This is a genomic window from Pseudomonas sp. NY11955, from assembly GCF_048068035.1.
Taxonomy (GTDB): domain Bacteria; phylum Pseudomonadota; class Gammaproteobacteria; order Pseudomonadales; family Pseudomonadaceae; genus Aquipseudomonas.
Window position 1 is genome coordinate 1 of record NZ_JBLUPS010000013.1, and the last position, 57,488, is coordinate 57,488.

The 57,488-nt window shown below is 61.5% G+C and carries 51 protein-coding genes, 4 pseudogenes and 1 riboswitch (1 of these 56 running past the window's edge); of the genes and pseudogenes, 19 read left to right on the plus strand and 36 right to left on the minus strand.

Annotated features, from left to right (window positions below):
• A pseudogene (locus tag ACNFBR_RS21785) lies at positions 1-83 on the minus strand (recombinase family protein); the annotation flags it as partial.
• Between the two features lie 295 nt (positions 84-378).
• On the minus strand, positions 379-1,392 hold the full coding sequence (gene intI1 / locus ACNFBR_RS21790) for a class 1 integron integrase IntI1 (protein WP_000845048.1): 1,014 nt from the start codon (positions 1,390-1,392) through the stop codon (positions 379-381).
• A gap of 152 nt (positions 1,393-1,544) precedes the next feature.
• Between intI1 and ACNFBR_RS21795 the strand changes: the two genes are divergently transcribed.
• Positions 1,545-2,285 carry a subclass B1 metallo-beta-lactamase IMP-1 gene (locus ACNFBR_RS21795; protein WP_003159548.1) on the plus strand — a complete coding sequence of 247 codons (741 nt, stop codon included), beginning with the start codon at positions 1,545-1,547 and terminating at the stop codon, positions 2,283-2,285.
• Between the two features lie 147 nt (positions 2,286-2,432).
• Positions 2,433-2,987 (plus strand): aminoglycoside N-acetyltransferase AAC(6')-Ib4, encoded by a 555-nt coding sequence (locus ACNFBR_RS21800; RefSeq protein ID WP_003159191.1) that lies wholly within the window; start codon positions 2,433-2,435, stop codon positions 2,985-2,987.
• A 162-nt stretch (positions 2,988-3,149) separates the two neighbouring features.
• Here ACNFBR_RS21800 and ACNFBR_RS21805 read toward each other — a convergent pair whose 3' ends face one another.
• The 4 genes and pseudogenes from ACNFBR_RS21805 to ACNFBR_RS21820 all read right to left on the minus strand — a co-directional run bounded on the left by ACNFBR_RS21805 (position 3,150) and on the right by ACNFBR_RS21820 (position 7,259).
• Positions 3,150-3,719, minus strand: a complete 570-nt coding sequence (locus ACNFBR_RS21805) for a recombinase family protein (protein WP_032495098.1) — start codon at positions 3,717-3,719, stop codon at positions 3,150-3,152.
• Positions 3,720-4,358: 639 nt separating this feature from the next.
• Positions 4,359-5,730, minus strand: a pseudogene (locus ACNFBR_RS21810) (IS1182-like element ISCfr1 family transposase).
• Between the two features lie 114 nt (positions 5,731-5,844).
• Positions 5,845-6,981, minus strand: a complete 1,137-nt coding sequence (locus tag ACNFBR_RS21815; RefSeq protein ID WP_000080860.1) for a DUF3883 domain-containing protein — start codon at positions 6,979-6,981, stop codon at positions 5,845-5,847.
• Between the two features lie 50 nt (positions 6,982-7,031).
• Complete coding sequence (locus ACNFBR_RS21820) at positions 7,032-7,259, minus strand: hypothetical protein (protein ID WP_000248278.1); 228 nt, start codon at positions 7,257-7,259, stop codon at positions 7,032-7,034.
• A gap of 23 nt (positions 7,260-7,282) precedes the next feature.
• Here ACNFBR_RS21820 and ACNFBR_RS21825 point away from each other — a divergent pair, with 23 nt between their 5' ends.
• Positions 7,283-7,474: a hypothetical protein gene (locus ACNFBR_RS21825; RefSeq protein ID WP_000951934.1), complete on the plus strand. Its 192-nt coding sequence runs from the start codon at positions 7,283-7,285 to the stop codon at positions 7,472-7,474.
• 481 nt (positions 7,475-7,955) lie between these two features.
• On the opposite strand, the gene ACNFBR_RS21830 is transcribed toward ACNFBR_RS21825, so the two are convergent.
• From ACNFBR_RS21830 to ACNFBR_RS21870, 9 genes and pseudogenes are all read right to left on the minus strand, one after another.
• Complete coding sequence (locus ACNFBR_RS21830) at positions 7,956-8,498, minus strand: AAA family ATPase (protein WP_000587837.1); 543 nt, start codon at positions 8,496-8,498, stop codon at positions 7,956-7,958.
• A 12-nt stretch (positions 8,499-8,510) separates the two neighbouring features.
• On the minus strand, positions 8,511-9,371 hold the full coding sequence (gene aac(3)-IId / locus ACNFBR_RS21835; RefSeq protein ID WP_000557454.1) for an aminoglycoside N-acetyltransferase AAC(3)-IId: 861 nt from the start codon (positions 9,369-9,371) through the stop codon (positions 8,511-8,513).
• 74 nt (positions 9,372-9,445) lie between these two features.
• Positions 9,446-9,922: pseudogene (locus ACNFBR_RS21840) on the minus strand (recombinase family protein); the annotation flags it as partial.
• Positions 9,923-10,028: 106 nt separating this feature from the next.
• The gene (locus ACNFBR_RS21845) at positions 10,029-10,865 is read right to left on the minus strand and encodes an aminoglycoside O-phosphotransferase APH(6)-Id (protein ID WP_000480968.1); all 837 of its coding nucleotides are present in this window, start codon (positions 10,863-10,865) and stop codon (positions 10,029-10,031) included.
• A complete protein-coding gene (aph(3'')-Ib, locus tag ACNFBR_RS21850; protein ID WP_001082319.1) occupies positions 10,865-11,668 on the minus strand; it encodes an aminoglycoside O-phosphotransferase APH(3'')-Ib in 804 nt (267 codons plus the stop codon). The genes ACNFBR_RS21845 and aph(3'')-Ib overlap by 1 nt, the downstream gene beginning before the upstream one ends.
• A gap of 65 nt (positions 11,669-11,733) precedes the next feature.
• Complete coding sequence (locus tag ACNFBR_RS21855) at positions 11,734-12,348, minus strand: recombinase family protein (protein ID WP_000904906.1); 615 nt, start codon at positions 12,346-12,348, stop codon at positions 11,734-11,736.
• 51 nt (positions 12,349-12,399) lie between these two features.
• Positions 12,400-13,617 (minus strand): TniQ family protein, encoded by a 1,218-nt coding sequence (locus ACNFBR_RS21860; RefSeq protein ID WP_416736731.1) that lies wholly within the window; start codon positions 13,615-13,617, stop codon positions 12,400-12,402.
• Positions 13,614-14,522, minus strand: a complete 909-nt coding sequence (locus ACNFBR_RS21865) for a TniB family NTP-binding protein (protein ID WP_003155746.1) — start codon at positions 14,520-14,522, stop codon at positions 13,614-13,616. The genes ACNFBR_RS21860 and ACNFBR_RS21865 overlap by 4 nt, the downstream gene beginning before the upstream one ends.
• A 2-nt stretch (positions 14,523-14,524) precedes the next feature.
• On the minus strand, positions 14,525-16,204 hold the full coding sequence (locus tag ACNFBR_RS21870) for a Mu transposase C-terminal domain-containing protein (RefSeq protein WP_000179844.1): 1,680 nt from the start codon (positions 16,202-16,204) through the stop codon (positions 14,525-14,527).
• Between the two features lie 244 nt (positions 16,205-16,448).
• Between ACNFBR_RS21870 and ACNFBR_RS21875 the strand changes: the two genes are divergently transcribed.
• The 11 genes from ACNFBR_RS21875 (at position 16,449) to ACNFBR_RS21925 (ending at position 28,211) form a co-directional block, all read left to right on the plus strand.
• Entirely contained in the window at positions 16,449-16,826 is a 378-nt protein-coding gene (locus tag ACNFBR_RS21875) for a type II toxin-antitoxin system RelE/ParE family toxin (protein ID WP_042933781.1), read from the plus strand.
• A complete protein-coding gene (locus ACNFBR_RS21880; RefSeq protein WP_001172026.1) occupies positions 16,807-17,142 on the plus strand; it encodes a helix-turn-helix domain-containing protein in 336 nt (111 codons plus the stop codon). The genes ACNFBR_RS21875 and ACNFBR_RS21880 overlap by 20 nt, the downstream gene beginning before the upstream one ends.
• Before the next feature lie 14 nt (positions 17,143-17,156).
• The gene (locus ACNFBR_RS21885; RefSeq protein WP_000741275.1) at positions 17,157-17,492 is read left to right on the plus strand and encodes a hypothetical protein; all 336 of its coding nucleotides are present in this window, start codon (positions 17,157-17,159) and stop codon (positions 17,490-17,492) included.
• Between the two features lie 23 nt (positions 17,493-17,515).
• Positions 17,516-17,842 (plus strand): hypothetical protein, encoded by a 327-nt coding sequence (locus tag ACNFBR_RS21890; protein ID WP_000091614.1) that lies wholly within the window; start codon positions 17,516-17,518, stop codon positions 17,840-17,842.
• Positions 17,839-18,219: a hypothetical protein gene (locus ACNFBR_RS21895; protein ID WP_001054412.1), complete on the plus strand. Its 381-nt coding sequence runs from the start codon at positions 17,839-17,841 to the stop codon at positions 18,217-18,219. The genes ACNFBR_RS21890 and ACNFBR_RS21895 overlap by 4 nt, the downstream gene beginning before the upstream one ends.
• Positions 18,220-18,375: 156 nt before the next feature.
• Positions 18,376-18,633, plus strand: coding sequence for a DUF3391 domain-containing protein (locus ACNFBR_RS21900; protein ID WP_416736868.1), 258 nt, complete (start codon positions 18,376-18,378; stop codon positions 18,631-18,633).
• Positions 18,634-18,724: 91 nt separating this feature from the next.
• The gene (locus tag ACNFBR_RS21905) at positions 18,725-19,594 is read left to right on the plus strand and encodes an HD-GYP domain-containing protein (protein WP_223198360.1); all 870 of its coding nucleotides are present in this window, start codon (positions 18,725-18,727) and stop codon (positions 19,592-19,594) included.
• A 250-nt stretch (positions 19,595-19,844) separates the two neighbouring features.
• Positions 19,845-19,958, minus strand: a riboswitch (TPP riboswitch).
• 251 nt (positions 19,959-20,209) lie between these two features.
• Positions 20,210-23,605, plus strand: coding sequence for an Ig-like domain-containing protein (locus ACNFBR_RS21910; RefSeq protein WP_416736732.1), 3,396 nt, complete (start codon positions 20,210-20,212; stop codon positions 23,603-23,605).
• A gap of 61 nt (positions 23,606-23,666) precedes the next feature.
• Positions 23,667-24,650, plus strand: a complete 984-nt coding sequence (locus ACNFBR_RS21915; RefSeq protein ID WP_416736733.1) for an SCO family protein — start codon at positions 23,667-23,669, stop codon at positions 24,648-24,650.
• A gap of 80 nt (positions 24,651-24,730) precedes the next feature.
• Positions 24,731-27,058, plus strand: a complete 2,328-nt coding sequence (locus tag ACNFBR_RS21920) for a putative bifunctional diguanylate cyclase/phosphodiesterase (protein ID WP_416736734.1) — start codon at positions 24,731-24,733, stop codon at positions 27,056-27,058.
• A 172-nt stretch (positions 27,059-27,230) separates the two neighbouring features.
• Positions 27,231-28,211: a site-specific integrase gene (locus tag ACNFBR_RS21925; RefSeq protein WP_416736735.1), complete on the plus strand. Its 981-nt coding sequence runs from the start codon at positions 27,231-27,233 to the stop codon at positions 28,209-28,211.
• On the opposite strand, the gene ACNFBR_RS21930 is transcribed toward ACNFBR_RS21925, so the two are convergent.
• Positions 28,201-29,310 (minus strand): SMP-30/gluconolactonase/LRE family protein, encoded by a 1,110-nt coding sequence (locus ACNFBR_RS21930; RefSeq protein WP_416736869.1) that lies wholly within the window; start codon positions 29,308-29,310, stop codon positions 28,201-28,203. The two genes, ACNFBR_RS21925 and ACNFBR_RS21930, sit on opposite strands and share 11 nt — an antisense overlap.
• A gap of 54 nt (positions 29,311-29,364) precedes the next feature.
• Positions 29,365-29,925 (minus strand): annotated as a pseudogene (locus tag ACNFBR_RS21935) (SDR family NAD(P)-dependent oxidoreductase); the annotation flags it as partial.
• A gap of 126 nt (positions 29,926-30,051) precedes the next feature.
• On the opposite strand from ACNFBR_RS21935, the gene ACNFBR_RS21940 reads away from it, so the two are divergent.
• The gene (locus ACNFBR_RS21940; protein WP_416736736.1) at positions 30,052-30,960 is read left to right on the plus strand and encodes a LysR substrate-binding domain-containing protein; all 909 of its coding nucleotides are present in this window, start codon (positions 30,052-30,054) and stop codon (positions 30,958-30,960) included.
• 120 nt (positions 30,961-31,080) lie between these two features.
• Here the strand turns inward: ACNFBR_RS21940 and ACNFBR_RS21945 are convergent, their stop codons facing one another.
• Together ACNFBR_RS21945 and ACNFBR_RS21950 are read right to left on the minus strand one after the other, a co-directional pair.
• A complete protein-coding gene (locus ACNFBR_RS21945; protein WP_416736737.1) occupies positions 31,081-32,220 on the minus strand; it encodes a glycerate kinase in 1,140 nt (379 codons plus the stop codon).
• 218 nt (positions 32,221-32,438) lie between these two features.
• Complete coding sequence (locus ACNFBR_RS21950) at positions 32,439-33,536, minus strand: sugar diacid recognition domain-containing protein (protein ID WP_416736738.1); 1,098 nt, start codon at positions 33,534-33,536, stop codon at positions 32,439-32,441.
• A 163-nt stretch (positions 33,537-33,699) separates the two neighbouring features.
• Here ACNFBR_RS21950 and ACNFBR_RS21955 point away from each other — a divergent pair, with 163 nt between their 5' ends.
• Together ACNFBR_RS21955 and ACNFBR_RS21960 are read left to right on the plus strand one after the other, a co-directional pair.
• Positions 33,700-35,028, plus strand: a complete 1,329-nt coding sequence (locus ACNFBR_RS21955) for an MFS transporter (protein ID WP_416736739.1) — start codon at positions 33,700-33,702, stop codon at positions 35,026-35,028.
• 197 nt (positions 35,029-35,225) lie between these two features.
• Positions 35,226-36,785, plus strand: coding sequence for an FAD-dependent oxidoreductase (locus tag ACNFBR_RS21960; RefSeq protein ID WP_416736740.1), 1,560 nt, complete (start codon positions 35,226-35,228; stop codon positions 36,783-36,785).
• Here ACNFBR_RS21960 and ACNFBR_RS21965 read toward each other — a convergent pair.
• The gene (locus tag ACNFBR_RS21965) at positions 36,735-37,133 is read right to left on the minus strand and encodes an RHS repeat-associated core domain-containing protein (protein WP_416736741.1); all 399 of its coding nucleotides are present in this window, start codon (positions 37,131-37,133) and stop codon (positions 36,735-36,737) included. The genes ACNFBR_RS21960 and ACNFBR_RS21965 overlap by 51 nt on opposite strands.
• Before the next feature lie 173 nt (positions 37,134-37,306).
• Between ACNFBR_RS21965 and ACNFBR_RS21970 the strand changes: the two genes are divergently transcribed.
• Entirely contained in the window at positions 37,307-38,317 is a 1,011-nt protein-coding gene (locus ACNFBR_RS21970) for an aldo/keto reductase (protein ID WP_416736742.1), read from the plus strand.
• A gap of 109 nt (positions 38,318-38,426) precedes the next feature.
• Positions 38,427-39,524, plus strand: coding sequence for an alkene reductase (locus ACNFBR_RS21975; protein WP_416736743.1), 1,098 nt, complete (start codon positions 38,427-38,429; stop codon positions 39,522-39,524).
• Positions 39,525-39,668: 144 nt separating this feature from the next.
• On the opposite strand, the gene ACNFBR_RS21980 is transcribed toward ACNFBR_RS21975, so the two are convergent.
• The 16 genes from ACNFBR_RS21980 to ACNFBR_RS22055 all read right to left on the minus strand — a co-directional run.
• A complete protein-coding gene (locus ACNFBR_RS21980; RefSeq protein WP_416736744.1) occupies positions 39,669-40,649 on the minus strand; it encodes an LLM class flavin-dependent oxidoreductase in 981 nt (326 codons plus the stop codon).
• A 100-nt stretch (positions 40,650-40,749) separates the two neighbouring features.
• Positions 40,750-41,661: a LysR substrate-binding domain-containing protein gene (locus ACNFBR_RS21985; RefSeq protein WP_416736745.1), complete on the minus strand. Its 912-nt coding sequence runs from the start codon at positions 41,659-41,661 to the stop codon at positions 40,750-40,752.
• 69 nt (positions 41,662-41,730) lie between these two features.
• The gene (locus ACNFBR_RS21990; protein ID WP_416736746.1) at positions 41,731-42,798 is read right to left on the minus strand and encodes a metal-dependent hydrolase; all 1,068 of its coding nucleotides are present in this window, start codon (positions 42,796-42,798) and stop codon (positions 41,731-41,733) included.
• Between the two features lie 74 nt (positions 42,799-42,872).
• Positions 42,873-44,123 (minus strand): OprD family porin, encoded by a 1,251-nt coding sequence (locus tag ACNFBR_RS21995; protein ID WP_416736747.1) that lies wholly within the window; start codon positions 44,121-44,123, stop codon positions 42,873-42,875.
• Positions 44,124-44,177: 54 nt separating this feature from the next.
• Positions 44,178-45,377: a benzoate/H(+) symporter BenE family transporter gene (locus tag ACNFBR_RS22000; protein ID WP_416736748.1), complete on the minus strand. Its 1,200-nt coding sequence runs from the start codon at positions 45,375-45,377 to the stop codon at positions 44,178-44,180.
• Between the two features lie 151 nt (positions 45,378-45,528).
• A complete protein-coding gene (gene catA, locus ACNFBR_RS22005) occupies positions 45,529-46,443 on the minus strand; it encodes a catechol 1,2-dioxygenase (protein ID WP_416736749.1) in 915 nt (304 codons plus the stop codon).
• Between the two features lie 28 nt (positions 46,444-46,471).
• The gene (locus ACNFBR_RS22010; RefSeq protein WP_416736750.1) at positions 46,472-47,800 is read right to left on the minus strand and encodes an MFS transporter; all 1,329 of its coding nucleotides are present in this window, start codon (positions 47,798-47,800) and stop codon (positions 46,472-46,474) included.
• A 57-nt stretch (positions 47,801-47,857) separates the two neighbouring features.
• A complete protein-coding gene (locus tag ACNFBR_RS22015; protein ID WP_416736751.1) occupies positions 47,858-48,619 on the minus strand; it encodes a 1,6-dihydroxycyclohexa-2,4-diene-1-carboxylate dehydrogenase in 762 nt (253 codons plus the stop codon).
• A 145-nt stretch (positions 48,620-48,764) separates the two neighbouring features.
• A complete protein-coding gene (benC, locus tag ACNFBR_RS22020; RefSeq protein ID WP_416736752.1) occupies positions 48,765-49,775 on the minus strand; it encodes a benzoate 1,2-dioxygenase electron transfer component BenC in 1,011 nt (336 codons plus the stop codon).
• Positions 49,776-49,847: 72 nt separating this feature from the next.
• Positions 49,848-50,333, minus strand: coding sequence for a benzoate 1,2-dioxygenase small subunit (benB, locus tag ACNFBR_RS22025; RefSeq protein WP_416736753.1), 486 nt, complete (start codon positions 50,331-50,333; stop codon positions 49,848-49,850).
• A complete protein-coding gene (gene benA / locus ACNFBR_RS22030) occupies positions 50,330-51,688 on the minus strand; it encodes a benzoate 1,2-dioxygenase large subunit (protein ID WP_416736754.1) in 1,359 nt (452 codons plus the stop codon). Before benA ends, benB begins: the two co-directional genes overlap by 4 nt.
• A 170-nt stretch (positions 51,689-51,858) precedes the next feature.
• The gene (locus tag ACNFBR_RS22035) at positions 51,859-52,815 is read right to left on the minus strand and encodes an AraC family transcriptional regulator (protein ID WP_416736870.1); all 957 of its coding nucleotides are present in this window, start codon (positions 52,813-52,815) and stop codon (positions 51,859-51,861) included.
• 223 nt (positions 52,816-53,038) lie between these two features.
• Entirely contained in the window at positions 53,039-54,094 is a 1,056-nt protein-coding gene (locus ACNFBR_RS22040) for a GlxA family transcriptional regulator (protein WP_416736755.1), read from the minus strand.
• 140 nt (positions 54,095-54,234) lie between these two features.
• Positions 54,235-55,263: a glycine betaine/L-proline ABC transporter substrate-binding protein ProX gene (gene proX, locus ACNFBR_RS22045; RefSeq protein WP_416736756.1), complete on the minus strand. Its 1,029-nt coding sequence runs from the start codon at positions 55,261-55,263 to the stop codon at positions 54,235-54,237.
• A 70-nt stretch (positions 55,264-55,333) separates the two neighbouring features.
• Complete coding sequence (gene proW, locus ACNFBR_RS22050) at positions 55,334-56,287, minus strand: glycine betaine/L-proline ABC transporter permease ProW (protein WP_416736757.1); 954 nt, start codon at positions 56,285-56,287, stop codon at positions 55,334-55,336.
• A 43-nt stretch (positions 56,288-56,330) separates the two neighbouring features.
• On the minus strand, positions 56,331-57,488 hold the 3' portion of the coding sequence (locus tag ACNFBR_RS22055) for a quaternary amine ABC transporter ATP-binding protein (protein WP_416736758.1). Its footprint extends 3 nt past the window's final position; only the last 1,158 of its 1,161 coding nucleotides appear in the window; the start codon falls outside the window, past its right edge; its stop codon occupies positions 56,331-56,333.

The window sequence follows — 57,488 nt, forward strand, 5'->3', positions numbered from 1 at the left end:
CCGGCGGCGAGCAGCGCGTCGCGCTGCAAGTCCGTGCTCTGGCGGTCGGAGTCCGACGACACGCGCATGTAGCCAACCAACATAGGCGGATAACCATCAAAAACAGGTTTCCGCATAATAGTGAATAGCGATAGAGTTTTCCGTACATTTTTGAGGGGGTGTTGCACAGGTAGCACTGTCGTTTTCAGAAGACGGCTGCACTGAACGTCAGAAGCCGACTGCACTATAGCAGCGGAGGGGTTGGATCCATCAGGCAACGACGGGCTGCTGCCGGCCATCAGCGGACGCAGGGAGGACTTTCCGCAACCGGCCGTTCGATGCGGCACCGATGGCCTTCGCGCAGGGGTAGTGAATCCGCCAGGATTGACTTGCGCTGCCCTACCTCTCACTAGTGAGGGGCGGCAGCGCATCAAGCGGTGAGCGCACTCCGGCACCGCCAACTTTCAGCACATGCGTGTAAATCATCGTCGTAGAGACGTCGGAATGGCCGAGCAGATCCTGCACGGTTCGAATGTCGTAACCGCTGCGGAGCAAGGCCGTCGCGAACGAGTGGCGGAGGGTGTGCGGTGTGGCGGGCTTCGTGATGCCTGCTTGTTCTACGGCACGTTTGAAGGCGCGCTGAAAGGTCTGGTCATACATGTGATGGCGACGCACGACACCGCTCCGTGGATCGGTCGAATGCGTGTGCTGCGCAAAAACCCAGAACCACGGCCAGGAATGCCCGGCGCGCGGATACTTCCGCTCAAGGGCGTCGGGAAGCGCAACGCCGCTGCGGCCCTCGGCCTGGTCCTTCAGCCACCATGCCCGTGCACGCGACAGCTGCTCGCGCAGGCTGGGTGCCAAGCTCTCGGGTAACATCAAGGCCCGATCCTTGGAGCCCTTGCCCTCCCGCACGATGATCGTGCCGTGATCGAAATCCAGATCCTTGACCCGCAGTTGCAAACCCTCACTGATCCGCATGCCCGTTCCATACAGAAGCTGGGCGAACAAACGATGCTCGCCTTCCAGAAAACCGAGGATGCGAACCACTTCATCCGGGGTCAGCACCACCGGCAAGCGCCGCGACGGCCGAGGTCTTCCGATCTCCTGAAGCCAGGGCAGATCCGTGCACAGCACCTTGCCGTAGAAGAACAGCAAGGCCGCCAATGCCTGACGATGCGTGGAGACCGAAACCTTGCGCTCGTTCGCCAGCCAGGACAGAAATGCCTCGACTTCGCTGCTGCCCAAGGTTGCCGGGTGACGCACACCGTGGAAACGGATGAAGGCACGAACCCAGTGGACATAAGCCTGTTCGGTTCGTAAGCTGTAATGCAAGTAGCGTATGCGCTCACGCAACTGGTCCAGAACCTTGACCGAACGCAGCGGTGGTAACGGCGCAGTGGCGGTTTTCATGGCTTGTTATGACTGTTTTTTTGTACAGTCTATGCCTCGGGCATCCAAGCAGCAAGCGCGTTACGCCGTGGGTCGATGTTTGATGTTATGGAGCAGCAACGATGTTACGCAGCAGGGCAGTCGCCCTAAAACAAAGTTAGAAAAGGAAAAGTATGAGCAAGTTATCTGTATTCTTTATATTTTTGTTTTGCAGCATTGCTACCGCAGCAGAGTCTTTGCCAGATTTAAAAATTGAAAAGCTTGATGAAGGCGTTTATGTTCATACTTCGTTTGAAGAAGTTAACGGGTGGGGCGTTGTTCCTAAACATGGTTTGGTGGTTCTTGTAAATGCTGAGGCTTATCTAATTGACACTCCATTTACGGCTAAAGATACTGAAAAGTTAGTCACTTGGTTTGTGGAGCGTGGCTATAAAATAAAAGGCAGTATTTCCTCTCATTTTCATAGCGACAGCACGGGCGGAATAGAGTGGCTTAATTCTCGATCTATCCCCACGTATGCATCTGAATTAACAAATGAACTGCTTAAAAAAGACGGCAAGGTTCAAGCCACAAATTCATTTAGCGGAGTTAACTATTGGCTAGTTAAAAATAAAATTGAAGTTTTTTATCCAGGCCCGGGACACACTCCAGATAACGTAGTGGTTTGGCTGCCTGAAAGGAAAATATTATTCGGTGGTTGTTTTATTAAACCGTACGGTTTAGGCAATTTGGGTGACGCAAATATAGAAGCTTGGCCAAAGTCCGCCAAATTATTAAAGTCCAAATATGGTAAGGCAAAACTGGTTGTTCCAAGTCACAGTGAAGTTGGAGACGCATCACTCTTGAAACTTACATTAGAGCAGGCGGTTAAAGGGTTAAACGAAAGTAAAAAACCATCAAAACCAAGCAACTAAATTTCTAACAAGTCGTTGCAGCACGCCACTACGTGGCTGGACAGTTTGTAAGTTGCGCTTTTGTGGTTTGCTTCGCAAAGTATTCCACAACGCGCAACTTACAAACTGCCGCTGAACTTAGCGTTAGGCATCACAAAGTACAGCATCGTGACCAACAGCAACGATTCCGTCACACTGCGCCTCATGACTGAGCATGACCTTGCGATGCTCTATGAGTGGCTAAATCGATCTCATATCGTCGAGTGGTGGGGCGGAGAAGAAGCACGCCCGACACTTGCTGACGTACAGGAACAGTACTTGCCAAGCGTTTTAGCGCAAGAGTCCGTCACTCCATACATTGCAATGCTGAATGGAGAGCCGATTGGGTATGCCCAGTCGTACGTTGCTCTTGGAAGCGGGGACGGATGGTGGGAAGAAGAAACCGATCCAGGAGTACGCGGAATAGACCAGTCACTGGCGAATGCATCACAACTGGGCAAAGGCTTGGGAACCAAGCTGGTTCGAGCACTGGTTGAGTTGCTGTTCAATGATCCCGAGGTCACCAAGATCCAAACGGACCCGTCGCCGAGCAACTTGCGAGCGATCCGATGCTACGAGAAAGCGGGGTTTGAGAGGCAAGGTACCGTAACCACCCCAGATGGTCCAGCCGTGTACATGGTTCAAACACGCCAGGCATTCGAGCGAACACGCAGTGATGCCTAACCCTTCCATCGAGGGGGACGTCCAAGGGCTGGCGCCCTTGGCCGCCCCTCATGTCAAACGTTGAACGACAGCTTTCCCAAAAGCTCTACGGCTGCTCTGGGTCGACACCGGTAATCGGATCGTTGCCGCACTGAACAGCGCCCCGTTCCAGGTCGCCTCCATTTATGCGGCTGAACCGAGGGAGAGCAGCTTTACGCCGTCTGGCCGCAGTTCGCCCTTGGGCGACACGTGCCGGTAGAGCGTCTGCCGGGTAATCCCGAGTTCTTCGCAGAGATCGCCCACCTTGGTTTCCGGTTGCCCCATGCTGGCCATCGCCAGGCGTAGCTTGGCGGCGGTCATCTTGAAGGGGCGCCCCCCTTTCCTGCCGCGAGCGCGCGCCGAGATAAGTCCAGCGACTGTTCGCTCGGAAATCAACTCACGCTCGAACTCGGCCAGCGCGGCAAAAATACCGAACACAAGCTTGCCGGCGGCAGTCGTCGTGTCGACCGCCGCACCGTGACCGGTCAGGACCTTCAGGCCCACGCTACGCGCAGTTAGGTCGTGCACGGTGTTGATCAGGTGGCGCAGATCACGGCCAAGCCGATCGAGCTTCCACACGATCAGCGTGTCCCCTTCACGAAGCGCCTTCAGGCAAGCAGCCAACCCTGGGCGATCATCGCGCCTGCCCGAGGCCAGATCCTCGTAAAGGTGCGCAAGGCTCACACCAGCGGCGATGAGCGCATCGCGTTGCAAATTGGTGGACTTGTGGGAGGAAAATAAAGTGTCATCCTAACTACAGGACCCTGCAACGTAGCAATTCCTGCAAAAATCCATTTAAAACAATGACTTATTTCAATTCTGCCATCTGCAAGCGTTTTGTGGGGATGGAGGCCGGAATCATTAAAGTATCATCCTAATTTTCGCTCAACCTTGGAAAATGCTGAGAATCGTAAAAATAAAGTTTCATCCTTTCCGCTACTAGTTCAAGGCTTTCTTCCGGCCGCCGGCAACAACGCTGCTTGGCTGAGGCGATCCACTTGCGCTACCGCTCACTGATCAGATCGAACTTGAACTCGACGAGCAGCCAACCATCAGGCCGAGCGTGATCGCCAAAAAAAACGGATCATGCGAAATCCTTCGTTGAGTTTGGCGCGGGTTTTAGCAAATCAGCTGGCCCGCGATCCGGTTGAGAGTGATCCGAAGCGGTCCTTGACGACCGGCACAAATCGGCCGATTCTGTTGAAAAAGTAGCTTTAGCGGCAGCCTGCCGATCAGGTGTGCCTGCTGTCGAAGTGGCTGCAAGCCACTTCAAGTTGCCTTCCGGCGTTTCACTGAGCGTCCTTGCTCAGGTTTAAGGGTTAATTTGAGGGTTTCTGCTCGTAGCAGGCATACCTATCCCGTCAGCGGTGGCCCTTGAGGCAAAAGCTTGGCCATGCGGCGCAGGTTCTGCACCATCGCAGCCAAGGTGAATTCGTCAGTGGCACCCGTTAGGCCACGCAGTCGTAAACGGTCGAGTTTCATGATCCGTTTGAGGTGGGCGAAAAGCATCTCCACCTTCTTTCGTTCGCAGCGAGAGACGAGGTACTCCGGTGTCTTGGCGATGCGTCGAGCCACGTCGCGGGCAGCCTCATGGATGCTGCGGACGATCTTCCGATTCGGCGTGTTGGGGCAGCATTTCGCTTTCAACGGGCAGGTGGCGCAGTCGGTTTGGCTGGAGCGGTAAATGACGGTTTTGGCCTTAGTTACCCGCGACCTTTGCTGGGTGAAGGCGCGCCATTCACTGCGTAGCGGTTTGCCGGCTGGGCAGCGATATTCATTGGCGTCCTGACTCCAGTGAAAGTCGTTACTGGAGAGGCTGTCGTCCTTGCGCTCGGTCTTGTCCCACACCGGCACATGCGGTTCGATGTCCTTTTCTTCGACCATCCAGGCCAGCATCGGGGCGGTGCCATAAGCGGTATCGCCGATAAGGCGTTCCGGTGTGAGATCGAACTGCGCCTCGACACGCTCGACCATCGTCCTAGTCGAATCGACTTCGGCGGTACGGTGCGCCGGGGTAGCTTCCACGTCCATGATCACACCGTGCTCAGTGTCGATCAGGTAATTCGTGGAGTAGGCAAAAAAGGCCGGGCCACCTGGCGCTGCTGTCCAACGGGACTGAGGATCAGTGAGCGAAATTTTCTTGGGAAGAGCCTCAGCCAGCGCCTCTTCATCAAGGGCTTCGAGGTACTCGCGCACTGCGCGGCTGCTGAGCTTTGGATCGTTCCAATCGACCTCATCTCCCGCCACCCCACGTTGCCGGCTGGCATCCGCCTTAATGATGCTGGCGTCGACGGCGAAACCTTCACCCTTGACTAGGCCGGCTGCCATGCAGCGCCGCAGCACCTCATTGAATAACCAGCGGAATAGATCGCTGTCACGAAAACGCCCATGGCGATTCTTCGAGAAGGTCGAGTGATTGGGGACTTCGTCTTCCAGACCCAACCGGCAGAACCAGCGATAGGCCAGGTTCAGGTGCACCTCTTCGCACAATCGCCGCTCGGAACGAATGCCATAGCAAGTAGCCGACGACCAGCATGCGCACCATCAACTCCGGGTCAATCGAGGGACGCCCGATGGGGCTATAGAAATCTGCCAGGTAGGCACGTAGATCACTGAGATCCAAGCACTGGTCGATGCTGCGCAGGAGATGTTGGGCCGGGACGTGATCTTCCAGATTGAACGAGTAGAACAGGCGCTGCTGTCCTCCCGGTAACTGTCCCATCATGCTGTTCGCCCCCACGCTCGCTGACAAAGCAATTTTGCCAACGGCATGGGGAGGCCGCTACTTTTTCAACAGAATCGGCCGCACACAGCCATTCGGCTCAACAGAACCCTGCCTTTACCCCACCAAACTCCGGAAACTCGCCCGGTAGTCCGTCGGCTTGAGATGCACATGTTGGCTGAGGTCGCCGGGTAGCGTGAACAGGCGCGGACCGTCCCGAAACTGGAACACGCGATACAGATGGAATTGATCGCCCGCCTCCTTGGAGAATTCGAGTTCGTTGTGGCTGACCAAGAAAGACGAGCCTACCCCGCCATTGGTGGTTTTCACCTCGATGAAGCGCTCATGGGCGTCCTCTTCGAACGACAGGATGTCGAACCCCGCACCGTCTCCCTGGGTGTCGGACACCCAATCCAGCCGCTGAAAAAGCTCTGGGTGGCCGAGCTCGGTCAGGCGTTGCTGTTCGTAGCCAATCACCCACTGCTCCCCTGCCCGGCCCAGCTTGCGGTTGGCTTCATCGCGAGCGGCATAATCGAACTTTCGCGGTAGGCGTTGCCGTAGAGATGCCGGGGTACGCACAAGCACTTCACGGGCGGGTGGTTCTACCAAAGCCGCTCGGTAGGTTTTGTCACCCGGAAGTTTTACCTCCTCCAGGGCATCGACAAGAGCGCCGACCGTCTGCTGATGTTCCAGAACGTAGGCGTGTACGGATTTACGCAGCAGCAGTTGGCTGTTGCCGCGTGGCTTGTAGCCGTTGATATAGGGCAGGCCCAGGGCATCGAGTACGGCGCTAATGTTCTGGTGCTTGAGCTCGACTGAAGACTTGCTGCGACCGTTCAGCAGTTGGCGCAGTGCCTGGTTGTGCTCGGACTTGTTGTACGGCTCCCCAGCCGCCTCGGCACGCAGCATGTCGAAATAGTCTTCGACCGTGGCCAGGACCTCTTCTTCGGACCAGTCTTCGCCGATGCGAATGATGCGAAACCCGAGCCGCGTCAGCGCCGGAACGACGGTCGCCTCGCCACCGGAGAAGCTGTCAGCAGTGAGCGGGCCCTGCTCGGGAAATTGCTTGCCGAAGGCCACACCGGCGATGGCCTTGGAATCGCAATCGGTGCCGGTCTTCGGATCACGTACCAGGAAGTCGCGGGACTTGCCGTAGCCGTGGCGCGCCAGGAATTTCGTGCGGCCCAGTTGCACGAACTCATCGATGGCAGCCTGCACGGCGGCGGGGCTTCGAAGCTGGGAGAGTTGAGACACAGGGTCCTTCCTTACTGTCATGGTGTGCCGGGAACCGCCGAGCCACGAGATTATGAGTAGCCCCTGAACAGAAACGTCACGATAAAAGCCGTGAACGCCACCAGGCCCATTAAATCCCTTGCGTATTTGCAGCCCGTGCTGTCCAAACCTGTACCAGGTCCGATCAACACGCTCCAACCATTGAGGTACGAAAACACCGCCTGACCGAACAAAAAATGCGTGATAGCCGCCGCAGCCATGACGCCGGAATCGTCAGACAGGCTGTAGCTGTTGACCATTGCCCTGTACGCCTGCATCTGAAATGGCTATTGCCCTGATGGGAGCCGGCTTTTCAGCCACCGACACCAGCGATGCCGTCAATATTCTTTACCCGATAACCATGACCGTACAAGCTAACAAGGCCTGGCAAGCCAGCGGACTTAAAAAGTCTTTTTTTCTACCATCCCACAAAAAAGTTCGTGGTGGAGAAAAGATAAGCTATGCAAGGCTTTAGGAGACGTGGTTTTTCAGGATGACGAAGAACGATTCGGCGCTAGGTGCAACATAGGTGCATCGCACGAGCGCTAGGAACGGCGAAAAAAGGCGGACGTGGCGAAATCGGTAGACGCAGCAGACTTTAAAATTGGAGTGCCCGCGGGGAAATCCGCGGAGTAGAACCGCTCAAAGTCGGGGAACGCTAACGGGCAATACCCTAAGCCAATCCCGAGCCAAGCCCCTTCGGGGGAAGGTGTAGAGACTGGACGGGCGGCGCCTAAAGCCTTCGGGCAATGGCGAAGGGACAGTCCAGACCACGAACGTCATCAGACGGCGGCGAAAGTCGAGGTGGTACGAAAATCTGCTTCTCTGTGAGAGTACGGGTTCGAGTCCCGTCGTCCGCACCACAAAGCCAAACATCCCTGCGATGATCGACCTCTGGGCGTTTGGTCGTGAGCCCGCCACCCTCGCGCTACGCTTTGCGCAGGCGTCGAAGGCGATCAGGTGCGCCCATCGATTCCGTCGAGCACCATCGCTGCGAGTTCATCGCTGGTGTGTGCACCACTATCGAGAACACGGGTTGTGCATGGAAGCCGTTCCCTTGCGGCCAAGCATCGGGCGACATTCGCTAATCGCCACTCTCGAATCTCCGCATTTCGATTCGGGTCAGGATGCATGGTCTGGTTCGCGATCCGGTGACGCAATAGGTCCTCGTTGAGCGTCAGAAAGATGTGCAGCAGCTGATCGTCGATCCGCCTTACCCCGTCGAGTATCTCAGTCAGATAGTCCGGGTGCACGAGCGTCATTGGGATGATGATGTCCTGCGAGTAATTCCTTCGAATCTCCCTGACCGCCGCGATCGTAAGTCCCCTCCACAAGGGGAGATCCTGATAGTCTCCGCTCGCTGGCATGGGGACCGTTTCTTTCACCACGAACCCGATTTCCTCGGGGTCAAAGATCAGCGATTTGGAACGCCGATCGCGCAGCCGCTTAGCGAGCGTCGTCTTTCCGGCGCCGAAAGGTCCGTTGATCCAGATTATCATTGTCGACGGCCTCTAACCTGAAGGCTCGCAAGAGCGCTCGACGGCCTCGTGCGGAGGCACGATCGGAGTGGTTCCGAAATGCTTCTCAAGATAGGTGACGCCGAACGTCACGATGTCCTGCGCGTCGAACAGGTAGCACTGAGCAAAGCCCACGACACCTTCTCGATGGCGACCGAGCTTCACGTAAGCATTTGCTATAGTTTCAACCGCATCCGGCTTTCCTTCGATAGCAAAGCAATCGAGAATGCCGTTTGAATCGTAATCCGATGCCGTTTTCCAGGCGACTTCACCGTCTCTTCCAAGCATCGGCATCTCATACGTCACCCACCGTTTGTTGGGGATATCGGCAACCGCCTCGGCGTAGTGCAATGCGGTAACGGAGTTTAGCGGCGCACCCAACAGCAGGGCCTTCCCGCCAAGGCGAACGAACCGCTCGACGGGCGATCCTTCCCCCAAGGCGTGACCGAGTTCGTGAGGCTCCGTCAGCGTTTCAGCCAGCGGACCAACCGCGACCATCGATGCATCGGGGTGCGCGCTGCGCCGCGCGCCGGGGGCTTGAACCAGAAATTGATTCAGCAGGCCGAACCCACGGTAAGTCCCGGCTGTTGCGGGATCGAACGGCAGCCAGGTACGGCGGGCTTCGTCATCCAGCCGAGCGCCATTCAGAGTCTCCTCGTAGGGTGATCGGTCCCACGACGCGTATCCCATCACAGTGCCAGTCGGCCCAACCGCGGAGCGTAACGCGGCAACGACCGTCTCCGCTCCTCCTTCGACCGGACCAATCGCTTTAAGTGAGGCATGCACCATCAAGAGGTCACCGGTTTGGACTCCGAGTTTTTGAAGCGCCTCCGTTATTGCCTTCCGCGTATGCATCGCGATATCTCCTCTAAACTGCAAAACACTATACGGGGTTTGGGGAGCAATGGAACCAAAAACCAACGTAAGCCCTACCAACGCTTTTCGGTGTCTTCTTCCCAGGCGCCCATCTCGACAAAACAGTTGCGCATGTCGGCCTCCTGGCTGATCTCGGTCAGCAGGTCATGCACGCTCTTGTCCAGCTCATCGTCGCTCCGATACGGAATGGTCAACTCATAGTGGCCGGCATCCAGCCGCTTCATGCCATAGGGCTCCAGGCAGTAGCGCTCAATGTTCTCCGTGGCCCGCTTCCGGCCGCGCACGAACTTGCTGTTATTCACCACCGCGAGGCGCAGGGTGACGGTGGCCACCCGCTCGGCGGCGGGCGGCTCTGCCGGCGACGCGGCCGAAGGCTGCTGGTCGCGTGACCTGGCGCTCTTCTGGTACGCGCCGATCTCGACACCACGGTGGCGCAGGTAGCTGTACAGCGTGCTCTTGGAGATGTGCAGCTTCTCGCCGATCGCGCTGACGCTCAGGCGACCTTCGCGGTAGAGGGTTTCGGCCGCCATGGGGTCGTTTGCGGGAGAGGGCGAAATCCTACGCTAAGGCTTTGGCCAACGATATTCTCCGGTAAGATTGATGTGTTCCCAGGGGATAGGAGAAGTCGCTTGATATCTAGTATGACGTCTGTCGCACCTGCTTGATCGCGGCCGCGATAGCTAGATCGCGTTGCTCCTCTTCTCCATCCGCGTTCCAAGCTGCGGAAAGGCACCCATAAGCGTACGCCTGGTCGAGCAGGCGACGCGGATCGACGTCCAGCGCACGAGAGAATGCGTCCGCCATCTGTGCAATGCGTCTAGGATCGAGACAAAGGTCGTCTCTGTCAGCCGGATCGTAGAACATATTGGCGGCGCCAAAGCCCACTTCACCGACCAGACCGACGGGATCTATCACCAGCCAGCCGCGACTGGAGAACATGATGTTTTCATGATGCAGATCGCCATGTAGCCCACGCAGTTCCGAGGCATTGCTCATCATTTGATCGGCTATAATCGCCGCGTGGACGTAGTCAGTTTGACAACCTGCGTTTTGATCATCGCGCGCCCGCTGAAACAAAGCTGCAAAGCGATCCCGGATCGGGAGAAGGGCAGAAGGCAGGGGTTCCTCAGATGCGGCATACAGCTTCGCCATTAGTTCCGCTGCAATTTCGGTCGCCTGGTAGTCGCCGTGCTCGGCAACGATGTGAGAGAGCATTCGCTCCCCGGCATATTCGAGCAACATCAGATTGTTCTCACGACCGAGCAACCGGACTGCTCCCCTCCCATTGCGCCATACCAGATAGTCGGCCCCGCGCAGTTCATCAGCAATGTCTTCTATAGGTTTCAATCCCTTGACGATTGCAGGAGTCCCGTCTGGCAATGAAACTTTCCAAACGAGGCTGGAAAAGGTGTCCGCAATGAGAACAGGTTGCGAAACGTGCCAATGAGCAGGAAAAACAGGCGGCATGAACATCAACCCCAAGTCAGAGGGTCCAATCGCAGATAGAAGGCAAGGCGTTCGCGGTCGGGGGCTTCGATCCCCAATACATTGAATAGGACAGCGAAGGCGCGCTCTGCTTCATCTGGCGCTGCCCAGTTCTCTTCGGCGTTAGCAATCATGAGTGCCAAATCGGCATAGCGATCTGCTGTTCCGAGCCGCCCAAGGTCGATCAGACCCGTGCATTGAAGAGTTTTAGGGTCCACCATGAAGTTCGGCATGCAGGGATCACCATGGCAAACAACCATATCGGTGCGCTCTTGGTCGAGCCGCACCGGTAGCTCTCGTTCGACACGAGCCAAAAGATCGAGCTGCGGCGTACTCTTGTCCTCGTCCGGTAAGAAGTCGGGATTGACGGCATTGCGGGACACCACATCAACGGCGCGTCCGAACATTCGCGACAGCCTGCGCTCAAACGGACATTGATCAACCGATAGGCTGTGAACAGCGCCAAGTTGCTGCCCCATTGACGGCCACGCTTTGAGCAAATCCGCTCCAGACAGATCAGCCGCCGGTACTCCCGGAATTGCCGTTATCACCAAGCATGCACCCTCCTGTTCCTCCTGCCAGTTGATCACCTCGGGGCAAGCCACACCTCGACCTTTGAGCCAAATGAGGCGGTCACGCTCTCCAGCGAGCTCACCGCGGCGGGAAGCAGGTGCGATTTTCGCGAAGGCATGCCCGTCACCACGTCGAAAAACAAAATCACCAGATTCTCCGCCTCTGACAGGCAACCAGTCAGAATGCGATTCACCAAAAAAAATATTAGTTCGATTCAATGGAGGTTCCTTCAGTTTTCTGATGAAGCGCGGAGGTGGCTCAACCTGCGAAAAGAAACGAGTTGCTACGTAAGTCCGAGAACATGCTTTCCATGGTCTCTGAGCTCGCCTTTGGGACCGACATATCGGTAGAGAGTGACGCGCTCGATGCCGAGTTCCTTGCAGAGATCGGAAACTGAAGTATCGCGCTGGGCCATGGCGGCTTGCGCGAGACGCACCTGAGCTTTGGTGAGCGCGAATTTTCGTCCGCCCTTGCGACCGCGCGCTCTCGCGGAGGCGAGACCCGCCATGGTGCGCTCTCGGATCAGATCCCGCTCGAACTCGGCCAAGGTGGCGAAGATTCCGAACACCATGCGACCGGACGCAGTCGTGGTGTCGATCTGAGCGCCCTTTCCAGTCAGAACCCGCAGGCCGATCTTGCGGTCTGACAGCTCCTTCACCGTGTTGACCAGATGGGCAAGCGATCGTCCGAGGCGATCGAGCTTCCAGACCACCAGCACATCGCCGTCACGCAATGACTTGAGGCAGGCAGTCAAGCCAGGGCGATCATCACGACCGCCGGAAGCAAGATCATCATAGATATTGTCCCGTTCGACACCTGCGGCGCGCAAGGCGTCGTGCTGCAGGTCGAGAGACTGCGAGCCATCGGCTTTGGAGACGCGGGCATATCCGATCAGCATGTATCACAAACGTTCGATTATGTGACAGTGTGAGCCGGAAAGCTCTATCCGTCAAAATTTGTCACTTAACCCGTCATTTTGTTTAAGACATGCAAAGGGTGCATCAGGCAGGTAATGTGACAGAAATTCCGGCGGGATGCCTTCCTTCACGAAGGTGGCGCGCAACCGTTCCAAGGAAGCGGGATCGCGCCGACCATAGGAAGCCAACGCGAACAGCGAGCGTGCCGTCTCGGGGTTGTGTCGCGCTTCAATGATGGCCTCGTCGATGGCCTGGACTGCACGCTGCCAGTGATTGATGGGCTCGGGCTTCGGCGCTTTCGTCGGCAGGCCACTGGTGAACCCGGTTTGGGGCTCGGACCAGAATAGCTTTGCCTGCTCGCCTGGCGGGCTGATGTCCCTCACCTCAATCAAGCTGATTGCCGTTGCCGCCGCCTCCAGCATCTGTAACCGTACTATCGGATTCAGGGTTTCATACGGTCGCCACAGACTTTGCCCAGCACGCAGCGGATGCCCGCAGCCTTCCCAGACTTGGCGGGGATACCCCGCGCAGGTTCCGCACGCGGAAAGCGGGGTGTTCAGCTCATCGAGCAGCGTGCGAAGAAGTCGAAACCACAATCCGGCGTGGATGCGTCGGCGCGGCAGCTCCACGTGACCGGTTGTCAGTGCCTGCCAGGTACGCTGGTCCATCGCCGCAATCGCGTCGCTGGCGGTGCGCGGTTCGGCGTCGGCGTTCTCCCAGCCGAGAAACCGCCCTGGCACGCCCCAATAGGATTCCAGCCAGCAGCCATGCAGCGGGCAGCTCAGCATCAGGGGCAGCTTCCACGCGAGCAGTACGGCTTGGTTCTCCGGATCGCTCAGGCAGAGCGGACAGGCGCGGTTTATCGGCTGGCTGGGCAGCCAGGCACGCCAGCTCGTGATGGATCGCGTCTTACGGCGGAGTCTTGGCAGCAACACCGAGAGCTGAAACGCATAGGTTTCCAAGGCGTCTGGAGTCTGGTCATCAAGGCTGTCCAGTAGCCAAGGCACCCATCCGGCGAAACTCATACAGCGCAGCCGGTCCAGCTCGATGCCGCTCCGCTGGGAAAGCAACGCCAGCAGCGAGAGTGGTGGCGCGGTGTCCAGGTCATCGACCTGGCCGTGACCAAGATCGTGCTCCAGCAGGTCGGGCTCCTCCATGTGATAGCAAAGGGCCACGCGGTTGAGCCATGAGGACAGCGCCTCGCCTTCTTTCGGGGCGGGATGCAGCGGCCAGCGCGGCGCAGGCTTCACATCAGTTCCCGCTCGAATTGCCGCCGCCGCTCGCTGGGTCCGGTGTAAACGGCCATGCTGAGTGTGCGATGGTTGATCGCTTCCTCGCCGCTCTCCACGGCGACGATGGCCGCCGCCATCAGCAAGTGCGCCAGTTCCCCTATGGTGCCCTCGCTGCGTGTGAGCAGGTAGCGAGCCATGTCCAGCGTGGCAATTGGGGAAGGCCGGCGCAGCGGGAGCGAAGCGGCGAAGCTGGCCAGCAGTGAGCAGCAATCGTCGTTGGCCTCCCATACCGGCAGCATCATCGGCTCGAAGCGATTTTCCAACTGGTCATCGGAGCGGATGGCTAGGTAGGCGTCGCGCGTGCCTACCCCAACCAACGGGATGCGCAGTTCGTTGCCGAGGAAGCGCAGCAGGTTGAGGAATTCCCGGCGGTTGACGCTGTTGCCGGCCAGCACGTTGTGCAGCTCGTCGATCACCAGCATGCGCACGCCGACCTTGCGCAGCAGTGCCAGAGCCAGTTGCTCCATTTCCGGCAACCGTGGGCGTGGGCGCAGCGGCGCGCCCATCGCGGCGAGCAGCGCGACGTAGAAGCGGATCACGGACGGCTCGGACGGCATCTGCACGACCAACACCGGGATGTGCTCCTGGTCGGCGTCGGAGCTGGCCGGGTGGGTGCGGCGGAACTTCTCGACGATCATCGACTTGCCATTGTTGGTCGGGCCAACCAGCAGCAGGTTGGGCATGCGTTGCTTGTTTGGCCACGCATAAAGGGCTTCCAGCCGGTTCAGCGCCTCGACTGCGCGCGGATAGCCGATCCAGCGGTCGGCGCGAAGGCGCTGGATGCGCTCGTCCGCCGGAAGACGGGCCAAGCCCTGGGCCGCCGGCAGCAGGTGGGACAGGTCGATGATGGGATATTCGTCCACGGCTACCACTCCTCAATCTGGTCGAACGGTTTGGCGGGTGGCAAGTTGTCTGCCTGCGGGTCGGCAATATCCGTATCCGGCGGAACGGGCTTGTCCGGCCGAGCTGATGTCTTGAGGTGCTGGCGGCGATCCGCGTCACGCCGCGCCTTGCGTGTGGCCTTCTGCGCGCTGGTCACAATCTCACGCATCTGGCCGATCATGCGGAACAGCGCCGACTCATCCACCTGTTCGCGCCCTTGCTGCCGCAGTTTCGCCAGCGCCTGCCGTTGTTCCCAGAGGGTGACAGCCGGATGCGACAAGGTACGGTAGGGAATTTCCAGGTAATGCTGTCCCTCCGGTTCCAGGACCCAGATACGGCTGATGTCGCGCGGATCGCGCCGGATCAGAAAGGACGGCCAGCGTTCACGCCGCGCAATCCACGGCTTGAGCGCATCGGCGTAGTAGTGGATGTGGTCGATGACAAAGCCGGTGCGGGTCAGCGTGCGCCGGAGGATCGGCAGAAAATCGACCAGGAACGAAGTAGCGCGTGTGACGACGGCCGGTACGCCGACACGCGCCACGGCCTCGGCCCAGCGCGCGGCCGGCGGTTGGAGCAGGCCGTTGTGCACCGAACCGTGGTAGGTGCCGACCGCCAATGTGAGCCAGCGCTCTAGCTCGCGCAGCGTCAGGGCGGCCTTGTTTTCGGAATCGTAGTCGCCGCGCTGGTCAGGGTTGGAGAAGGTCGTTCCCGGCAGTTCGTCGTGAATCATCTGCATCGCCGTGCCGATGATCCGTTCCACGATGCCGCCATAGTGCGGCTGTCCCAGCGGGCGATAGTCCAGCCGGATGCCATGCTGCTCGCAACCCCGGCGCAGGGCCTCGCTCTTGAACTCGGCCGCGTTGTCTAGGTAGAGCAGCAAGGGCTTGCCGCTCATCTGCCAATCCATTTCCACGTTCAGTCCTTCCAGCCAAGGGCGCTTGTCGCAGGCGACATGCACGAGGCACAGGCCAACCGAAACGGCAGACGGCGCTTCCAGCGTGACGACCATGCCGAGCACGCAGCGGGTGAACACGTCGATGGCGAGGGTCAGGTACGGGCGGCCAATAGGTTGCCGGTCGCGGTCATCGACCACGATCAGGTCGATGACCGTATGGTCTATCTGCACCTGCTCCAGCGGCGCGGTCACGGCAGGAGGCTCGCCGCCCACACCTTGTAGGTCACGAGCGGCATCCTGGCCTTCCCGCCGGCGGATGACCTTGCGCGGGTCAAGGCTAGCGATCCGTAAGGCCACGGTATTGCGCGCCGGCACTCGCAGTTTTTGAGCCTTGCACACCTGAGTGACTTCGCGGTGAAAGGCCGCTAGGCTGCGCTTCTGCTTGGTCAGGAACCGCTTTTGCAGTAGCTCGTGGATGACGCGCTCGACCGGTTCCGGCAAGCGCCCCTTACCTTTACCTCCACCGGACTGGCCGGGCACCAGATCCGTCACGAGGCCGCTGCCTTGCCGGGCACGCCGGATCAGAACGTATACCTGGCGCCGAGACAAGCCCAGCGCCTGAGCCGCCATATCGGCCGCTTCGTGCCCGACCGTCTCCGACTGCGCCAACGGACTGATGATCTCCGCACGACGGCGCGCACGCTCCCAAGCCTCATCAGGCAGAGTGGCCACGCCTTGTTCTGGAATCCGTGGGGTGTCCGTCGCCATGCTCACCTCGCTTTGGTGCACACGAGTATTGAGCATAGTCGAGATTGGTGCAGATCACTTCTGATATTGAACTGTCAGGAGCTGGCTGCACAACAGCCATTACGCCCAATCAACTGGTGCAGTCGTCTTCTGAAAATGACAAGCACAGCGGCGGCTGACAGCCTGTCGCAAAACAAATGTTTTACGACACCTCCTTGAGGTTGCCGCGTTTACATCATTACCTGAACAGGTATAAAATTCCGTCATGACAAACAAAGAAAAACCGCTCGAATGGATCGCGAGCAGCCACAAGGATTTGATGGCGTTGCCGTCCGACGTGCGTCGCCGTTTCGGTTACGCGCTCTCGTTGGCGCAGATAGGCGATCAGGATGACGCAGCAAAGGTGCTCAAGGGGTTCGGTGGTACCGGCGTGCTGGAGGTCGTCGAAGACGATGCCGGCGGCACCTATCGAGCGGTATACACGGTCAAGTTTGCGGAAGCGGTGTTCGTCCTGCACTGCTTCCAGAAGAAGAGCAAGAGCGGAATCGCCACGCCAAAGGCCGACATGGACATCATCCGCGCTCGGCTGAAGGTGGCCGAGGTATTGGCACAGGAGCTACGAAATGCAAAAACGAATCATTGAAGGCGTCGAGGTTCAGCGCAGCTCGGGCAACGTCTTTGCCGACCTTGGACTGCCTGACGCTGAAAAGCTCAAGATCAAGACCGGCCTGGTGGTCGAGATCAGGAGGGCCATGCGCGCCCTTGGGCTGACTCAACAAGCGGCGGCCAAACGCATGGGCATCCCGCAACCGAAGGTGTCGGGCATGATGCGCGGCGACTTCACCAATCTATCCGAACGCAAGCTGATGGATTGTCTGAATCGCCTCGGCTACGACATCGAAATCAAGGTACGGCCAGCAGCCGAGCCGATCGGGCATCTAACGCTCGCAACCGCTTAATCGGAGCTCTCCTGATGGCAGCCCGCATCACCGACGACGAATGGGACGAACTGACTCCCGAGAATTTCGATACCACGGCACTGCTGCGTGCAGTCGATGCCGTGGACGTGCTGCGCGGCGATTTGAATGACAGCGCAGACGGCGCACCTCCGCAACTGCGCACCGACCTGTTGAAGCTGCATCAACTGGCAATGGCCGCGTTCAACGAGGGATCACGCAGCCGAGTGGCTGAGCTATTTGATCTCGCCGTGGATCTTCAGGATCAGGTTGATCATCTGATGACCTCGCTGGAACAAGTGCAAGAAACCCTGTCCCGGTTGACGGCGCTCTACCCAGAAAGCCTGTCCTGAATGTTCTTGGAGACAACCACATCATGAGCCGCAGCCGCCGCAAAACGCCCATCGTTGGGCACACGACCTGCCGTAGCGAGCGCGAGGACAAGAAACTCTGGCATCAGCGCTGGCGAACCCACGAGCGCACCGCGCTGGCCAGCGCGTCGCCGGAAGCTCTATGCGCCCATCTGCCTCTACTGGAAAACCAGGTCAGCAACGTCTGGTCGATGGGTAAGGATGGCCGCTCCTACTGGCCCATCAAGCGCCAGGCCGCCACGGCGGATCGCATTGCCAACCACAAGGGACGCAATCCGCAAGAGCGCGCCTCCCTGAAAAAGCGTCTGCTGCGCAAGTGGATGAGCAAATGAACCTGTCCACCATCGAGGCGCTGGCTATCGCTTGGGCGCGAATCGCTGAAGAAGCAGAACTCCCAGCCGGCTACGAGGGCACGGCGACGCCAGAGGCGCATCGGGCCTGCGAGGTGATCCAGGAGCGGATTCGAGAGCACGTCGTCGCCACCAATGACATGCGGCTGTTCGGCCTGCTGCACCTGCTTGGGCAGGCGTCGCTGCGCATGGAGCAAGCGCTGTGGCCGGAAGAATATGCGCGGATGACCCGCGAGGTCGAGGAAGCTCTCCGAGAGGCCGACGACCCCAACGCCAAGTCGTACACCCACGAAGAAGTCATGCAGGCGATGCAGGAACGCATCGACCGAGCGCGAGACAAAGCCATGTTGATCGGCTGACGGAAATTTCGGCGGTTCCGGCTGATCCAAGAATCTTGGCGTGACCTTACCTCCGCTCTACCGCTGGGTGCCAGCCTCGGCGCACGCCTAACCACCCAACTCAGAAAGGAAAATAAGTTGGTAAAACGCATTCCCGTATCCGAGCTTCGTCTCGGCATGTACATCCACAAGCTCGCCGGCTCTTGGGTTCGACACCCATTCTGGCGCGGCAGCTTCCTGCTGACCGAGCCTCAGGATCTCTCTGCCATTCGAGAATGTGGCGTCGGGGAGGTCTGGGTCGACTTGGCCAAAAGCCAAGTCGACCCAGAGAGCCCAGAGAGCCCAGAGCCCAGAGCCCAGAGCCCAGAGCCCAGAGCCCAGAGCCCAGAGCCCAGAGCCCAGAGAATTGTCGGAGGAGCAATCTCTGCCGTCTAGTCCACTAAGCAAGAAAAGTGACGGCGCAACCTCAATGGAGAGCGAAATGTGTTATGCACGGAAACTCTGTCTTGCGGCCAAGTCCCAAGTCATGGACATGTTCCAGGAAGCCCGGCTTGGCAAGGCCGTCGACCCAAGCACGACGTTGCCGCTGGTCGGAGAAATCGCTGCCTCGGTGCTGCGCCAACCTCATGCCCTCATCAGCGTCGCACGCATCAAAACGCACGACGATTACACCTACCTGCACTCGGTTGCCGTCTGCGCCCTGATGCTATCGCTGGCCCGGCATCTCGATCTAGACGAGGAGCAAACGCGCCTGGCTGGCATCGGCGGACTGATGCACGACCTAGGCAAGGCCGCGATGCCGCTGGAAGTGCTTAACAAACCAGGCAAGCTCACCGATGCCGAGTTCGCCATCATGAAGCGCCACCCTGTGGAGGGCGCAAAGATGCTGCGCGCAGGCGGGGCCGAGCCCGGGGTGGTGGACATTGCCCTGCACCATCACGAGAAGATCGACGGAACCGGCTACCCGGATCGCTTGGCCGGTGACGCCATTTCACTCCTGGCCCGCATGGGCGCAATCTGCGACGTCTATGATGCCGTGACGTCGGAGCGAGCCTACAAAAAGCCGTGGGACCCGTCCGCGGCGATGCGGCAGATGGCCAAGTGGGAGGGCCATTTCGACAAACGCATCTTCCACGCCTTCGTCAAGGCCGTGGGCATCTACCCCGTCGGCTCCTTGGTTCGCCTGTCCTCTCAGCGTCTGGCCGTTGTCGTTGAGCCGGGAATGGAATCACTGCTGACTCCCAAGGTTCGCGTGTTCTTCTCGCTACGCTCGAGAGAGCCGATCCCGATGCAGACCATCGACCTGGCGGCCACGAGTTGCAAGGACAGTATCACTGGCCCCGAAGACCCGACGCTCTGGAACTTCAAGAACCTCGACGACTTGTGGATGGAATAGCCCCCACAAAACGACGGCCCCGTGAGGGAGCCGTTGAACATCGTCGAGCGATGCCCGTCCAGGGAGGGATGGCCGAGCTCGATTCTCCAGAAGGTAGCTGGTGACACGAGTGTTGAGCCCACCCAACTAGGGTGACGGAAATTTCTGGGGTTCCGGCTTACATCCCCGTCATGTTGCTGTCCTTCGATGAGGTGGCAGCGAGACCTTGGCAGTCGACATGTATGGGCCTCGCAATGAGGCCGGCAAAAAGGCAGGTTACAAGCCCCATCCCTTCGCCGGCATGATCCGGATCAGGTTCGAAGGGTCACCGCGCTACTGCTTCAGCGGTTTCTCAGCCCATTGCCGGGCTCCCCTTGGTGGCGAACAGGTATACCCCAGCGGGCCGGGGCTGTCACGCCCCAATCCACCCAATCCGTGGGCATTGGGTCACCCGCTTGTGGGGACTTATCCCCATTCTTGACGCCCCGTTATTTAGCGCACATCAGACGCCACAAGGATTTGTTTAACAAAGCATTACTGAAATATCTGTTGGCACAGCCGTTGCTCAGGCCCTTAAACCAGGCAAAACGCCATTGATGGCCCCAAGCCATACAGCCGCGAGCGAGGCATAAGGCAATGAAAACACCTGCCGTGATTCACCCGACCAGGCATGCATTCCAGCTGTCCTCCGTCACTGCGCTGATGCTCAGCCTCGGGCTGATCACGGCCATGGCGGCCCCTCTTGACGACAACAGCCCGCCGCCACCGACCGACCCATCAGCCTATACCGACCAGCCGGCCGACCCGACCCAGGCCTTGCTCAATCTGAACACCTTGCCAGAAGCCAACCAAGGCTCGCTGGAGCTGACCAACGGCGTGTATGGCGACCGCGATACGGTGCGCACCGACAACGTGCTGCCGCCCGCCCTGCAAACGTCGGACAGGTACCCCACCAACGGCAAACCCAGCCCGTTGTTCGGTGCGCAGCCCTTTACCCAGCAATTGCTGCTGTTCGAAGAGTTCGGCCCGGAAAAACTCGACCCTACACTGCCGGCGCCAGACCTGACCTTCCCGGTCCCCACCCTGGGCGCCGCACCCGCGCAAGACCCGAACGTAGTGGCCCGCAGCGGCCCCGCTGGCACGGCACTGGAAGCTTTCCTCAAACAACCAGGCCTGTATCCCTTCCCCACCCAGTACGCCAATGTGCTCGACCGCAACCCATGGAAGGCGCAAATCGAGATGTTCCTCAACCGCCAACCGGTCGGTTCGCCAGCTGAAGGCCGGCCACCAGGAAAAGGCTGGTCGCACCAGCGCTGGAACGAGTTCTACCCACAGGCGGCATTCAAGACTGCCCAGGCCGGTGCGCGCATCAACCTCGGCCTGCGCGATCGCAGGCAAATGCACAACTACGCAGTGGGTGAGTTTGCCCCAGGAGGCCTGTACTACCAGACCTCGGATATCCCGACCACGCTTGGCACCACCAAGGGCATCGATACCCGTTTCCACCCCAACTTCCCCCTGCAGAACCACAAGTCGTTGTGGACCTTCGACGGCACCTTCCCGCCCAAGCTGCTGATGGTGCGCTACGGCCAGCCGATCCTGATGCGCCATTACAACGCTTTGCCCATCGACCCCTCGGCCAACGGTGGCTTTGGTCTACACACCATCTCGACCCACGAGCACAACGGCCATTCCCCGGCCGAAAGCGATGGTTTTGCCAACGCCTACTTCTTCCCCGGCCAGTACTACGACTACCGTTGGCCGGTGCAACTGGCCGGCTACGACACCATCAACACCCGCGCCCAGGACCCCCGTGCGGCCTTCCCCTGCTCGCCGGGTGAAACCCTGTTCGTCAACGACGGCACACCAGGCCTGAAAACCTGCCAGAACGGCAGCATCAAGATTCGCGGTGACTGGCGTGAAACCATGAGCACCCACTGGTTCCACGACCACATGATGGATTTCACGGCGCAGAACGTCTACAAAGGCAACGCCGTGATGATGAACTACTACAGCGCCCTGGACCGTGGCAACGAAGCCCTGCAGGACGGCGTCAACCTGCGCTTCCCCAGTGGTTCGGGCATGCCGTGGGGTAACCGGGACTATGACGTCAACCTGGTGATTGCCGACAAGGCCTGGGATGCCAACGGCCAACTGTGGTTCAACCCGTTCAACACCGACGGCTTCCTGGGTGACCAGATCCTGGTCAACTGGCAGTACCAGCCCAAACTCAAGGTGCGCGCGCGCAGCTACCGCTTCCGTATCCTCAACGGCTCGGTGTCGCGCTACTTCAAATTCGCCGTGGTGCGGGAGATTGCCGGCACCAGTGGCGAGTTCAAAGGCCCTTCCGGCTCCAACCTGTCGTATGCGCGGGTGCCGTTCCACATGATCGCCAACGACGGCAACATCATGGAACACGCCGTGCCCTTCGATGGCACCATGGACCTCAACGGCGACGGCAACCTCCAGGACAACAACGGCATCCTGCCGCTGCAAGGCATCGCCGAGCGCTACGACATCATCATCAACTTCGCCAAGAACGGCATCAAGGCGGGCGACAAGCTGTACTTCGTCAACCTGGAAGAGCACCGCACCGGCAAGGGCCCGGAGGGGACCATTGCGCTGGCCGACGTACTGTCGGAAAAATACAAGGCAGTGATCAAACAAACCAGCAAAGGCCCGCAGTGGGATAAAGGCGACCCAGCGGTCGGCAAGTTCCTGCAACTGCTGGTGCAGCCATACACCGGCCAGGACCTGAGCATGGACCCAGTGGCCTATGAGCCAGCCAAGCCGGGTAAAGCCGCTGGCCTGAAAATGCTGCCACTGCCCATTGACCGCAATTCGGCTGCCGACCAGGCCAAGATCAAGGACGCCCGCCACCGCGAGTTCATCTTCGGCCGCTCCGACGGTACCGACACCACCCCCTGGACCATCAAGACCGACGGCGGCTTTGGCTACAGCATGGACCCGCGGCGTATCAGTGCGGCACCGCAACTGGCCAACCAGTCCACCGACGGCGGTTTCAGCGGCGATGGCACCCTGGAGGTGTGGAAAATCGTCAACGGCGGTAATGGCTGGAGCCACCCGGTACACGTGCACTTCGAAGAAGGCGTGATTCTCAGCCGCGACGGCAAGGCCCCGCCTGAGTGGGAAAAATGGGCGCGCAAAGACGTATACCGTATCGGGCCAGATGCCGATTCTTCGGAAGAAGTGGAAATGGCTATCCGCTTCCGCGAGTTCGCCGGTACCTACATGGAGCACTGCCACAACACCCAGCATGAAGACTCGTCGATGCTGCTGCGCTGGGACATCGAACACCCGGGGCAGTTCCAGGTGATGCCGACCCCGCTACCAGGGTGGGATGGCGTGCAATACATGGCGTCGGTGGGCCTGCCGACCTTCCGCACCAAAGGTCATGATGACAACGACGACCCGGCCAACAAGCCACCTGTCGCGGCCAATGACAGTGCAGCAACGACCGCAGGCAAGGCGATCACCCTGAACGTTTTGGCCAATGACAGCGACCCGGACGGCAACGTACCGCTGACCGTGATCGGCCTCAGCCAGCCGGACTCCGGCCAGGGTAGCGTCAGCACGGATGGCACCACGGTGACCTATACCCCACCGGCCACGGTCGAGACCCCGTTCACTGCCAGCTTCAATTACACGGCGCGTGATGCCAAGGGCGCCGAGTCGGTGACCCCGGCCACGGTCAGCATTGCCGTGAGCCCGGCAGCCGCGGTCGACCAGATCCAGGTCACCAGCGCCTCTGTGCAGGTGCGCAGCGGTAACCGCTACACCTGGGAAGTGGCCGGCACTACTTCGGTGGCGACCGGCAACAGCATCAGCGTGACTGCGGCCACCACCAGCGGTCCACTGAACCTGGGCAATGCCACGCTGACCGTCGCCACCTCCGGTGCTCGCTGGAAGCTGTCGGTGACTACCACTGGCACGGGCCCGGCAACGCCAGCGACGGTGACCGTGAAATCGGCGCTGGGGCAAAGTGTGACAGTGCCGATCAGCATCAAGTAACCAACGCGTGAAACGGGGCCGCTATGCGGCCCCACTGCAACCAACCAACGAGGATCGCATCATGCACGGTTCATGGCGTTTCCTGCTGGTACTCGCGCTGTTCGCCGCCAGCATTCCATTCTGGCCACTGCAGCCACCACAACCCGTGGCCGAAGAAACCGCCAGCCCCTGGGGGGCCAACTATTTTCCCAACATCCCCCTGCTTACGCAGGACGGCGAAAAAGTGCATTTCTTCGACGACCTGATCAAGGACAAGGTGGTCGCCATCAACTTCATCTTCACCGGCTGCTCCGACTCGTGCCCGGTGGAAACCGCCCGCCTGCGCCAGGTGCAGAAAATCCTCGGCGACCGGGTCGGCAAGGACATCTTCCTCTACTCCATCAGCATCGACCCTTACAACGACACCCCCGCTACCCTCAAGCGCTACGCCGAAAAATTCGGCATCGGCCCTGGCTGGACGCTGCTGACCGGCGAGCCCGACGATATCGAGCAACTGCGCCGTAGCCTGGGCCTGTGGATCGATGGCCTGGAGAACGGCCGCTCCAAAGACCACAACCTGAGCCTTATCATCGGCAACCAGGCCACCGGCCGCTGGATGAAGGCCTCCCCCTTCGAAAGCCCGTACATCCTCGCCGACCGCCTGGGCAACAGCCTGCACAACTGGAAGCAGGCCAGCGCCATGACCAATGACTATGCCCAGGCCCCACAGGTGCGCCCGCCCAGCAGTGGCGAGCAGATCTTTCGTACCCGCTGCTCGTCCTGCCACACCTTGGGCAACATCGAGCCAGGTCAGCCAGGTATCGGCCCCGACCTACTGGGCGTGACCCGCCAGCGTGACGCCAACTGGCTGACCCGCTGGCTGAAAGAGCCCGACCAGATGCTGGCCGAAAAAGATCCCCTGGCCATGCTGCTGTATGAGCAATACAACCGCCTGGCCATGCCCAACATGCGCCTGGGCGATGCTGAAGTCAGCGCCTTGATGAGCTACATCGAAGAGGAAACCACGCGCCTGCAAACACCCGTGGCGAATAGGGAAAACCCCTAAAAGCGATTAGCCATCAGTCATTAGGCTGTCATCTTACTGTCGTATTTTTTGACCATCACCCAGGGTCGGGAACTTCAGCAGTGAATCGCCGTTCGCTTTCCTCCTCCAGCCTTCTGCGGCTGCTGATCCTGATGCTCTGTGCAGCGACCCTGGCCTTTCTCTGGGGGCTGCACATCACCCAGAAAGCCGCCGCTCGCCAGGATGCGCTGTCGGCCAAGGCCGCCGAACACCTGAACCTGGCCAGTATCGTCGGCGAAAGCCTGCGTCAGCTGGTTGACCGCGCCCAGGCGGTGGGCCGGGTTACCCAGGACGATATGAAAGCGCTGCGCCAGGGTACCTTCAGCCTGGCGCGCATCCTGGCCGAAGACCCCGTGTTCAAGCGCATGGCCCTTTACCACCGGCAAGGTCAGCTGCTGTCGGCCAGCCATGCCGGCGAGGCCGTCGAGCTGCCAGCCGACTGGTTGCGCCAGCTGCGGCGGCACGTTGGACGCTACGGTTTCAAACCTTTCCTGCCAAGCATCGAGCCACCTGGCCAACCCGCTGCCCTGCCCACCGCGCGCCTGCCCTTCCTGCTGCCGTTGACCGACCCGAGCGGCCGAGAACTAGGCAACATACTGGAGGTGCAACTGGACATCAGCTACCTGGCGGTGCTGTTCCAGCATATCGACCTCGGTAACAGCGGCTTGGTGCGTCTGCTTCAGGATGACGGCCTGGAACGGCTGCGTATCGGCACCAGCGGCGTGGTGATAGCCGGTGATACCCTGCAGCCCAGGTTGCCGGCGTTCGACGAACAAGCGGGCATGTTGACGCAGTACCTGGCAGGCGATGCCTATCAAAGCCTGTACCGCCGAGTAGCTGAGCGAGGATTCAGCGTTGTGGTCAGCCAGCGTCAGGACGAAATCCTTGCACCCTCGGCTTTGGCCTATACCCGGCAGTTCTGGTTGAACCTCAGCATGACCCTGATGATCCTCGCCAGCCTGCTGTGGACGTTGCGCCTGCTGCGCAAACGCCAGGAGGCCTTCAGCGCGCTGGAGCATGCCCAGCAGGTCAACCAGCAACTGATCGGGCGTCTTGAGGACGAGCACCGGCGCAGCAGCCACGCCGCCGCCACCGACCACCTCAGCGGCTTGCACAACCGCCGCCAGTTCGTCGAGGTGGCTGGCCAGGCGCTGACTCGGCAACGTGGCAAGCGCCGGCTGATGGCGATCCTGTTCATCGACATGGACCGTTTCAAGTCCATCAACGACTCGCTCGGGCACAAGGTTGGCGACCTGCTGCTGCAGGCCGTGGCCGGGCGCATCCAACGCTTGCTGGCCCCCGGTGACGAGGCCTCGCGTTTTGGCGGCGACGAGTTCGTGGTGCTGCTGGCCGGCGAGCGCAGCGAAGAGCAGATCAACGCCTGGGTCCGTGAGTTGGTGCAGAAACTGTCGGCCACTTACGCCCTGGATGGTCAGGAGGTCAACACCAGCCCAAGTGTCGGGGTGAGCATCTGCCCGCGCGACGGCCAGGACATCGACAGCCTGATCCGTAGCGCCGACGCCGCGATGTATTCGGCCAAGCAGGCCGGGCGCGCGCAGTATCGCTTCTTCGACCCCTCGCTGAACCTGGCCGACATCCAGGCCTTCACGCTGGAACAGGCCTTCGGCAGCGCCCTGGCCGAGCGCCAGTTCGTGCTGCACTACCAACCGCAGATTCGCCTCGACACCCAGCAAGTGCTGGGTTACGAAGCGCTGGTGCGCTGGGACCACCCGGCGTTCGGCTTGCTGTACCCGGACCGTTTCATCGAACTGGCCGAGCGCAGTGGTTTCATTGTCGAGCTGGGCTGGGAGGTGCTGCGGCTGGCCTGTGAAGCATTGTCGAGCTGGGAGGCCCAAGGCCGAGGGGCACGGTTGGCGGTCAATGTCTCCGCCCTGCAGTTGCGCCAAGCCGACTTCGCTACCCGCCTGCTGAGCAAGTTGCAGCACCATGGGATCGCGCCCCAGCGGCTGGAGCTGGAAATAACCGAAACCACCATCCTCGACCCCGAAGGCACGGCGGTGACCCACCTGCACACGCTGCGCAGCGCAGGCCTGGGCATCAGCCTGGACGATTTCGGTCGCGGCTACGCCGGTTTTGCCCACCTTCACTCGCTGCCGCTGAGCAAGCTGAAGATCGATCGATCACTGATTGCGGCGCTGTCCAACAGCCATGACGACAGCCCTATCGTGTCTTCCACCATCATCCTGGCCAAGCGCCTGGGCCTGGAGGTGGTGGCCGAGGGCGTGGAAACCCGTGAACAGGTGGTGTGCCTGAAGCTTGCCGGCTGCGATATCGCCCAGGGCTACTACTTCAGCCGAGCGCTGTCACCGGCACAGTTATGCGATTACCCGCCCTTCAACGGCGTCGAAGACAAGGCATGTGTGTACTGAAAACACTGGGAGGCGCCTTGCGCGATTCTTGTGGGAGCGGGCGTGCCCGCGAACACCGGCGTAGCCGGTGCCATCCACCGCGTCGGATGCTTCGCGGGCACGCCCGCTCCCACAGGGCTCGCAGCGCCTGTGACATCGGGTGTACAGGACAGGCAAACCATTTCGGTTTATCGTGTACCGATCGCCCACCGACACCCGCACCATGACCGATATCGAGCGCTACCTTCGCGCCGCCACCCGTGACAACACCCGGCGCAGCTACCAGGCCGCCATCGAGCACTTCGAAAGCCATTGGGGCGGTTTTCTTCCGGCCACCGCCGAAAGCATCGCCCGCTACCTGGTGGACCACGCCGACCAGCATGCGGTGAGCACCCTGCGCCAACGCCTGGCCGCGCTCAGCCAATGGCACGTCGCGCAAGGCTTTCCCGACCCGACCAAGGCGCCGCTGGTGCGTCAGGTGCTGCGCGGCATTCGCACCCTACACCCGACACCGCCCAAACAGGCTGCCCCGCTCTTGCTGCAACACCTGCAAACCGCCGTGGCGTGTTTTGACGAAGAAGCCCGTCAAGCCCGCGAACACCACGACCTGGCAGCCCTGCGCCGGGCTCGACGTGACAGCGCGTTGCTGTTGCTGGGTTTCTGGCGTGGTTTTCGTGGTGATGAACTGGCACGCCTGCGCATCGAGCATATCCAGGCCGAAGCCGGTGTCGGCATTACGCTGTTCCTGCCGCGCAGCAAGGGCGACCGCGAAGCACTGGGCGTGCAACATCGTACCCCTGCCCTCAAGGCCTTGTGCCCGGTCACTGCCTACCTGCAATGGCTGGAAGTCGCCGGCATTGCCCACGGGCCGGTGTTTCGCAAGCTCGACCGCTGGGGCAACCTCGGCGACAGCGCGCTCAACAGCAACAGCCTGGTCGGCCTGCTGCGGCGCATGCTGGAACGTGCCGGAGTACCGGCCGCGCTGTACACCGGCCATTCGCTACGCCGTGGGTTCGCCACCTGGGCAACCGCCAATGGTTGGGAACTGAAGTCGCTGATGAGCTATGTGGGGTGGAAGGACGCTAAATCGGCGTTACGCTACATCGACTCGGCGCAGCGCTTTGGCGAACTGGCCGTGCTACCGCCTAGTCAGGCGCAACGCCTTATTCCTTGAAGCTGTGCCGGGCGACGCCGCCCGTTTCCGGGCGAATGGCATACAGGTCGCCAGCATCCGGGTAATGGTGCAGGTCTTCGGGGCTCATGTCGAAACGTGCAGTGCTGATGTACAACGTGTTCATCCCCGGCCCGCCGAAGCAGCAACTGGTGGGGCAAGGAACCGGCATCAACACCTGGTCGGTCAGGTGGCCGTGGCGGTCGTAGTGCAGCAGGCAACTGCCATGGTACTGGCACACCCACAACCCGCCGTCGCGGTCCAGCGCCAGGCCATCCGGCCGTCCCAGTTCGGCTGGGGTTTCGGCAAACAGCGTCACCGCGCCCAACCGGCCTTCCACCCAGTAATCGGCGCGGTAGATAGCGCGCGCCGCTGAGTCGACGAAGTACACCGTATGGCCGTCTTGCGACCAGGCAATCCCCGTGGGCAAGGCCATATCGTCATGAATCACCTGGTCGCTCAACTGCCCGTCAAAGCGGAACAGCGCTCCGGTATTACCACTGAGCGCATCGTCCATCAGCCCAGTCACGAAGCGGCCTTGCGGGTCACAGGCACCGTCGTTGAAACGGTAGGTCGAGCGCGGATGGACCGATGCCGAATGCTGGCATACCTTGCGCGACTGCATATCGAAGATGGCCACACTGGCATCCTCGGTGAAGATCAGGTTGCCCCGGTCGGTCAGCGCCAGGGCGCCGATGCGCGCGGCAGATTCGTAGAGGCTCTCGACTTCGCCATCGGGCGTCAGGCAGTTGATGCGCCCACCAGAAATATCGACGAAGTACAGTGCGCCGCTGCGCTCATCCCAGACCAGGCTTTCACCCAGGTCCGCACGCGTGTTGGCGACTTTGACTGGCACGTAGTTGCATTCCTTGATGCGGTTCCAGCGCTCGGCCACCTGCGCCAGGTCGCCGGCCTGCACGCGGCCGAGGTCCCGAGGGTAGTTGACGCCACTGTTTTCGTTGAAGCGAGTGGCGGTGAACTGGCCGTTGCTGGCACGCAGGATATAGCCAGTGTCATGGCACAGTGCACTGGCCAGGTACAGCACACCGGGCGTGACCCACTCGGGTTTCAGCTCTTCGGGCGGCTGGCTGATGCCCCACATGCGGGTCTTGGCCACCGGCGAAATGGCGTTGACCAGGATGCCATGCTCCAGGCCCTCCATGCTCAGGGCATTCATGATGCCGACCTGGGCCATCTTGCCAGCGGCATAAGCCACCAGGCCAGGCTGCGCATAGCGCTGGTACATGGCGCGGTCCGAGGTGGTCAGCACTACCCTTGGCGCCGCGGAGCGTTTGAGGTGTGGCCAGGCATGCTTGGCCAGCCATACGGGTGCCTGCACGTTGATGCCCAGCGCACGTTGCAGGAAGGCGTCGTCCTGGGCCTCGATACGCTGGTAATCGACCCATCCGGCATTGTGGATGAGGATATCCAGCGCACCGAACTGCTCGATGGCCAGCTCGACCAGTTGCTTGCAGGCCCCCTCGTTCTCCAGGTGCCCAGCATGCCCGACCACCGCGAAACCCTTGGCGCGCATGGCCGCCAGTGCGTGCTCGAGCGCCGAGGCGTCCTGCCCTTGCCCCGAGCGGTCGGTACCCAGGTCGCTGATGACGACCCGCACGCCGCGTTCGGCCAACGCCATGGCATAGGCCAGGCCCAGGCCCTGTGCGGCACCGGTGATGACCGCAACTTTGTTGTGGAAAGGGTCTGTAACGGGCATTTCTGGCTACCTTCAATTCTCCTTTTTACGATATCAACAAAAAAATCAATGACTTAATATTAAAAGCATGCAACTTTGATATCTCATGGATATCACCGCCGAGTCGCCGCGCCGCAGGATTTCAGGATGATCGAAACACGTTTGCTCCGGCAGTTCATCGCCGTGGCCGAAGAGCTGCATTTTCACAAGGCCGCCGAGCGCCTGCACATGGCGCAACCACCGTTGAGTCAGGCCATCAGCCGCCTTGAGGAAAAGCTCGGTTTTGGCCTGTTCCTGCGCAACAAGCGCGGCGTTCGGCTGACGCCGGCAGGCACGGCTTTCCTTGATACGGCTTACCGCACGCTGGCGGAGCTGGAACAAGGGATCGAGTACGCCCGCAATGTGTCGGCGGGGGTTAGCGGCAAGCTCACCATCACGGCCATTTCCATCGCCTATTACGATTCGCTGCTTAGCAGCCTGCGGCGCTTTCGCGAGACTTACCCGAACGTGCAGTTGACCATCCGCGAGATGCCGTCGGCCTCGCAGGCCAAGGCGTTACTGGCCGGCGAGGCGGACATCGGCTTCATGCGCAGGTTGCCACTGCCAGCCGGCACCCTGGAAGCACGCTTGTTGCTTGACGAGCAGATCGTCATGGCCCTGCCCGCCAGCCATCCCAAGGCAGCGCACGAGGACGTCGACCTGCGCGACTTTGCCGATGAGGACTTCGTGTTTACCCCGCAAGCGCTGGGCGGCGGCTACCACGCGCAATTGGTCGCGCTGTGCGAGTCGGCCGGTTTCTACCCCAAGGTGGTGCAGGAGGCCGCGCAGATCCACACCCTGCTTGGGCTGGTGGCCTGCGGTTTTGGCGTGGCCCTGGTGCCAGCGTCGTTCGTTGGTTCAACCCCGCGCGAGCGAGTTCAGTTTCGCCCGATCCGACCGATCGATGGGCAAATTGCCCCTGGTCTTGGGCTGTACATGAAATGGAGCGCCCAGAACGCTTCGCCGGCGCTGGCCAACTTCATTGCCATGTTCAATTGCCAGCATCTTGACGAGTAACCCTGTGGGAGCGGGCACGCCCGCGAACACCGGCGAAGCCGGTGCCATAGATCCGCAGCGCCTACCTGCTTCGCGGGCACGCCCGCTCCCACAGGGTTCACCACAGGCTTCGGGATAGCCTCATGTTCGCTTCGTGCAGCGCCAAAGCCGTCCAATGTCACAAGCCCGCGCCTGCAGCAATTCAGCGGCATTGGCGCACGCCTGCTCCAGGCTCATCGGCCCGCTGGCCAGGGCGAATGCAGCATCGACACCGTGGGCATACAGCTGCTGATATCCCTCCCCCAAGGTCCCGGCCAGCACTACCACCGGCACGCCATGACGCTTGGCAACCCGGGCAACGCCCATGGGTGTCTTGCCGCGCAGTGTCTGGGCATCGAAGCGGCCCTCACCCGTCACCACCAGGTCTGCCCCCTGCACCAAAGCATCGAGGCCGACCAGTTCGGCCACCACCTCCACGCCCGGGCGGAATTGAGCACCCATGAACCCTCGGGCGGCGAAACCCATGCCACCTGCCGCGCCACTCCCAGGGAAACTGCGTACATCCTCACCCAGCAGCTGCGCACAGTGGTCGGCAAAGTGCCCCAATGCCTGGTCCAGCGCCTGCACCTGCTGTGGGCTGGCACCCTTCTGCGGGCCGAAGATCGCCGATGCACCGTTAACGCCACACAGCGGGTTGTCAACGTCTGCCGCTACTTCAAACTGCACCTCGGCCAGACGCGGGTCGAGTTCGCTGGCATCGATGCGGGCCAACTTGGTCAGGGCCTCGCCGCCCTCGTCCAGCGCATGCCCGTCGGCATCCAGCAGGCGCAGGCCAAGCGCGCGCAACATGCCACTTCCGGCATCGTTGGTAGCACTGCCGCCGATGGCCAGTACCACCCGCTGCGCACCGGCGGCCAGGGCCGCGGCAATCAGTTCACCGGTGCCCCAGGTGCTGCTGCGGCACGCATCGCGCTGGCCGGTTGGCACCAACTGCAGGCCACTGGCCTGGGCCATTTCAATGATTGCCGTGCGGCTATGCGGCAGCCAGCCCCAGCCAGCCTCGACGCTCTGCCCCAGGGGGCCGCGCACGGCCTGACGGCGCAGTTCGCCGTGGCAGGCGGCCAGAATCGCCTCCATGGTGCCTTCACCGCCGTCGGCCATCGGGCACTCGACCCGTTCAGCGTCCGGCCACGCTTCGCCAAGGCCTGCCGCGATGGCACGGGCGACACCGGCAGCGTCGAGGCTGTCCTTGAACGAGTCGGGGGCAATGACGATCTTCATGAGGGTTCTCCTATCCTGATAAGCGGCATGCTGACAGGTGGCTGCCAAGGAGGCCTCGGTCAAATGCACAAAACGCCGGGCGGGTTGTTTGGGCAGATGCCTTTGCGGTTGGCCTTGTAGGAGCAGCCTTGTGCTGCGAAGGGCTCCGCACGGTCGCGGCAGATGTGTTTCCTGGGCCGGCCTCTTCGCAGCACAAGGCTGCTCCTACAAGCGTCGTCTCAATCTGCCGGCAGCAGCTGCAATCCCAAATACAAACTAAGCATCCCTTCCATGCGCAGTGGGTCGACCTCGCCCAGTTCGGCAATCCGCTCCAGGCGGTAGCGCAGGCTGTTGCGGTGAATACCCAGGGCATCGGCACAGGCCTGGCTCTGGCCGTCATGGGCACACCAGGCGCGCAGGGTGGCGAGCAACTGGCCACTGCTGTCCCTGGCGCGAATACGCTGCAACGGTTCCAGCAACTCATCCAGCGCGTCATCGTTGCGGTGGCGCCACAGCATCGCCGGCAGCCGGAAACGCTGCAGGCTAAGCAAGCGTTCGGTGGGCAATATCTCACGGCCATAAGCCAGCAAGTCACGCACCCGGCGGTAACCCCGGCGCAACTGCTCCAGGCTCTGTGCGGCACTGCCCAGGGCCAGCCGTTCCACTTCCCAGCCATGGCGTTGCAGGCGCTCCAGCAGGCGCAGCTCATCCAGGGCTACGCCTGCCGGGCGGCACCACAGCAACGACTGGCGCGCGGGGCTTACGCACCAGCTATCCGGGTAACGGCTCATCAACCACGCGGCCAGCGCCTCGGCGGCAGGCCCGGAGGCAATTTCAAACAGGCACGGTACCCTCGGTAATTGGGGTTTCAAACCCAGCTGGCGAGCTTCGTCAAGCAAGCGCGGCGAGTCACCGCTACCACCTAGCAACAACGCCAGCAGGTCGTCGCAGCGCTGCCTTCGCCATTGCTGGTCAGCCTGCAGATTGCGCTGGGCCAGCAGCATTTCGGCGGTCATGCGTACCAGTTCGCCATAGGTGCGCACCTGTTGCGGGTCACCAGTCAGGCCCAGCACGCCCATCAGCCGGCCATCGAGCATCAACGGCAGGTTAACTCCCGGCTGCACACCCTTCAGGCACTTGGCCGCGTCAATGTCCAGCTCGACGATCCGGCCGTTGGCCAACACCAGCTGCGCCCCCTCGTGACGGGTGTTGATGCGCTCCGGCTCGCCGCTGCCCAGGATCAAGCCCTGGCTGTCCATGACATTGACGTTGCACGGCAGGATGGCCATAGCCCGGTCAACGATATCCTGCGCCAGGTCATGGTCGAGTTCGAACATTGCGTGGTCCTTTAGGTGTTAGGCTTTTGGGCTCGGGCACAGCAGCCTGGGCCGAGCGCTGTGCAAAAGCACAAAGACAGGCTAGCCGCAGTCCCCGAGACTCGTCAGGGCGAGCGCCGGAACAGGCGACGCGGCGAAAACCATAACAACAGAGAACCCGATCATGGCACACAGCCCCGCCCCTGACCACGGCACGGACACCACCCGCAACGCGCTGTACCGGCGCATCACCCTGCGGTTGATTCCGTTCATTTTCATCTGCTACCTGTTCAACTACCTGGACCGCGTCAACGTCGGCTTTGCCAAGCTGCAGATGCTCGACGCCCTGAAATTCAGTGAAACGGTGTACGGCCTTGGCGCCGGCATTTTCTTCATCGGCTACGTATTGTGCGGCCTGCCAAGCAACCTGGCGCTCAACCGCTTTGGCCCACGGCGCTGGATCGCGCTGATGATGATCGCCTGGGGCAGCCTCTCCACCTGCCTGTTGTTCGTCACCACCCCAACCGAGTTCTATACCCTGCGCCTGCTCACCGGTGCCGCCGAAGCCGGCTTCTTCCCGGGTGTGGTGCTGTACCTCTCGCGCTGGTTCCCGGCGGCCCGACGTGGGCGCATCATGGCCCTGTTCATGTCGGCGATACCGGTATCGGGCCTGCTCGGCGGGCCGTTCTCTGGGTGGATCCTGGAGCACTTCGCCGCAGGCCAGCACGGCTTGGCCGGCTGGCAGTGGATGTTCCTGATCCAGGGCCTGCCGACGGTTGCCCTGGGCGTACTGGCGGTGTTCCTGCTCAGCGATGGTTACCAGAAAGCCGCCTGGCTGAGTCCGGCCGAACGCCAGCTGATCGCCGCCGACCTGGAGGCTGATGCCGCCAGCAAGCCGAACACCACTGGCGACAGTGTGTTGGCCGTATTGACCAACCCGCTGATCTGGACCTTCGGCTTCGTCTACTTCTGCATCCAGAGCGGCGTCTACGCGATCAACTTCTGGCTGCCTTCGATCATCAAGAGCATGGGCTTCGACAATCCGCTGCTGATCGGTTGGCTGAGCGCTATTCCCTACCTGCTGGCCGGTGTGTTCATGATCCTTTGCGGGCGCTCGGCGGACCTGCGCAACGAGCGCCGCTGGCACCTTGTGGTGCCAATGCTGATGGGTGCCATCGGCCTGCTGATTGCGGTGAACTTCGCCGGTAACCCGACCATTGCCATTCTTGGCCTGTCGATTGCCACCATGGGCGCGCTGACCGGTTTGCCCATGTTCTGGCCGATGCCCACGGCATTGCTCAGCGCCGGTGCCGCCGTGGCAGGGTTGGCAATCATCAACTCGGTAGGCCAGATGGCCGGCTTCCTCAGCCCGTACCTGGTGGGGTTCATCAAGGACCAGACCGGTTCCACCGATGCTGCGCTGTACTCGTTGGCAGCACTGATCGTTGTGGGTAGCCTGGTGGCCTTGCGCGTTACTCGCGCGGGTGCGCTGAGTACTGCACGGGCCAATTGAGGCATTCGCGGGCTCGCCCGCTCCCACAGGATCATCACCAACTCAAAGTCTATGGTGTCCCTGTGGGAGCGGGCGGGCCCGCGAAGAGGCCAGCCCTGGCTATACAGAAACCACCCTTCACACCGATCGTCAGCTCAACGCATCCCCTTCCCAGCCCAGGCGTCAAATGGTTCCAAAGGCCCCTTTGGAGAAGCCCCATGACCCAACACGCCGTGGCACGCCTGGCCCAACTCGCCGAACACCGCCCTTTGCGCGTACAGGCCGGCAGCGAAGAGCTCATCCTTATCCGCCAGGGCGATCAGGTACATGCTTACCAGGGCAACTGCCCTCATGCAGGTGCCCCCCTCGATGAAGGTGTGGTTTGCGGCGGTCTACTGGTCTGCCCCTGGCACAAAGCGGCATTCGCCGTTGACGACGGGATGGTCTGCGAACCCCCTGCGCTGGCTGACCTGCGCCGCTACAAGGCTTGGGTAAAAGAGGGTGAAGTGTGGGTCGATGACCAACCGCTGCCGGCGAGCGAACCGCCCAGGCACAGCGATGCCCGCTGTTTCGTGGTGGTCGGTGCCGGTGCCGCCGGCAGCGCTGCGGTTGCCACCCTGTTGGCCCATGGTTTCGCTGGCCGACTGGTATGGGTCGATCAGGAGCGTCAGCCCGCCTACGACCGCACGGCCCTGAGCAAATTCGTGATTGCCGGGCAGATGGCGCCCGATGAAGTGCCTGCCCTGCTCGAAGCCGACGCTTTGCGCCAGGGCCAACTGGAGCGCAAGCATGGCAAGGTGCGCACACTGAACAGCCAGAAGCGCCAACTTACGCTCGCCGATGGTCAGCAGATCGATTACGACGCCTGCCTGCTGGCAACCGGTGCCAAAGCACAGCGCCCAGACATACCCGGTGTCGACCTGCCCGGGGTGTTCACCCTGCGCTCACGGGAGGATGCCGCACAGTTGCTCGACGCAGCCGAGCCGGGCCAGCCGGTGGTCATCGTCGGTGACGGCTTCATCGGCCTGGAAGCTGCCTCGGCATTGCGCAAGTACGGCGTTCAGGTGCACGTGGTCACTCGCCATGAAGTTCCACTGGCCCGACAGCTAGGTGAACGCATCGGTCGCAGCATTCGTGAGCTGCATGAACGTAAAGGGGTCACCTTCCATGGCCCCACTGAAGTCGAACGCATCGAGGGTCAGGACAAAGTCCAAGCCGTGCGGTTGGCCAACGGTGAACGGCTGCAGACGTCCCTGGTGCTGTTCGGCACCGGGGTAAAGCCGGCCACTGCCTTCCTTCAAGGCGTGCCGCTGATCGAGGACAAATCTGTAAGGGTCGACGCAGAAATGCGCGCAGCCGATGGTTTGTGGGCAGCAGGAGACATCGCCACTTTTCCCCTCACAGGTCACCCGGCGCGTATCGAACACTGGCGCCTAGCCCAGCAACAGGGCGTTATCGCCGCTGCCAACATGCTGGGAGAACAGCGCCGCTATGCCGATGTGCCGTTCTTCTGGACCTACCAGCACGGCCGTACCTATGAAGTGCTAGGCCACGCTCGGGACTGGAACCGGATCGAGTTCGTCGGTGAGCCAGAAGAAGGCGATTTCATTGCTTTCCAGTGTGTGGATGAAAGGGTCCAGGCCGTGATCGCCAAGGGGTACTCCGATGCCATGGCGACTCTGTCGCAACGTATGAAGTACCCATTGACGTTCGATGAGTCAATCAAGCTAGTTGACACGAATCTTTCTGACCCGCTCGGTGATGAAGTGAACTGCTGAGAATAAATTAATCGCATTGTCAAATGAGGCTACCCATTTCGGATGGCGCCGGGTTGGCGCTTTCTGGTTGACCGGGTCAGCGCCACAATACACATATCTGTTAGCCCTGCCCTTAGCAAAAGGGCTTGGCGCAGCAGGACTGTAGAATGTCCCACGCGCAGGGCTGTAGAAGCGTTTGCCTTGTTCCAGAGGATAACCTTGTATTACCCAATCCATTGGCTGCCCATGGAAGCCTGACAAAAACGCGCTCGTTGCGTCCTGGGTAAAACCATAAGCCGTATAGACGTAATGGTGGCGGGGTGAAGGGTCTTGTTCGTCACATTGGTTGAAGCAGCATTCAATTGCCATGGGGACTTTCCTTTGTCCGAATCAAATGGGTACGGGCCAAACATTATTCCGCGACTGGCCTCACGCCTACTGGTAAGGTTGTTAGGTGTCATGCCATCCACGCCCGCGCTTTCATTGCCCTCCCGTTGTGTGTAAAACAGGTGGTTCAGCCGACTGCAAAAGGACCCAGACGCATGATCTACCGCCCCCTCGGCCACAGTGGCCTGCAGGTTTCCGCCCTCACCCTGGGCAGCATGATGTTCGGCGAGCAGACCAACACCGAGGACGCCCTGCGTATCATCGACAAGGCCTGGGACCAGGGCATCAACTTCATCGACACTGCCGACGTGTACAACGCCGGGCGTTCAGAAGAAATCGTCGGTGAAGCCGTGGCGCGCCATCGCCAGGACTGGATCGTCGCCAGCAAGGTCGGCTTCGGCCCTGCCGACGGCCTGCCCAACCGCAGCGGGTTGTCGCGCAAACACATCTTCAATGCCCTGGAGGCCACGCTGACGCGCATGGGCATGGACTACCTGGACATCTACTACCTGCACCGCGAGGACCACAAGGTACCGCTGCAAGAAACCGTACAGGCCATTGGCGACCTGCTGCGCCAGGGCAAGATTCGTTACTGGGGCGTGTCCAATTTCCGTGGCTGGCGCATTGCCGAGGTCTGCCATATTGCCGAGCGACTCGGCGTGCCCAAGCCGGTGGTCAGCCAGCCGTTGTACAACATCGTCAACCGCCAGGCCGAGCCCGAGCAGCTCACAGCCGCAGCGGCCCATGGCCTGGGTGTGGTGCCATTCAGCCCGCTGGCGCGTGGCGTGCTCAGTGGCAAGTATGCGCCGGGTGCCGTACCGGATGCCGGTAGCCGTGCAGGGCGTCAGGATAAACGCATCATGGAAGTGGAATGGCGCCAGGAGTCGTTGGCCATTGCCCGGCAGATTCAGCAGTATGTCGAGGCCAAGGGTGTTGGCGTTGTGGAGTTCGCCATTGCCTGGGTGTTGAACAACCAGCTGGTGACGTCGGCGATTGTCGGCCCTCGTACTGAAGAGCAGTGGGATACCTATGGCGGCGCGCTGGCGGTAAAGATTACGGCGGAGGATGAAGCGTTCATCGATTCGCTGGTCACACCGGGTCATGCTTCGACACCGGGGTTCAATGATGTGGCCCATTATGTGAGCGGCAGATTGGCACGCAGCTGATCCCCCAGCGATGAACTATTGGGGAGCCCTGTGCCGGGCTCCCGGTCCCCCTTTTCCCCAATCACCTCGGTATCGTGCGCACCATTGGTTTTCCACCTCTGGAGCTGTAATGAAACTCTTGCAACCGCTGCAAATCGGCCCACTCACCCTGCCCAACCGTGTGTTCATGGCCCCCCTCACTCGCCTGCGCAGCCTGGAGCCGGGTGACGTACCCACTGACCTGATGGCCCAGTACTACCGCCAGCGCGCCAGCGCCGGGCTGATCATCACCGAGGCCACGCAGATCTCGTTCCAGGCCAAGGGCTACTCGGGCTCGCCCGGCATTCACAGCGCCGAGCAGATCGCCGCCTGGAAACACATCAACGAAGGCATCCATGCCGACGGCGGCCACAGCGCCGTACAGGTATGGCACACCGGACGGGTATCGCATACCTCGCTGCAACCTGGCGGCGAAGCCCCGGTGGCGCCTTCGGCGCTGGCGGCCGGTGCACGCACTACCCTGCGTGACGAGCAAGGCAACCTGATACGCGTGGAAACCTCTGCACCTCGGGCACTCAGCGAAGCGGAAATTGCCGGTATCGTTGCCGATTTCGGCCAGGCGGCGGTCAATGCCCGTGAGGCCGGCTTCGATTTCATCGAGCTGCATGCTGCCCACGGTTACTTGCTTCACCAGTTCCTGACGCCAAGTGCCAACCAGCGCGACGACCGTTACGGCGGTAGTATTGAAAACCGTGCACGCATCGTGCTTGAAGCAGTGGATGCAGCGATTGCTTGCTGGAGCGCCGAACGCGTGGGGATCCGTGTATTCCCGCTGGGTGGTTTCAATGGTGTGGACAATGGCGAAGACCAGGAGGCTGCTGGCCTGTACCTGATCCGTGAGCTGGCCAAGCGCAACCTGGCCTACCTGCACCTTTCCGAGCCGGACTGGGCGGGTGGCAAGCCGCTGCGTGACGAATTCCGCCAGGCGATACGCGCGGCCTACCCAGGAGTGATCATCGCAGCAGGTGCCTACACCGCCGAAAAAGGTGAAGACCTGATCGCGCGCGGCTTGATCGATGCCGTGGCGTTTGGGCGCAGCTACATCGCCAACCCGGACCTGGTGGAGCGGCTGCGGCTGCAGGCACCGTTGAATGAGCACCGGGCGCAGTTCGATTACGCCAATGGGCCTGAAGGGTACACGGACTATCCGTTCCTGAAGCAGGCTTGATGCAAGAAGGGAGCTCGAAGGCTCCCTTTTTTTGCCTGTGCGGGCCTCTTCGCGGGCACGCCCGCTCCCACAAGCACCCTACAGGATGCGATTCCCGAGCAATACCTGTGGGAGCGGGCGTGCCCGCGAAGAGGCCATCAAGGTTCAGCTCAGCTCGGACAGTGCCTGCGCCGCATAGGCATGCGAGCGCTGCCGTGCCAGCGGGTCATGGATGCGGCAGTCGATCATCAGCTCGTCCGCGCCGGTCTGTTCGATCAGCGAGCGCAAGCCTTCTCGTACCCGCTGCGGCCCACCGGCCACCGTGCAGGCCATGACCTGTTCAAGCACCGCACGCTCATGCTCAGGCAACCGTTCCACATAGCCGTCCTGCGGTTTGGGCAACAAGCCGTAGCGCCCAACGTGCAGGTCCAGCATCCACTTGCGGTGGGAGCTGGCCAGGTAGTCCGCCTCGGCATCGCTGGCGGCGGCAAACAGGTTCATGCCTACCATCACATACGGTTTGGCCAACTGCGCGGAAGGCTGGAAGTTGGCGCGGTAATGGGCAATCGCCTGCAGCAGGTACCGTGGGGCGAAGTGCGAGGCGAAGGCATAGGGCAGGCCCAGCTTCGCCGCCAGATCGGCACCGAACAGGCTGGAGCCAAGGATCCACACCGGTACATCGTGCGCACCCGGCACGCCCCGCACTCGGCGTTTGCCGTTGTCGGCCAGGTAATCGCGCAGCTCGGCGATGTCCTGGCTGAAATCACGCTCCGGCGCCGCACCGCGCAAGGCGCGCACGGTCGGCCCGGAGGTGCCTGGCGCACGGCCCAGGCCCAGGTCGATACGGCCCGGGTGCAAGGTATCGAGGGTGCCAAACTGCTCGGCCACCACCAACGGCGCATGGTTGGGCAGCATGATGCCACCGGCCCCCACACGGATATGGCGGGTGGCATTGGCGATTTCGTTGATCACCAGCGAAGTGGCAGCCGAACCAATGCCCGGCATGTCGTGGTGTTCGGCGATCCAGTAGCGGCTGTAGTGCTGTTGCTCGACATGCCGCGCCAGTTGGCGGGATTCTTCGATCGCGTCGGCGAAGGTCTTGCCTTCGCCAATCATGACCAGATCCAGTACGGACAGTGCAGTCATGGGGTCTCCAGAGGGATTATCAGTGGCTGCCAGTTTCCCTGCTGCGCTGCCATCGATAAACCCAGCTACAGGCCCGATAGAGGGGCCTGGCATTCCCCAATCAGTATTCCCAAGGCACCCCCGGTTCCCAACTGGCCACCAGCAAATCGATAAAGCCGCGTACCCGTGGGGACAGATGGCGCTTGCTCGGGTACACGATGCGAATCGGGTCCGCCGGTGGCCGATAGCCTTGCAGGACTTCCACCAGGGTGCCGGCGCGCAGGTCGTCACCGGTGATGTAGGTGGGCAGGTGAATCAGCCCGAAACCGGCCCGGGCACCGTCGAGCATGGCCTCGGAACTGTCGATGTTCAGCCGCCCGGGGTCTTCGCACAGGTGCAGCCCCGCTTCGGTGTGAAAGCGCCAGGGCATGGCTTGCTCGCCCGCGAGGAATGCGATCTTGTCGTGGCCATACAGGTCGCCAGGCACTTGCGGCACCCCGCGTGCTTGCAGATACGCAGGCGATGCACAGGTCACGAACTGCTGCCAGGCTACCGTGCGGGTGAGCAACTGCGAGTCTTCCTTCGGTGCACCGATGCGTACAGCGACGTCCACGCCCTCCTCCACCAAGTCGACGAAGCGGTCGGTGAAGCGAATGTCCGCACGCAGTTCGGGCCACTGCTTGAGGTACTGGTCGAGAATCGGCAGTACATGGCGTTGGCCGAGCGACAGCGGCGCGGTCAGCCGCAGGGTGCCGGTGGGCTTGCCACGGCGTTGGGCCATGGTGCTTTCGACCTCGTCCAAGTCATCCAGGATCTGCCGCCAGCGTTCGAACGCCACCAGGCCTTCGTCGGTCAGGCTCAACTTGCGCGTGGTGCGATTGAGCAGGCGCACTGCCATGCGTGCTTCCAGGCGGGCGATGCTCTTGCCCACCGCCGAACGGGTCAGGCCCAGGCTGGCAGCGGCAGCAGTGAAGCTGCCGGCCTTCGCCGCGCTGACGAAGGCGGCAATGTCGCCGAAGCGGTTGGGTTCCATGCTGTTTTCCTGACGCTGATGAGACCGCCTTAGATGGGTGCATTTACCGTCATTACAAGGTGCCAGGCCCTACCCCCCTTCAGCCTGCCCGAGGTAGCGAGCTGTCCAGCTTGCCAGCGGCAGTGGTGGCTGTTGGTAGACAATGCGTCGCCAGATGAGCATCAGATCATCACCGTTGAACATCGATCCAGGCCCGCTGCCACGCCACGGCGAAGGCACATCGACGATCCAGTGCCCTTGGTGATCACGGTGCGCCATATTGAAACGGAAGGTGTAGTTCCCCGGAATGCCCATGCGCAGGTCGGTGACCACCAGCGCTTCGCCTATCTGGTCATAACGCAGCCAGTCATCGGTGAACCAGCGCAAGCGCTGGTGCAGAGGGTCGCCTGCCAGCGCTTTCGCCAGTTCCAGGTTGCGCGGCAGGCGCTGCATTTCTGGTGGCTGACGGTCGAACCCGCTGCTGATGCCTTCGTAGTAATCGCCCCCCGGGGTCTTGGCCAGCACCCGCCAGACCAGGCTGTTGAATGCCATCGGCACGGCACGTACCTCGCTCGTGACGATACCTTGCTGGTTCAGCGCTGCCTCAAAGCGCTGCTCGGCGGCCATGCGCCCGGCAAGGCCGAAACCCAGGTAGGCGGTGCTGAACACCAACGCCAGGGTAAGCAGGCGTGTCGCCCTGCCGGTCACCCCCTTGATGATGGCGTAGATCACCGCAGCCAGCAGCGGCAGGGTGTAGACCGGGTCGATGATGAATACCGCCGCCCAGCTTTGTGGAGTGGTTTGCAAAGGCCAGAACAACTGCGTGCCGTAGACCGTGAAGGCGTCGAGCACTGGGTGGGTGACCAATACCAACCAGAACGCCACAAAAAGCCTTGCCAGGGTATAGCCCTTGTCGGGCCAGCACCTGTTGACCAGCCAGGCCAGCAGCAAGGCCAGCCCGGTGAGCACGAACAACGAGTGGGAGAAGCCGCGATGGTAGGTCATCTGCGACACCGGGTCGGCGTAGCGGATGATCACATCCAGGTCGGGTAGCGTGGCCAGTGCTGCGCCATACAGCAGTGAGCGGCGGCCCTGGATGCGCCCGAGCGCGGTCCCTTGCAGGGCCGCGCCAAGTACGGCTTGGGTGATGGAGTCCAAGGGTGGCATTCCTGAAAGTGTCGTTCACGCAAGCTACCTTCATCCACCCTTGCTACGCAATTGCCCTGGAGGGCTCAGAACAGCTGCCAGGTGTACACCAACGTCAAACGGTTCTCGTCGATATCGCTTCGGTAGTTGGACCGCGCCATGGCATTGCGCACCCGGATCCCCAGCCCCTTCAGCATCCCGCTCTGTACCGCGTAGCCGATATCCAGGTCACGCTCCCGATCACGTCCTTCGTAGCCCAGCCCGGTATCGACATTGTTACCGGTGATGTAGCGCACGGTCGCCGTCAGCCCCGGCACGCCCATGGCGGCAAAGTTGTAGTCATAGCGCACCTGGTACGAGCGCTCGTCGGTGTAGGCAAACTCGTAGGTCGGCACTTCGTTACCCAATGGCGAAATGTTGGCGAACACCCTTGGGAACGGGCTGTCGCCATAAATGCCCTGGTAGCCGACATGGACGCTGTGCCCGCCGTGCCGGGCAGTGAACATCGAGAAGAACGCCTGGTTGTCGATGTTGCCCAGCAGCGCATCGCCGTCTTCACGTGCGGTGAAATAGCCCAGGTTGGCGCTGAGTACCCAGTCGCCCACGGGCTTGCTGTGCTTCAGGCCGACAAAGCCCTGCTCGTAGATGTCTTGCAACTGCCCGTACCACAGGCTGACGCTGCTCTGGTTGGCATTGAACGCATAGTCGCCGCCCACGTAGTTGAAGGCATCGCTTTCGGCTTGGCGCATCGGCACATGGCCGAGCATCGCGTTCATCTTGCCGTCGCCGCCTTCGTTGCGCAGGTGGGTACTTTTCAAGTGTCCGGCCTGCACCGTCAGCCCATCGATTTCCGCTGAACTCAAACTGGCGCCCTGATAGGTCGGTGGCAACAGGCGGATATCACTGAAGGTCAACACCGGCAGGTTCGGCTGCAGTTCGCCAACACGCAGTTCGGTTTTTGACAGGCGGGCCTTGAAGGTGGGCGCCAGGCGGCTGTACTCGTCGGCGGCGCGGCCATCGCCATGCACCGGCAACAGGCCGGTATTGGTGCGGTCGGGGCTGCTGTCGAGCTTGATGCCCAGCAGGCCCAGGGCGTCCACGCCAAAACCGACCGTGCCCGGGGTGTAGCCGCTCTTGAAGTCGAGGATGAAACCTTGGGCCCATTCCTCGGCCTTGGATTGTTTATTGGCCCCGACAATGTCGGAGAAATCGCGGCTGAAATAATAGTTCCGGGCACTCAGGGTGGCCTTCGAGTCCTCGAAGAAGCCGCCTTCGGCAGCCAGCAGTGGCTGGCTGAGCAACGTCAGGCCCAGGGCAACGCAAGGGGTGTGATTCATTCCGAAGCTCTCTTGATCTTGTTTTTATGGATAAAGCGTTGGAAACACGGCAGTTCATAGGGTACGGCGCAACACCTCCCGGGCACGTGGCTGACGCAGCCTGAGCAGCGCGTGGGCCAGCAGGCCGAACAGCAGCCCCCAGAACGCCGCCGACAGGCCCAGAAAGGCCACCCCCGAAGCGGTGACCAGGAAGGTGAACAGCCCGGCATCACGCTCGGCCGGCTCTGCCAGGCTGCGGGCCAGTGCCTCGCTGATGGCGCCATACAGGGCCAAACCGGCCAGCGCGGCGATCAGTGCGGCGGGAAAGGCGGCGAACAGTGACATCAAGGTGGCCCCGGCAATGCCCAGCAGCAGGTACAGCGCGCTGCCAGCTACCGCCGCCACATAGCGCCGCCTGGGGTTTTCATGGGCTTCATGGCCGGTACACAGGCTGGCGGTAACCGCCGCCAGGTTCAGCCCGTGGCAGCCGAATGGCGCCAACAGCGCCCCGGCCAGAGCGCTGGCGCTGATCAGCGGGCTGGCGGGCGTGGGGTAGCCGGCGTTGCGCAGTACCGCCATACCCGGCATGAACTGCCCGGTCAGCGCCACCAGCACCATTGGCAACGCCAGGCTGAACACCGCCGCCAGGCTGAACTGCGGGGTGACCCACTGGGGTGAGGCCAGCTCAAGCACCAGAGCTTCGCTACGGAACGCACCGCTGGCCACAGTGACCACGGTGCCCACGCACAGTACCGCAGCCACTGCATAGCGCGGCTGCACCCGGCGCATCAGCACGTAGGTGACGAACATCGCCAACACCAGCATGGGTTGCACCGGCAAGGCGCGGAACACTTCGATGCCGAAGCTGAACAGGATGCCGGCTTGCATGCCGGCGGCAATGGAGCCCGGCAACCGCGCAATGATGCGGTCGAAGGCGCCACTGATGCCGATCAGCAGCAGGACCAGGTTGGCCACAAGGTAGGCGCCCACGGCCTGTTCCAGGCCCAGTTGCGGCAAGGCGGTGACCAGCAACGCCGAACCTGGGATCGACCAGGCGATCACCACCGGCACGCGATAACGCAAGCTGAGCAGCGCGCCGAGCACGGCACTGCCCATGGATACCGCCCAGACCCAGGACGACAGTTGCTGGTGCGACAGGTCAGCGGCTTCGGCGGCGTGGAAGATGATCACCAATGGGCCGGCGTAGGAGATCATCGTGGCAATGCAGCCGGCGACGATGGCGGACAGCGAGCTGTCCTTGATCAGGGTTGTCATGAAGCATCTCGCAAGGCATCGGCCGGCCTTGGTGGCGGGCTCTTGTTTGGGTGTTGGCCTTTTCGCGGGCTTGCCCGCTCCCACAGGTTTCGGTGCCTGTGATGAAAACCTGTGGGAGCGGGCGAGCCCGCGAAGAAGCCAACCCGGTGAATCAGGCCTCCTGCAATGCCCGAGGCCGGCTACTGCGCTGCTCATCGACGCTGCCCTGGGCCTTCTGCAGCTGGAAGTCGAACTTAAGCTGCGCATGCCGCCCCGCATCGCCTTCAACGAAAACAATTTCCCCCACCAATCCATCGCGCGTGGCATAGGCAAAGTCATCCCACAGGTACTTGTCCCCCGACAGGTTGATCTGCGTGGTCAGGTGCCGGTAACCCGGGGCCGAGATAAAGAAGTGCACGTGCGCCGGCCGCTGGCCGTGGCGGCCCAGAAGGTCCAGGCACTCCTGAGTCGGCCCCTGCGGGTCGCAGCCATAGCCCGACGGCACGATCGAGCGCGCGCGGTAGCGCCCTTGTGCATCGGTGACGATGCGTCGGCGCAGGTTGTACTGCGACTGGCTCTGGTCGAAGAACGAGTAGGTGCCACGGGTGTTGGCATGCCACAGGTCAACCGTGGCCCCGGCCAGCGGCTGCCCTTGCGGGCCGAGCACCTGACCCTCCAGGTACATCACCGTGGCTACGCCCTCCTCGCTACCGTCATCCATACGCACTTCACCCTCGGCAATCGGTGCGCCGGCCACATAAAGCGGGCCTTCGATAGTGCGCGGGGTACCGCCGACCAGGCCTGCCTGCTGGTCCTTGGCATCCTGTAGCAGGTCAAGGAAGTGCTCGAGACCCAGGCCCGCCACCAGCAGCCCGGCTTCGCCGCGGCCACCCAGGCGGTTCAGGTAGTCGACGGCATGCCAGAACTCGTCCTCGCTGATCTCCAGGTCTTCGATCAGCCGCGCAGTGTCCTGCAACACACGCTGCACGATGCGCTTGAGCCGAGGGCTGCCGGCATCGTTGCCAACGCCTGCGGCCTCTGCGAAGAACTGCTGTACTTCGCCAGTTTGGGAAATTTTCACGGTCATGGGTTTACCTCATCTTGTTCTTTTCGGTTCAAGCCTGCGCGGCAACGGCGTGGGCGTGGCGCCGTCCACTGGCCAGGTGCACGGCCATGGCCAACGCGGCGATGGCGCCTGGGATGGCGAAGGCAATGAAATTGAGTTGCAGCGGCAGGTTGATGCCCATCAGTGCGCCGCCCAGCAGCGGGCCGACGATGGCGCCGTTGCGGCCAATGCCCGAGGCCCAGCCCAGGCCGGTGGAGCGCACTGACAGGCCGTACATTTGCGCAGCACCGGCATACAGCAGGATCTGCGTGCCAATGGTGGTGGCACCGGCGATGAAGATCAGCAGGTAAAGCACCGGCATCGGGCTGTTCACCCCCAGCAGGCTGATCGAAAGCGCAGCAGCAATGAAGAACGCCACCTTCACCTTGACCAGGTTGTAGCGGTCGCCCAACCAACCGCCGAGGATCGCCCCGGCCATGCCGCCAAAGTTCAGGGCCAACAGGAACGACAGGCTAGAGCCCAGGCTATAACCTGCGTTGGCCATCAGCTTGGGCAGCCAGGAACTCAGTGCGTAGACCATCAGCAGGCAGCAGAAAAACGCCAGCCACAGCGCCAGGGTGCGAATCGCCAGGCCGTTGCGGAACAGTTCCAGCACCGACGCCCCGCTGCCTTTGCGGTCGACCGCCTGCAGCACGTCGTCATCCTGCACATCGCAGCCCGGGTCCAGCCGTTTGAGCAACTTGCGCGCCTCGTCGCTACGGCCTTGGCGCACCAGAAAGCCGATCGATTCCGGCAGGTAGTAGAGGATCACCGGCAACAGCAACAGTGGTACCGCAGCGGCGAAGAACATCGATTCCCAACCGAAGCGCGGCAGCATGAAGATGCCAACGCCCGCCGACAGCATGCCGCCCAGCGAATAGCCGCTGAACATGATCGCCACCAGCGTGCTGCGCAGGCGCTTGGGGGCGTACTCGTTCATCAGCGCCACGGCGTTGGGCATCAGGCCGCCACAACCCAGGCCGGCAATGAAGCGGTAGATGCCAAATTCGCTCGGGCTGCTGGCGAAACCGTTGAGGATGGTCGCCCCCGAGAACAAGGCGAAACAGATGGCGATGCCCTTCTTGCGCCCGATGCGGTCGGCCAGGCTGCCGAATGCCAGGGCGCCGAACATCATGCCGAACAGCGCATAGCTGCCCAGCGCACCCGCCTGCAGCGGGGTCAGGCCCCACTCTTTCATGATGACCGGCAGTACCACACCGTAGATGAACAGGTCATAGCCGTCGAAGATCAGCAGCAGGCCGCACCAGGCCATGACCATCCAGTGAAACGGGGTGAAGCGGGCATTATCGATGATCGGGTGCACGTCAAGGGTTCGCATGGCATCTGTCGCTCTTGTTTTTGTTGTGAGGGAAAGCTGTTGCCTTGAGGTCGTTGCTCAGCCGAGGTCGCCGCCCCCTACCGGCAGGGTCACGCCGGTGATGTAGGAGGCTTCGTCGGAGGCCAGGAACAGAATCGCGCCCACCTGCTCGTCGATGCTGCCGTAGCGGTGCATCAGGCTGCTGTCGAGGGTCTGGTCGACGATCTGCTGGTACCAACGCTTTTCCTGCTCGCTCTGCTCGGCGCTGTTGCGTGGCACGCGCCGGGGCGGCGCCTCGGTGCCGCCGGGCGCGGTGGCGTTGACGCGGATGCCACGGCCGGCGGTTTCGAAGGCCAGGCACGCGGTCAGGGCGTTGACGCCGCCTTTGGCCGCGCCATAGGGCACACGGTTGACGCCACGGGTGGCGATGGACGAGACGTTGACGATGGCGCCGCTGCCGCGTTCGAGCATGTACGGCAGTGCGGCGTGGCAGCACCACAGGGTTGGGAACAGCGAGCGGCGCACTTCGGCTTCGATCTGCTCGACTTCGTAGTGCTCGAAAGGCTTGGCCCAGATAGTGCCACCAACGTTGTTGACCAGGATGTCCAGGCGGCCGAAGGCTTCGACCGCACTGGCCATGACTCGGGCGCAGTCAGCGTGTTGCTCCAGGTCGGCAGTGAGGGTGAGCATGCCCTCGCCGGCCAGTTCATGGACCAGCTCGGAACGGTCTACCGCGACCACTTGCGCGCCCTCGGCCTTGAGCCGCCAGCACACACCCCGTCCGATGCCTTGAGCAGCACCGGTGACCAGGGCGACCTTGCCTTGGAATCTGTTGTTCATATCCATCTCTCCGGTTCACCACGATCCCTGTGGGAGCGGGTTTACCCGCGAATGCGTCCGACAAGACATAACCGCTGTACCGGCCGGCCTCTTCGCGGGTAAACCCGCTCCTACAGGGGGCAGTGTTGTGTTCGGGGTAAAGGAGTCAGGCCGCCGCCGCAAACTTCTCGTAGTAGAAGTTGGCCGGGGTAATGCCCTGCTCGCGCACGTATTGGCTGACCGCCTCGACCATCGGTGGCGGCCCGCACAGGTAAACGTCCACATCGCCGTCGTTGAGATGGCGTGGCTCGATGTGCTGGGTCACGTAGCCTTTCTGCGGGTACTGGCTGTCCGGGTTGGCCACGCAGGCGCTGTAGGTGAAGTTGGGTATGCGCGCCGCCAGCGCTTGCAAGCGGTCGAGTTCGACCAGGTCGAAGTCGTTGGTCACGCCATAGATCAAGTGCAGCGGGTGTTCACTGCCCTGCTCGGCGATCTTCTCCAGCATGGCGGTGAACGGCGCCAGCCCGGTGCCACCGGCCAGCAGCAACAGCGGCCGCTGGATAGGCCGCAGGTAGAAGCTGCCCAGCGGCCCGGCCAGGCTCATGCTGTCGCCGGTCTTGGCCAGGTTGGTCAGGAAGCTGCTCATCAGCCCACCCGGCACGTTGCGAATCAAGAAGCTGACTTCGCCGTCCTTCTGCAACGAGCTGAACGAGTAGGCGCGGCTTTGCTCGCTGCCCGGCACCTTGAGGTTGACGTACTGGCCGGGCAGGAACGCCAGGCGGCTGAGGGCGTCGCCCTTGATCGACAGGGCAATGGTGCTGGCCGACAACTGGCGTACATCGCTGATGGCCGCCTCGAAACTGGCCTGTTCGGTCTTGCACAGCTGCGACGAAGCCGGGATGCGGATGACGCAGTCGCTTTCGGCGCGCATCTGGCAGGTAAGCACATAGCCTTCGGCGATTTCGTCTTCGCTCAGGGCGTCTTCGATGAAGTTGTCGCCCAGGTCATAACGCCCGGATTCGGCCTTGCATTTGCAGGTGCCGCAAGCACCGTCGCGGCAGTCCAGCGGGATGTTGATGCCCTGGCGGTAGGCGGCATCGGCCACGGTCTCGTGGCCGCTGGCCTCGATGAAACGGGTAACGCCGTCTTCGAAATTGAGTGCGATCTGGTAGCTCATGTTGCACCTCGCGGGCGAGCCGGCCCACGGCGCGTCGCAGGACGCACCGGGCAGCGCTCGCAAAAACCGGTATCAGATGTGGTAGATGTCGATGACCTGACGCACGTAGTCGTTCTTCAACACCACCTTCTTGGCCTTGATCAGCGGCTGCTCGCCACGCAGGTCGAGGGTGTAGAAGCTGGTGCCGAAGTAACTGTCGGTGGTCTTGTAGCGAAAGCTCAGGGTGTGCCAGTTGAAACGCACCTGGCAGGTGCCCTCGCCCTGCTCGACGATCTCGATGTTGCTGATGTTGTGCGAGGTGCGGGTGTCGGGCACGGTCGCGCTGGAGCGTTCGGTCTTGATACGGAACACGCGGTCTTCCAGGCCGCCACGGTTGCCGTACCAAATCAGCGAGATTTCGCTTTGCGGGTCTTCGGTGAGGGTGTCGTCATCGTCCCAGCTCGGCATCCAGAAGCTGGCGTCACTGGCGTACAGTTCCAGCCACTGGTCCCACTGGGCGTCGTCCAGGTAGCGCGCTTCACGGTAAAGGAAGTCGCGCACGGTTTCATAAAGGCTCATTGCACGGCCTCCACGGGGATCAGACGCTGTTCGTCCTTGAGGGCCTGGATCATGGTGTCCTGCCAATACTTGTGCTGCAGCACGAACAGGCCTTCGTCCTCGGTGCGCACGCCAGACAGCAGCGGTTCGAGTTCGATCTCCTTGGCGGCCTCATCGGCGCCTTCGACCCAGTGTTTGGCACCGCGGGACATGTCGTTCCAGCCAGTGCCGCCGCCGTAACCGGTCTGGCACGAGCGGAACTCTTCCAGGTCGTCCGGGGTGGCCATGCCGCTGACGTTGAAGAAGTCTTCGTACTGGCGGATGCGCTTGGCGCGGGCGTCGGCGCTCTCGCCCTTCGGCGCGATGCAGTAGATGGTGATTTCGGTCTTGTTCACCGAGATCGGCCGGGCAACGCGGATCTGCGAGCTGAACTGGTCCATCAGGTAAACGTTGGGGTACAGGCACAGGTTGCGCGAGTTTTCGATCATCCAGTCGGCGCGTGCCTGGCCGAAGTCGGCGGCCAGTTGGTCGCGGCGCTCGTAGGCCGGGCGGTCTTCGGGGTTGGCCCAGCGGGTCCACAGCAGCAGGTGGCCGTGGTCGAAGGAGTAGAAGCCGCCGCCCTGCTTGGCCCAAGAACCGGCGCTCATGGTTTTGATCTCGTCACCCGCTTCGCGCTGCTTGCGCTGGTTCTGGGTGGCGGCGTAGTTCCAGTGCACGGAGCTGACGTGGTAGCCGTCGGCGCCGTTTTCGGCGGTGAGCTTCCAGTTGCCTTCGTAGATGTACGAGCTGGCACCACGCAGCACTTCCAGGCCTTCCGGCGACTGGTCGACGATCATGTCGATGATCTTGGCCGACTCGCCCAGGTGCTCTACCAGCGGCTTTACATCGGCATTCAGGCTGCCGAACAGGAAGCCCCGGTACGACTCGAAGCGCGCCACCTTGGTCAGGTCGTGGGAGCCATCGCAGTTGAAGCTGTCGGGGTAGCCGGCATTGCTCGGGTCTTTCACCTTCAGCAGCTTGCCGCTGTTGTTGAAGGTCCAGCCGTGGAACGGGCAGGTGTAGCTGGAGCGGTTGCCGCGCTTGTGCCGGCAAAGCATGGCGCCACGGTGGCTGCAGGCATTGAGGAACGCATTGAGCTCACCGTCCTTGTTGCGCGCGATGAAAATCGGCTGACGCCCCATGGTCAGGGTGAGGAAGTCGTTCTTTTCGGGGATCTGGCTTTCATGGGCCAGGTAGATCCAGTTGCCCTCGAAGATGTGTTTCATCTCCAGGTCGAACAGGCGTGGGTCAGTGAACATCTCACGCTTGCAGCGGTAGATGCCTTTTTCACGGTCGTCCTCGAGCATGGCATTGAGGTAGTCGAATCCCAGGGACATGGCCAGGGTCTCCCTTGTTATTGTTTAGACCTGGTCAGGTTAGGGATTGCTATGGGAGCGGAATATCCGGTTTGTGCGCGGTGTTATCCGTTTTGTGCAGGTTATGTGTCTGTCTTGAGGGCCTTTTCGCAGCACAAGGCTGCTCCTACAAGAGCGGGCTTGCCCGCGAATCAGCGCCGATTGCGCAGGGTTTCGGAGGGCAATTCGCCGAACTGCTGCCGATACACCTCGGAAAACCGCCCCAAATGCAGGAAGCCATAGTCCATGGCCAGCTCGGTCACACTGCGTACCGAGCAGCTCGCGTCGCCGAGGCAGGCACGCACCTGCTCCAGCTTGCGCTGACGCACATATTGCTTGGGCGTGGTACCAAGATGCCGGTCGAACAACGCATACAACGACCGCAGGCTCATGCACGCTTGCTCTGCCAGCGCCTCGGCTGGCAGCTCAAGTTTGAGGTTGCGATCGATATATTCGATGATCCGTTCAAGGCTTGCGCCAGGCGAGCCCAGGCGTTCGCGACGGATATTGGTGCTCATCAGAGTCAGCAGCTTACTGGCGACAATCTGGCTGTAATGGCCCTGCACCCTGGGCAGCGAATCGCTCACTTCCGCTTCGTGGCAAACCATCGCCAGCAGGTTCACGAACCCGTCCAGTTCATCCAGCCGATAATGGTTGCGCAGGAACCGCACGCCGCCTTCCGGCCTGTGCCAGCGCTGTTCATCGCAGATCGAGTCCAGCAGCCGGGTCGGTACCTTGAGGATGAACTTCTCACAGTCTTCCGAATAGGTGAGGTCAACCGGGTCATCCGGGTTGATCAACAGCAGCTCACCCGGCACAAGGTGCTGCTCGCGCTTGTGCCCGCGCCACAGGCAATTGCCGTTGAGCAGCACCTGCAGGTGGTAGATGGTTTCCAGCGCTGGCGAGGTAACGCGCACGCTGCCACCGTAGCTGATGCGGCACAGGTCGAGTTCGGCGAACTTACGATGGCTGAGGCTGGCCTGGGGGTGGGTGGTGCGCGATAGGCCGATGCAATGCTGGCCCACATGCTGGTTCACATAATCGGACACAGCATAAGGGTCGGCGTGGTGAAACACGCTACTGCGCTCGCTCAGCAGGCGGCTTTCCATAGGCATGGCACTCGGCATCGTTATTGTTCTGGTCGCCGCGTCCTACTGCCTTGTGGGCTGTGGTTGCGGTCTTCACGGTCATTCTATCGGGCCGGTTGCGGGTCGCGGGGGCAGGCGACAACCGGTGGATGGGCACACTACAGCAAAAAGCCGGGGGTTGGGCAATGCGGCGATGGGATTGGATGGGCGGATAACGGACAGGCTTTGTGCAGTCTGTGTTCGTTTATCGAACAGTATCTTCGTGCTGCCCTGCCCACCCCTGGCTACGGGCACGGTATTGGCGCGGAGCAACGGCAAACAACTCACGAAAGCGCCGGTAGAAATGCGGGAAGCTGACAAACCCGCTGGCCACGGCCACCTCGGTCAATGACTTACTGGTGTGTTGCAACAACTGCCGCGCATGGGTCAGGCGCAGTTCCAGATAGTAACGCGGTGGCGTGGCCTGCACATGGCGGCGGAACAGGCGCTCCAGGTGACGGCGGGACAATCCGGCGTGTTCGGCGATTTCGTCGATGCCAATGGGGTCTTCGATATTGGCGTGCATCAGCTCCAGGGCCAGACGCACACCTTGGGGCAGGCTGGGGTCGATTTCCGGCGCGCTGGCCGGTGCGTCGCTCATTACCCGCGAACGGTCACATGCCAGCATCTGCTCCACGGCCTGGCGCAGGGGTACGCCACCGCACTGTTCAAGCATGGCCAACATCAGGTCCAAGGCACTGCTGGCACCGGCGCAACTCATGCGCCGACGGTCCAGTACATGGGCGTGGCGGCTGATGCGTACCTTGGGGAACAGCTCGCTCATCATTGCCCGGCCATCGGGGTGGAAAGCGCAATCATGGTCGTTGAGCAATCCGGCTTCGGCGAGGAAGTAGGCGCCATTCCACAGGCCTCCCAACTGGCAACCGTGCTGGTCAGCTTGACGCAGCCTGGCACGCAGCAATGGCGCGGTTTCCAGGCGCACGCGGAAGCCGCCACACACCAGCAGGCAGTCAAGGCCATGCACATCCAGGTCCGTGAGCTGGGTGTTGACGGGCAAGGCGATGCCCAGGTCGCTCATCACTTGCACGCCCTCGCCCACCACCTGGATCTGGAACAACGGCGTGGCGCTCATCAGGTTGGCGGTGACCAGGCTGTCCATCGCTGCCGTGAAGGCCATCATCGAGAAGTGTTCGCGCAGGACAAAGGCCACGCGTCGGCACGGCATTGACAGTGAAGTGCGGATGGCAGGGTCCAGGTGGGCCAGGTTGGTGTTCTTGAGGATGCTTTCGAAGTGGCTCATGGTTTCAACTCAACAGCGGAAATCGCATTGGCTTATTCGCGGGCTTGCCCGCTCCCACAGGCCTTGTACAGTTTTCGGAACCTGTGGCGGACCTGTGGGAGCGGGCGAGCCCGCGAACAAGCCAACACTGATGGAACAGGTTACTTGCCGGCCTGGGCCGCTGCGTCACGCGAGGCTTGCAGCCATTGATCAAACTGCTGGCGGTGGGCGGCAACCCATTCCTTGGCATGGCGCTCGATGTCTTTAGGCTTCTTCTCGCCCTGCTGCATCTTCAGGTTCTGGTTGCTCTCGTCGTCGGTGCTGATCTGCACCAGCGACAGGAACTTCAGCGCCGCCGGGTTGTTTTCGGCAAAGTCCTTGTTCAGCACGGCCACCACCTTGTCGATGGCAAAGCCCAGGTTCTTGCCCTGGTAGGTAGTGTCCACGTCGTTATTGCCATCGGGCAGGTCGGTCTTCGGCACTTCCAACCAGACGACGTCCTTGCCTTCGACCAGCACGCTGGCGATCCACTGTGGCACCCAGGTGAAGTACAGGATCGGCTTGCCTTCCTTGTAGCGGGTAAGGGTGTCGGCCATCAGCGCAAAGTACGAGCCCTGGTTGACGGTGACGCTCTGGCCCAGGTCGTAGGCCTTCATGTGGTGGGAAATTACCAGCTCGCAACCCCAGCCCGGGTTGCAACCGGTCATGTCGGCCTTGCCATCGCCGTCGGTGTCGAACAGCTTGGCGATTTCGGGCTTTTTCAGGTCGGTGATGTACTTGATGTTGTACTGGTCGGCGGTTTTCTTGTCGATCAGGTAGCCTTGGGCGACGCCCGGCAGGATGTTGCCGGTCTTGACCATCACATCATCACCACCGGCTTGCTGGTAGAACTTGTCGTGGAGCTTTTCCCACAGGTGCACGGTGAAGTCGGCATCGCCGCTGGCCAAGGCCACCATCATCACACCGTACTCGGTCTCCTTCGGCTCCTGCACCTTGTAACCCAGCTCGCGCAGGCCTTCCATGGCCACTTCGCCGCGGAAGCGCTCTTCGGCTATGGAGGGAAAGATCGGTGTTACCTTCACGCCATCACCCGGTTTTTCCGCCGAGGCCTGGGCGCCCAGCGCAGCGGCCACCAGGGTCAGCGCCGTGGCGCATTTGAGGATGCTGCGGGAGAACTTGGATTCGTGCATCGTCGCTTACCTTCTTCTGATTTTTATCTTCAAGTGCGGCAGATCGAACGTCTCGAAAGTCTTGCTGTGCTCAAGCGGTCTTGCGCCGCCCTTGCGGTTGCGTTACGCCACACAGGCGCATGACGACGCCTACGGGGCCGGTGTGGTACCAGCGCTGGCTCGGGTCGGCACTGGTGCGGGCGCCCATGGCCTGGGTAAGGCGGTCGAGAAAGATCGCCAGCAGCACTAGCCCCACACCGCCGACCGTGGCCAGGCCCATGTCCAGGCGACCGATGCCGCGCAGGACCATCTGGCCCAGGCCGCCGACCGAAATCATCGAGGCGATCACCACCATCGACAGCGACAGCATCAGGGTCTGGTTGAGGCCGGCCATGATGGTCGAGGTGGCCAGCGGCAGTTGCACGCGGGTCAGCATCTGCCGTGGGGTGCAGCCAAAAGCACGCGCGGCTTCGATCTTGTCTTCCGGTACCTGGCGGATGCCCAGGTTGGTCAGGCGCACCAGCGGCGGCAGGGCGAACACGATGGTCACCAGTACCCCGGGCACGTTGCCGATGCCGAACAACATCACCACCGGGACCAGGTAAACGAACGCCGGCAGTGTCTGCATGGCATCGAGCAGCGGGCGGATGATGCTTTCCAGGCGGTTGCTGCGGGCGCAGACGATACCCAGCGGAATGCCGATGACCGCGCAGAAGAACACTGAGGTCAGTACCAGTGCCAGGGTGGTCATCGACTCCGACCACACACCGATCAGGCCGAGCAAAGTCAGGGTGATGAAGCACAGTACCGCCATGCGCTTGCCTGCCAGCTGCCAGCCCAGCAATGACGAAAGGAGGATGCCGATGGTGGGCGGAATGCTCTGCAGGGTGAACTCGATGCCGTTGAGTACCTGGTCGATTGGCCAGCGGATGGCGCGAAACACCTCGCGGAAGTTGTGCACCAGAAAGTTCAGGGTCGCGGTGACCCAGTCGCCCAGGGGGATGGTGGCCGCCTGGAACGGGTCAAGCAGGCTGAATTCGGACATGAGGGCTTACCTCTTCTAGTAAACGCTACGGGCGCTTCTTGGATTAGTTGCGGCTCAGGGTCTGCAGCAGCTCGTTCTTCGACAGCGTGCCCTTAAAGGCGCCCTGGCGGTCGAGCACCGGTACCGGGTATGGCAGGTCGGCGGCAATCGCGAGCACTTCGTGCAGTGGCGTGTCGGTGTACACCGGGCGCTGCTCGTGCAGGCTGTATCGATCACTGGTAGTGGCGCCGTGGGCGTCGGTGTCGACCACGCCCAGCAACTGACCACGTTCGTCGACCAGGTAGCCGAACGGCACGCCGGCCTGGAAGCTCGGGGCCTTGCCGTTGACCTTGCACACCACGGCCGGGTCGAACCTGGCCACATCGCCGGCCTTGAGCACCCGCGAGCTGTCGAAACTCTTGAAGAACGTACGCACGTAGTCGTTGGCGGGCCGGTTGATCAGCTCTTGTGGGGTGCCGATCTGTACCACACGGCCACCTTCCATGATTGCGATGCGATGGCCGATGCGGATGGCTTCTTCGATGTCATGGGAAATGAAGATGATGGTGCGTTGCTGTTCGGCCTGCAGGCGGATGAGCTCGCCCTGCATCTCGCTGCGGATCAACGGGTCGAGCGCGGAGAACGCTTCGTCCATCAACAAGATCGCCGGGTCGTTGGCCAACGCCCGGGCCAGGCCCACGCGCTGCTGCATGCCACCAGACAACTGGTGCGGGTAACTGTGCTCGTGGCCGGCCAAGCCCACCTGGTTCAACGCTTCACGGGCGCGGCTGTGGCGTTCGGCTTCCGGCACGCCGGCAATTTCAAGGCCGAAGGCGGTGTTTTCCAGCACGCTCATGTGCGGCATAAGCGCGAAGGACTGAAACACCATGCCCATTTCCTTGCGGCGCACATCGAGCAGGGCTTTATCGGAAAGCCCGGTAATTTCCTTGCCGTTGAGGTGGATGCTGCCGGAGGTAGGTTCGATCAGGCGGTTGAACAGCCGCACCATGGTCGACTTGCCCGAGCCCGAGAGGCCCATGATGACGAAGATCTCGCCACGCTTGACGGAAAAGCTTGCATCGAACACGCCGACGACGTGGCCGGTCTTGCTAAAGATTTCGTTCTTGTCGGCGCCTTTGCGGAGCATCTCCATGGCCAGGTTCGGGTTGGGACCGAACACCTTGAAGATGTTGTTTACCGAAAGAATCTCATCGGCATGGCT

Coding starts and splice junctions, on each gene's coding strand:
- intI1 (WP_000845048.1), bottom strand. CDS start 1,392: ATGAAAACCGCCACTGCGCCGTTACCACCGCTGCGTTCGGTCAAGGTT.
- ACNFBR_RS21795 (WP_003159548.1), top strand. CDS start 1,545: ATGAGCAAGTTATCTGTATTCTTTATATTTTTGTTTTGCAGCATTGCT.
- ACNFBR_RS21820 (WP_000248278.1), bottom strand. CDS start 7,259: ATGGTCAACAGCTACAGCCTGTCTGACGATTCCGGCGTCATGGCTGCG.
- ACNFBR_RS21825 (WP_000951934.1), top strand. CDS start 7,283: ATGGCTATTGCCCTGATGGGAGCCGGCTTTTCAGCCACCGACACCAGC.
- ACNFBR_RS21830 (WP_000587837.1), bottom strand. CDS start 8,498: ATGATAATCTGGATCAACGGACCTTTCGGCGCCGGAAAGACGACGCTC.
- ACNFBR_RS21845 (WP_000480968.1), bottom strand. CDS start 10,865: ATGTTCATGCCGCCTGTTTTTCCTGCTCATTGGCACGTTTCGCAACCT.
- ACNFBR_RS21855 (WP_000904906.1), bottom strand. CDS start 12,348: ATGCTGATCGGATATGCCCGCGTCTCCAAAGCCGATGGCTCGCAGTCT.
- ACNFBR_RS21870 (WP_000179844.1), bottom strand. CDS start 16,204: ATGGCGACGGACACCCCACGGATTCCAGAACAAGGCGTGGCCACTCTG.
- ACNFBR_RS21875 (WP_042933781.1), top strand. CDS start 16,449: ATGACAAACAAAGAAAAACCGCTCGAATGGATCGCGAGCAGCCACAAG.
- ACNFBR_RS21880 (WP_001172026.1), top strand. CDS start 16,807: ATGCAAAAACGAATCATTGAAGGCGTCGAGGTTCAGCGCAGCTCGGGC.
- ACNFBR_RS21885 (WP_000741275.1), top strand. CDS start 17,157: ATGGCAGCCCGCATCACCGACGACGAATGGGACGAACTGACTCCCGAG.
- ACNFBR_RS21890 (WP_000091614.1), top strand. CDS start 17,516: ATGAGCCGCAGCCGCCGCAAAACGCCCATCGTTGGGCACACGACCTGC.
- ACNFBR_RS21895 (WP_001054412.1), top strand. CDS start 17,839: ATGAACCTGTCCACCATCGAGGCGCTGGCTATCGCTTGGGCGCGAATC.
- ACNFBR_RS21900 (WP_416736868.1), top strand. CDS start 18,376: ATGTACATCCACAAGCTCGCCGGCTCTTGGGTTCGACACCCATTCTGG.
- ACNFBR_RS21905 (WP_223198360.1), top strand. CDS start 18,725: ATGGACATGTTCCAGGAAGCCCGGCTTGGCAAGGCCGTCGACCCAAGC.
- ACNFBR_RS21910 (WP_416736732.1), top strand. CDS start 20,210: ATGAAAACACCTGCCGTGATTCACCCGACCAGGCATGCATTCCAGCTG.
- ACNFBR_RS21915 (WP_416736733.1), top strand. CDS start 23,667: ATGCACGGTTCATGGCGTTTCCTGCTGGTACTCGCGCTGTTCGCCGCC.
- ACNFBR_RS21930 (WP_416736869.1), bottom strand. CDS start 29,310: ATGTGGGGCATCAGCCAGCCGCCCGAAGAGCTGAAACCCGAGTGGGTC.
- ACNFBR_RS21940 (WP_416736736.1), top strand. CDS start 30,052: ATGATCGAAACACGTTTGCTCCGGCAGTTCATCGCCGTGGCCGAAGAG.
- ACNFBR_RS21945 (WP_416736737.1), bottom strand. CDS start 32,220: ATGAAGATCGTCATTGCCCCCGACTCGTTCAAGGACAGCCTCGACGCT.
- ACNFBR_RS21950 (WP_416736738.1), bottom strand. CDS start 33,536: ATGTTCGAACTCGACCATGACCTGGCGCAGGATATCGTTGACCGGGCT.
- ACNFBR_RS21955 (WP_416736739.1), top strand. CDS start 33,700: ATGGCACACAGCCCCGCCCCTGACCACGGCACGGACACCACCCGCAAC.
- ACNFBR_RS21960 (WP_416736740.1), top strand. CDS start 35,226: ATGACCCAACACGCCGTGGCACGCCTGGCCCAACTCGCCGAACACCGC.
- ACNFBR_RS21965 (WP_416736741.1), bottom strand. CDS start 37,133: ATGGCAATTGAATGCTGCTTCAACCAATGTGACGAACAAGACCCTTCA.
- ACNFBR_RS21970 (WP_416736742.1), top strand. CDS start 37,307: ATGATCTACCGCCCCCTCGGCCACAGTGGCCTGCAGGTTTCCGCCCTC.
- ACNFBR_RS21975 (WP_416736743.1), top strand. CDS start 38,427: ATGAAACTCTTGCAACCGCTGCAAATCGGCCCACTCACCCTGCCCAAC.
- ACNFBR_RS21980 (WP_416736744.1), bottom strand. CDS start 40,649: ATGACTGCACTGTCCGTACTGGATCTGGTCATGATTGGCGAAGGCAAG.
- ACNFBR_RS21985 (WP_416736745.1), bottom strand. CDS start 41,661: ATGGAACCCAACCGCTTCGGCGACATTGCCGCCTTCGTCAGCGCGGCG.
- ACNFBR_RS21995 (WP_416736747.1), bottom strand. CDS start 44,123: ATGAATCACACCCCTTGCGTTGCCCTGGGCCTGACGTTGCTCAGCCAG.
- ACNFBR_RS22000 (WP_416736748.1), bottom strand. CDS start 45,377: ATGACAACCCTGATCAAGGACAGCTCGCTGTCCGCCATCGTCGCCGGC.
- catA (WP_416736749.1), bottom strand. CDS start 46,443: ATGACCGTGAAAATTTCCCAAACTGGCGAAGTACAGCAGTTCTTCGCA.
- ACNFBR_RS22010 (WP_416736750.1), bottom strand. CDS start 47,800: ATGCGAACCCTTGACGTGCACCCGATCATCGATAATGCCCGCTTCACC.
- ACNFBR_RS22015 (WP_416736751.1), bottom strand. CDS start 48,619: ATGAACAACAGATTCCAAGGCAAGGTCGCCCTGGTCACCGGTGCTGCT.
- benC (WP_416736752.1), bottom strand. CDS start 49,775: ATGAGCTACCAGATCGCACTCAATTTCGAAGACGGCGTTACCCGTTTC.
- benB (WP_416736753.1), bottom strand. CDS start 50,333: ATGAGCCTTTATGAAACCGTGCGCGACTTCCTTTACCGTGAAGCGCGC.
- benA (WP_416736754.1), bottom strand. CDS start 51,688: ATGTCCCTGGGATTCGACTACCTCAATGCCATGCTCGAGGACGACCGT.
- ACNFBR_RS22035 (WP_416736870.1), bottom strand. CDS start 52,815: ATGGAAAGCCGCCTGCTGAGCGAGCGCAGTAGCGTGTTTCACCACGCC.
- ACNFBR_RS22040 (WP_416736755.1), bottom strand. CDS start 54,094: ATGAGCCACTTCGAAAGCATCCTCAAGAACACCAACCTGGCCCACCTG.
- proX (WP_416736756.1), bottom strand. CDS start 55,263: ATGCACGAATCCAAGTTCTCCCGCAGCATCCTCAAATGCGCCACGGCG.
- proW (WP_416736757.1), bottom strand. CDS start 56,287: ATGTCCGAATTCAGCCTGCTTGACCCGTTCCAGGCGGCCACCATCCCC.